This window comes from Pseudescherichia sp. AS216 (assembly GCF_037152055.1).
GTDB lineage: Bacteria > Pseudomonadota > Gammaproteobacteria > Enterobacterales > Enterobacteriaceae > Pseudescherichia.
In genome coordinates this window covers 1-57,125 of record NZ_JBBCMV010000007.1, presented here as the reverse complement: position 1 = coordinate 57,125, position 57,125 = coordinate 1, and the positions used below count along the sequence as shown (strand labels likewise).

Annotated in this window: 52 protein-coding genes and 3 pseudogenes (1 of these 55 running past the window's edge); 24 read left to right on the top strand and 31 right to left on the bottom strand. The window is 57.3% G+C overall.

The annotated features are described in order from the left end of the window. The 3 genes from kbl to WFN61_RS18150 form a co-directional block, all read left to right on the top strand. On the top strand, positions 1 to 454 hold the 3' portion of the coding sequence (kbl, locus tag WFN61_RS18160; RefSeq protein ID WP_337039031.1) for a glycine C-acetyltransferase. The gene continues 743 nt to the left of window position 1, outside the view; the window shows 454 of its 1,197 coding nt (coding positions 744-1,197); its start codon lies off the left edge, out of view; the stop codon is at positions 452 to 454. Between the two features lie 9 nt (positions 455 to 463). Beyond that, positions 464 to 1,489 carry an L-threonine 3-dehydrogenase gene (tdh, locus tag WFN61_RS18155; protein WP_257758795.1) on the top strand — a complete coding sequence of 342 codons (1,026 nt, stop codon included), beginning with the start codon at positions 464 to 466 and terminating at the stop codon, positions 1,487 to 1,489. A gap of 127 nt (positions 1,490 to 1,616) precedes the next feature. Further along, entirely contained in the window at positions 1,617 to 2,651 is a 1,035-nt protein-coding gene (locus WFN61_RS18150; protein ID WP_144818445.1) for a glycosyltransferase, read from the top strand. On the opposite strand, the gene WFN61_RS18145 is transcribed toward WFN61_RS18150, so the two are convergent. Genes WFN61_RS18145 through gpmM form a run of 3 tightly spaced genes read right to left on the bottom strand, consistent with a single transcriptional unit; the run spans position 2,648 to position 6,418 of the window. Next, positions 2,648 to 3,556 carry a divergent polysaccharide deacetylase family protein gene (locus tag WFN61_RS18145; RefSeq protein ID WP_144818531.1) on the bottom strand — a complete coding sequence of 303 codons (909 nt, stop codon included), beginning with the start codon at positions 3,554 to 3,556 and terminating at the stop codon, positions 2,648 to 2,650. The genes WFN61_RS18150 and WFN61_RS18145 overlap by 4 nt on opposite strands. 36 nt (positions 3,557 to 3,592) lie before the next feature. Further along, complete coding sequence (gene envC / locus WFN61_RS18140) at positions 3,593 to 4,861, bottom strand: murein hydrolase activator EnvC (protein WP_337039030.1); 1,269 nt, start codon at positions 4,859 to 4,861, stop codon at positions 3,593 to 3,595. Positions 4,862 to 4,870: 9 nt separating this feature from the next. Continuing rightward, on the bottom strand, positions 4,871 to 6,418 hold the full coding sequence (gpmM, locus tag WFN61_RS18135; protein WP_337039029.1) for a 2,3-bisphosphoglycerate-independent phosphoglycerate mutase: 1,548 nt from the start codon (positions 6,416 to 6,418) through the stop codon (positions 4,871 to 4,873). A gap of 249 nt (positions 6,419 to 6,667) precedes the next feature. Between gpmM and WFN61_RS18130 the strand changes: the two genes are divergently transcribed. The 5 genes from WFN61_RS18130 to cysE all read left to right on the top strand — a co-directional run bounded on the left by WFN61_RS18130 (position 6,668) and on the right by cysE (position 9,773). Next, positions 6,668 to 7,099, top strand: coding sequence for a rhodanese-like domain-containing protein (locus WFN61_RS18130; protein WP_042393305.1), 432 nt, complete (start codon positions 6,668 to 6,670; stop codon positions 7,097 to 7,099). A gap of 14 nt (positions 7,100 to 7,113) precedes the next feature. Next, positions 7,114 to 7,365, top strand: coding sequence for a glutaredoxin 3 (grxC, locus tag WFN61_RS18125; RefSeq protein WP_144818451.1), 252 nt, complete (start codon positions 7,114 to 7,116; stop codon positions 7,363 to 7,365). Between the two features lie 32 nt (positions 7,366 to 7,397). Next, a complete protein-coding gene (gene secB, locus WFN61_RS18120; RefSeq protein WP_042393300.1) occupies positions 7,398 to 7,865 on the top strand; it encodes a protein-export chaperone SecB in 468 nt (155 codons plus the stop codon). After that, complete coding sequence (gpsA, locus tag WFN61_RS18115; protein WP_337039028.1) at positions 7,865 to 8,884, top strand: NAD(P)H-dependent glycerol-3-phosphate dehydrogenase; 1,020 nt, start codon at positions 7,865 to 7,867, stop codon at positions 8,882 to 8,884. The genes secB and gpsA overlap by 1 nt, the downstream gene beginning before the upstream one ends. Before the next feature lie 70 nt (positions 8,885 to 8,954). After that, complete coding sequence (cysE, locus tag WFN61_RS18110) at positions 8,955 to 9,773, top strand: serine O-acetyltransferase (RefSeq protein ID WP_042393296.1); 819 nt, start codon at positions 8,955 to 8,957, stop codon at positions 9,771 to 9,773. A 50-nt stretch (positions 9,774 to 9,823) separates the two neighbouring features. On the opposite strand, the gene trmL is transcribed toward cysE, so the two are convergent. The 8 genes from trmL to WFN61_RS18070 all read right to left on the bottom strand — a co-directional run bounded on the left by trmL (position 9,824) and on the right by WFN61_RS18070 (position 18,399). Continuing rightward, entirely contained in the window at positions 9,824 to 10,297 is a 474-nt protein-coding gene (gene trmL / locus WFN61_RS18105; RefSeq protein WP_312275009.1) for a tRNA (uridine(34)/cytosine(34)/5-carboxymethylaminomethyluridine(34)-2'-O)-methyltransferase TrmL, read from the bottom strand. A gap of 47 nt (positions 10,298 to 10,344) precedes the next feature. Continuing rightward, positions 10,345 to 11,529, bottom strand: a complete 1,185-nt coding sequence (gene lldD / locus WFN61_RS18100; RefSeq protein WP_238082402.1) for an FMN-dependent L-lactate dehydrogenase LldD — start codon at positions 11,527 to 11,529, stop codon at positions 10,345 to 10,347. Further along, positions 11,526 to 12,299 (bottom strand): transcriptional regulator LldR, encoded by a 774-nt coding sequence (gene lldR / locus WFN61_RS18095; protein ID WP_312177334.1) that lies wholly within the window; start codon positions 12,297 to 12,299, stop codon positions 11,526 to 11,528. The genes lldD and lldR overlap by 4 nt, the downstream gene beginning before the upstream one ends. Next, positions 12,296 to 13,951 (bottom strand): L-lactate permease, encoded by a 1,656-nt coding sequence (gene lldP, locus WFN61_RS18090; protein ID WP_144818457.1) that lies wholly within the window; start codon positions 13,949 to 13,951, stop codon positions 12,296 to 12,298. The genes lldR and lldP overlap by 4 nt, the downstream gene beginning before the upstream one ends. A 267-nt stretch (positions 13,952 to 14,218) precedes the next feature. Then, positions 14,219 to 14,581: a YibL family ribosome-associated protein gene (locus WFN61_RS18085; protein ID WP_144818459.1), complete on the bottom strand. Its 363-nt coding sequence runs from the start codon at positions 14,579 to 14,581 to the stop codon at positions 14,219 to 14,221. Between the two features lie 58 nt (positions 14,582 to 14,639). After that, complete coding sequence (mtlR, locus tag WFN61_RS18080; RefSeq protein WP_144818533.1) at positions 14,640 to 15,230, bottom strand: mannitol operon repressor MtlR; 591 nt, start codon at positions 15,228 to 15,230, stop codon at positions 14,640 to 14,642. Then, positions 15,230 to 16,378, bottom strand: coding sequence for a mannitol-1-phosphate 5-dehydrogenase (mtlD, locus tag WFN61_RS18075; RefSeq protein WP_337039025.1), 1,149 nt, complete (start codon positions 16,376 to 16,378; stop codon positions 15,230 to 15,232). Before mtlD ends, mtlR begins: the two co-directional genes overlap by 1 nt. A 95-nt stretch (positions 16,379 to 16,473) precedes the next feature. Then, positions 16,474 to 18,399 carry a PTS mannitol transporter subunit IICBA gene (locus tag WFN61_RS18070; RefSeq protein WP_257758789.1) on the bottom strand — a complete coding sequence of 642 codons (1,926 nt, stop codon included), beginning with the start codon at positions 18,397 to 18,399 and terminating at the stop codon, positions 16,474 to 16,476. 433 nt (positions 18,400 to 18,832) lie between these two features. On the opposite strand from WFN61_RS18070, the gene WFN61_RS18065 reads away from it, so the two are divergent. The 5 genes from WFN61_RS18065 to selB all read left to right on the top strand — a co-directional run bounded on the left by WFN61_RS18065 (position 18,833) and on the right by selB (position 24,335). Next, entirely contained in the window at positions 18,833 to 19,162 is a 330-nt protein-coding gene (locus WFN61_RS18065; RefSeq protein WP_144818465.1) for a DUF3302 domain-containing protein, read from the top strand. A gap of 3 nt (positions 19,163 to 19,165) precedes the next feature. Next, the gene (locus tag WFN61_RS18060; protein ID WP_144818467.1) at positions 19,166 to 20,302 is read left to right on the top strand and encodes an HlyD family secretion protein; all 1,137 of its coding nucleotides are present in this window, start codon (positions 19,166 to 19,168) and stop codon (positions 20,300 to 20,302) included. A 90-nt stretch (positions 20,303 to 20,392) separates the two neighbouring features. Further along, the gene (locus WFN61_RS18055) at positions 20,393 to 21,001 is read left to right on the top strand and encodes a glutathione S-transferase (protein WP_144818476.1); all 609 of its coding nucleotides are present in this window, start codon (positions 20,393 to 20,395) and stop codon (positions 20,999 to 21,001) included. 95 nt (positions 21,002 to 21,096) lie between these two features. Then, entirely contained in the window at positions 21,097 to 22,485 is a 1,389-nt protein-coding gene (gene selA, locus WFN61_RS18050; RefSeq protein WP_312177326.1) for an L-seryl-tRNA(Sec) selenium transferase, read from the top strand. Next, positions 22,482 to 24,335 (top strand): selenocysteine-specific translation elongation factor, encoded by a 1,854-nt coding sequence (gene selB, locus WFN61_RS18045; RefSeq protein WP_337039023.1) that lies wholly within the window; start codon positions 22,482 to 22,484, stop codon positions 24,333 to 24,335. The genes selA and selB overlap by 4 nt, the downstream gene beginning before the upstream one ends. 12 nt (positions 24,336 to 24,347) lie before the next feature. Here selB and WFN61_RS18040 read toward each other — a convergent pair whose 3' ends face one another. Beyond that, the gene (locus WFN61_RS18040; protein ID WP_337039021.1) at positions 24,348 to 25,235 is read right to left on the bottom strand and encodes an ROK family protein; all 888 of its coding nucleotides are present in this window, start codon (positions 25,233 to 25,235) and stop codon (positions 24,348 to 24,350) included. Between the two features lie 164 nt (positions 25,236 to 25,399). Here WFN61_RS18040 and aldB point away from each other — a divergent pair, with 164 nt between their 5' ends. Further along, positions 25,400 to 26,938 carry an aldehyde dehydrogenase AldB gene (gene aldB, locus WFN61_RS18035; RefSeq protein WP_238082423.1) on the top strand — a complete coding sequence of 513 codons (1,539 nt, stop codon included), beginning with the start codon at positions 25,400 to 25,402 and terminating at the stop codon, positions 26,936 to 26,938. 48 nt (positions 26,939 to 26,986) lie between these two features. Here the strand turns inward: aldB and WFN61_RS18030 are convergent, their stop codons facing one another. Together WFN61_RS18030 and WFN61_RS18025 are read right to left on the bottom strand one after the other, a co-directional pair. Further along, positions 26,987 to 28,942, bottom strand: a complete 1,956-nt coding sequence (locus WFN61_RS18030) for a glycoside hydrolase family 127 protein (protein ID WP_312275012.1) — start codon at positions 28,940 to 28,942, stop codon at positions 26,987 to 26,989. Positions 28,943 to 28,952: 10 nt separating this feature from the next. After that, the gene (locus WFN61_RS18025) at positions 28,953 to 30,353 is read right to left on the bottom strand and encodes an MFS transporter (protein WP_337039020.1); all 1,401 of its coding nucleotides are present in this window, start codon (positions 30,351 to 30,353) and stop codon (positions 28,953 to 28,955) included. A 252-nt stretch (positions 30,354 to 30,605) separates the two neighbouring features. On the opposite strand from WFN61_RS18025, the gene WFN61_RS18020 reads away from it, so the two are divergent. Continuing rightward, positions 30,606 to 31,421 carry an AraC family transcriptional regulator gene (locus tag WFN61_RS18020; RefSeq protein WP_257758783.1) on the top strand — a complete coding sequence of 272 codons (816 nt, stop codon included), beginning with the start codon at positions 30,606 to 30,608 and terminating at the stop codon, positions 31,419 to 31,421. A gap of 304 nt (positions 31,422 to 31,725) precedes the next feature. Then, positions 31,726 to 32,136, top strand: a complete 411-nt coding sequence (locus tag WFN61_RS18015; RefSeq protein ID WP_144818486.1) for a type II toxin-antitoxin system HicB family antitoxin — start codon at positions 31,726 to 31,728, stop codon at positions 32,134 to 32,136. Between the two features lie 39 nt (positions 32,137 to 32,175). Here the strand turns inward: WFN61_RS18015 and avtA are convergent, their stop codons facing one another. Next, entirely contained in the window at positions 32,176 to 33,432 is a 1,257-nt protein-coding gene (avtA, locus tag WFN61_RS18010; protein WP_144818488.1) for a valine--pyruvate transaminase, read from the bottom strand. 124 nt (positions 33,433 to 33,556) lie between these two features. Beyond that, the gene (locus WFN61_RS18005) at positions 33,557 to 35,593 is read right to left on the bottom strand and encodes an alpha-amylase (RefSeq protein ID WP_312235099.1); all 2,037 of its coding nucleotides are present in this window, start codon (positions 35,591 to 35,593) and stop codon (positions 33,557 to 33,559) included. 314 nt (positions 35,594 to 35,907) lie between these two features. Here WFN61_RS18005 and WFN61_RS18000 point away from each other — a divergent pair, with 314 nt between their 5' ends. After that, positions 35,908 to 36,813, top strand: coding sequence for a protein bax (locus WFN61_RS18000; protein WP_312632928.1), 906 nt, complete (start codon positions 35,908 to 35,910; stop codon positions 36,811 to 36,813). A gap of 40 nt (positions 36,814 to 36,853) precedes the next feature. Here the strand turns inward: WFN61_RS18000 and xylR are convergent, their stop codons facing one another. The 4 genes from xylR to xylF all read right to left on the bottom strand — a co-directional run bounded on the left by xylR (position 36,854) and on the right by xylF (position 41,901). Then, entirely contained in the window at positions 36,854 to 38,032 is a 1,179-nt protein-coding gene (gene xylR, locus WFN61_RS17995; protein ID WP_257758779.1) for a D-xylose utilization transcriptional activator XylR, read from the bottom strand. A 100-nt stretch (positions 38,033 to 38,132) separates the two neighbouring features. After that, positions 38,133 to 39,314 (bottom strand): xylose ABC transporter permease XylH, encoded by a 1,182-nt coding sequence (xylH, locus tag WFN61_RS17990; RefSeq protein WP_144818496.1) that lies wholly within the window; start codon positions 39,312 to 39,314, stop codon positions 38,133 to 38,135. Next, positions 39,292 to 40,833, bottom strand: a complete 1,542-nt coding sequence (locus WFN61_RS17985; protein ID WP_337039019.1) for a xylose ABC transporter ATP-binding protein — start codon at positions 40,831 to 40,833, stop codon at positions 39,292 to 39,294. The genes xylH and WFN61_RS17985 overlap by 23 nt, the downstream gene beginning before the upstream one ends. 75 nt (positions 40,834 to 40,908) lie before the next feature. Next, on the bottom strand, positions 40,909 to 41,901 hold the full coding sequence (gene xylF, locus WFN61_RS17980) for a D-xylose ABC transporter substrate-binding protein (RefSeq protein ID WP_144818499.1): 993 nt from the start codon (positions 41,899 to 41,901) through the stop codon (positions 40,909 to 40,911). A 317-nt stretch (positions 41,902 to 42,218) separates the two neighbouring features. On the opposite strand from xylF, the gene xylA reads away from it, so the two are divergent. Both xylA and xylB read left to right on the top strand, forming a co-directional pair. Further along, a complete protein-coding gene (xylA, locus tag WFN61_RS17975) occupies positions 42,219 to 43,541 on the top strand; it encodes a xylose isomerase (protein ID WP_222889265.1) in 1,323 nt (440 codons plus the stop codon). Positions 43,542 to 43,637: 96 nt separating this feature from the next. Next, a complete protein-coding gene (gene xylB / locus WFN61_RS17970) occupies positions 43,638 to 45,092 on the top strand; it encodes a xylulokinase (RefSeq protein WP_337039018.1) in 1,455 nt (484 codons plus the stop codon). Positions 45,093 to 45,130: 38 nt separating this feature from the next. Here xylB and WFN61_RS17965 read toward each other — a convergent pair whose 3' ends face one another. Next, positions 45,131 to 46,123: an acyltransferase gene (locus WFN61_RS17965; protein WP_144818505.1), complete on the bottom strand. Its 993-nt coding sequence runs from the start codon at positions 46,121 to 46,123 to the stop codon at positions 45,131 to 45,133. Between the two features lie 93 nt (positions 46,124 to 46,216). Between WFN61_RS17965 and WFN61_RS17960 the strand changes: the two genes are divergently transcribed. From WFN61_RS17960 to glyS, 3 genes are all read left to right on the top strand, one after another. Further along, positions 46,217 to 46,519 carry a YsaB family lipoprotein gene (locus WFN61_RS17960; RefSeq protein WP_144818507.1) on the top strand — a complete coding sequence of 101 codons (303 nt, stop codon included), beginning with the start codon at positions 46,217 to 46,219 and terminating at the stop codon, positions 46,517 to 46,519. Between the two features lie 104 nt (positions 46,520 to 46,623). Further along, on the top strand, positions 46,624 to 47,535 hold the full coding sequence (glyQ, locus tag WFN61_RS17955; RefSeq protein ID WP_042393986.1) for a glycine--tRNA ligase subunit alpha: 912 nt from the start codon (positions 46,624 to 46,626) through the stop codon (positions 47,533 to 47,535). 9 nt (positions 47,536 to 47,544) lie between these two features. Continuing rightward, positions 47,545 to 49,614 (top strand): glycine--tRNA ligase subunit beta, encoded by a 2,070-nt coding sequence (gene glyS, locus WFN61_RS17950; RefSeq protein WP_257758776.1) that lies wholly within the window; start codon positions 47,545 to 47,547, stop codon positions 49,612 to 49,614. 79 nt (positions 49,615 to 49,693) lie between these two features. Here glyS and WFN61_RS17945 read toward each other — a convergent pair whose 3' ends face one another. Beyond that, complete coding sequence (locus WFN61_RS17945) at positions 49,694 to 49,984, bottom strand: HTH-type transcriptional regulator (protein WP_042393993.1); 291 nt, start codon at positions 49,982 to 49,984, stop codon at positions 49,694 to 49,696. A 381-nt stretch (positions 49,985 to 50,365) separates the two neighbouring features. Here WFN61_RS17945 and WFN61_RS17940 point away from each other — a divergent pair, with 381 nt between their 5' ends. Together WFN61_RS17940 and cspE are read left to right on the top strand one after the other, a co-directional pair. After that, on the top strand, positions 50,366 to 51,076 hold the full coding sequence (locus tag WFN61_RS17940) for a DUF3053 domain-containing protein (RefSeq protein WP_103820452.1): 711 nt from the start codon (positions 50,366 to 50,368) through the stop codon (positions 51,074 to 51,076). A 265-nt stretch (positions 51,077 to 51,341) separates the two neighbouring features. Further along, the gene (cspE, locus tag WFN61_RS17935) at positions 51,342 to 51,554 is read left to right on the top strand and encodes a transcription antiterminator/RNA stability regulator CspE (protein ID WP_042393997.1); all 213 of its coding nucleotides are present in this window, start codon (positions 51,342 to 51,344) and stop codon (positions 51,552 to 51,554) included. 73 nt (positions 51,555 to 51,627) lie between these two features. On the opposite strand, the gene WFN61_RS17930 is transcribed toward cspE, so the two are convergent. From WFN61_RS17930 to WFN61_RS17890, 9 genes and pseudogenes are all read right to left on the bottom strand, one after another. Then, positions 51,628 to 51,978: a hypothetical protein gene (locus tag WFN61_RS17930; protein WP_312273718.1), complete on the bottom strand. Its 351-nt coding sequence runs from the start codon at positions 51,976 to 51,978 to the stop codon at positions 51,628 to 51,630. A gap of 52 nt (positions 51,979 to 52,030) precedes the next feature. Continuing rightward, positions 52,031 to 52,204: pseudogene (locus WFN61_RS17925) on the bottom strand (bifunctional glyoxylate/hydroxypyruvate reductase B); the annotation flags it as partial. A 28-nt stretch (positions 52,205 to 52,232) separates the two neighbouring features. Then, entirely contained in the window at positions 52,233 to 52,418 is a 186-nt protein-coding gene (locus WFN61_RS17920; protein ID WP_337039016.1) for a MafI family immunity protein, read from the bottom strand. Then, entirely contained in the window at positions 52,378 to 52,506 is a 129-nt protein-coding gene (locus WFN61_RS17915; protein ID WP_337039090.1) for a hypothetical protein, read from the bottom strand. Before WFN61_RS17915 ends, WFN61_RS17920 begins: the two co-directional genes overlap by 41 nt. Positions 52,507 to 52,565: 59 nt before the next feature. Beyond that, positions 52,566 to 52,759, bottom strand: a pseudogene (locus tag WFN61_RS17910) (RHS repeat-associated core domain-containing protein); the annotation flags it as partial. Between the two features lie 56 nt (positions 52,760 to 52,815). Next, positions 52,816 to 53,322, bottom strand: a complete 507-nt coding sequence (locus tag WFN61_RS17905; protein WP_312273715.1) for a hypothetical protein — start codon at positions 53,320 to 53,322, stop codon at positions 52,816 to 52,818. Then, a pseudogene (locus tag WFN61_RS17900) lies at positions 53,315 to 54,592 on the bottom strand (RHS repeat domain-containing protein); the annotation flags it as partial. The gene WFN61_RS17905 and the pseudogene WFN61_RS17900, both read right to left, overlap by 8 nt. A 52-nt stretch (positions 54,593 to 54,644) precedes the next feature. Further along, complete coding sequence (locus WFN61_RS17895) at positions 54,645 to 55,082, bottom strand: hypothetical protein (protein WP_337039014.1); 438 nt, start codon at positions 55,080 to 55,082, stop codon at positions 54,645 to 54,647. A gap of 4 nt (positions 55,083 to 55,086) precedes the next feature. Continuing rightward, the coding region (locus WFN61_RS17890) for an RHS repeat-associated core domain-containing protein (protein WP_337039013.1) at positions 55,087 to 57,125 on the bottom strand (2,039 nt) is incomplete at its 5' end.

The following is a 57,125-nucleotide window of genomic DNA, read 5'->3' as shown; positions in this document are numbered from 1 at the left end:
TGCATCCGGCGGCTATACCGCAGCCCGTAAAGAGGTCGTGGAGTGGCTGCGTCAGCGCTCGCGTCCGTACCTGTTCTCTAACTCGCTGGCACCGGCGATTGTTGCCGCCTCCATCAAAGTCCTGGAGATGGTGGAGTCCGGCGCGGCGCTGCGTGACCGCCTGTGGTCAAATGCCAGCCTGTTCCGCGAGAAGATGACCGCGGCGGGCTTTACCCTGGCCGGGGCCGATCACGCCATTATTCCAGTAATGCTGGGCGATGCGGTCGTGGCGCAGAACTTTGCCCGCGAGCTGCAGAAAGAGGGGATCTACGTGACCGGCTTCTTCTTCCCGGTGGTGCCGAAAGGCCAGGCGCGCATTCGCACCCAGATGTCGGCGGCCCACTCCCCTGAACAGATTGAACGTGCGGTGGAGGCCTTCACCCGCATTGGTAAACAACTTGGCGTGATTGCCTGAGGACGAAAGATGAAAGCGTTATCCAAGCTGAAACCGCAGGAAGGGATCTGGATGACCGACGTGCCAGAGCCAGAGGTGGGCCATAACGATCTGCTGATCAAGATCCGCAAAAGTGCGATCTGCGGCACGGACGTGCACATCTATAACTGGGACGAGTGGTCACAAAAAACCATTCCGGTACCGATGGTCGTCGGCCATGAGTACGTTGGGGAAGTGGTCGGGATTGGCCAGGAGGTCAAAGGCTTTAAGATCGGCGACCGCGTTTCTGGCGAAGGCCACATTACCTGCGGGCACTGCCGTAACTGCCGCGGCGGCCGGACCCATCTCTGCCGTAACACCGTTGGCGTCGGCGTGAACCGCCCCGGCTCTTTTGCCGAGTATCTGGTTATTCCGGCCTTCAACGCCTTTAAAATTCCAGACAACATCTCTGACGAGCTGGCTGCGATTTTCGACCCGTTCGGCAACGCCGTGCATACCGCGCTCTCCTTCGATCTGGTGGGTGAGGACGTGCTGGTCTCCGGTGCGGGTCCTATCGGTATCATGGCGGCGGCGGTGGCGAAGCACGTTGGCGCACGCCACGTGGTGATCACCGATGTCAACGAGTACCGTTTGGATCTGGCGCGCAAAATGGGCGTTACCCGAGCGGTTAATGTGGCAACCGAGAGCCTGGATGATGTCATGGCCGAGCTGGGCATGACCGAAGGGTTTGACGTAGGGCTTGAGATGTCCGGCGCACCGCCGGCGTTCCGCACCATGCTCGATACCATGAACCACGGCGGCCGCATTGCGCTGCTGGGCATTCCGCCGTCAGAGATGTCTATCGACTGGAACAAGGTTATCTTTAAAGGCCTGTTTATCAAGGGTATCTATGGCCGCGAGATGTTTGAAACCTGGTACAAGATGGCAGCGCTGATCCAGTCTGGCCTGGACCTCACGCCGATCATTACCCACCGTTTCGGCATCAATGAGTTCCAGCAGGGCTTTGACGCCATGCGCTCCGGCCAGTCCGGAAAGGTGATCCTGAGCTGGAATTAATCTTCCGCCAGCGTTAACTCAGACCAGGCCCCAAAAGCCTGGTCTTTTTATTTGTACAGCTTTTAACCTTATCTTAATATTCGGCTGGTAAAAGGGAGGGATATTCTAAAGATGGAATGATTATCCCATGACAACCCCTACAAAAAAGCTGAGCGTCATTATCCCGCTGTACAATGCCGGGAACGATTTTAAAGCCTGCATGGAGTCGCTGATCGCCCAGACATGGACCGATCTGGAGATCATCATTGTTAACGATGGCTCGACGGATAACTCCGTGGAGATCGCTAAGTTTTACGCCGAAGCGTACCCTCACATTCGCCTGCTGCATCAGGCAAATTCCGGCGTCTCCGTCGCCCGCAACCGCGCGCTGGACGTGGCAACCGGGGATTATATTGCCTTTGTCGACGCCGATGACGAAGTCTATCCCACCATGTATGAAAAGCTGATGGCAATGGCGATGGCGGACGACCTGGATGTCGCCCAGTGCAACGCCGACTGGAGCTCGCGGGCTACCGGCAAGGTATGGCAATCCATTCCCACCAGCCGCCTGCGTTCCACGGGCGTACTCACCGGGCCGGACTGGCTGCGGATGGGGCTGAGGTCACGCCGCTGGACGCACGTGCTGTGGATGGGGGTCTATCGCCATGATCTGATCAAACAGCACCGGATCCGCTTTGTACCGGGCCTGCATCATCAGGATATTATCTGGAGCACCGAGTTTATGTTTAATACCCGGCGCGTCAGGTACACCGAAGAGTCGCTGTACAGGTATTATCAGCACGATAACTCCGTTAGCCATATGAAGCGGCAGGGGGATAAGAACCTCGCCTATCAGCGGCACTACATCAAGATCACGCGCCTGCTGGAGAAACTCAACAGCGACTATGCGGGACGTATCCCTATCTATCCGGAGTTCCGCCAGCAGATTACCTATGAGGCGCTGCGCGTGTTTCACGCCCTGCGTAAAGAGCCAGATACCCTGACCCAGCAACGCATGATTGCCGAGGTATTCACGTCAGGGATGTACCGCCGAATGCTGACCAACGTGCGCAGCGTCAAGATGGCCTACCAGGCGCTGCTCTGGTCGCTGCGGCTCTACAGGTGGCGCGATAAATCGCTGTCGCACCACCGTATTGCCCGCAGGGTGCTGAACCTGGGTTAGCTTTTTCCCCAGCCCTGCCACTGCTGCTGGAACCATGCCGTGACCGAACTCTGGCTAATGCTTTCGCCCAGCACGGTAAAGAAGCGGCTGGCGTGAACCGGCTGCAGAGGCTGCTTCGGTTTACACAGCTTCACGCCGTGGAACGGATTGCGCGGCGCATTGGGTTGAGTGCTGCCAGCAGGCGGCGTCAGGTTCGGTCTTGAGGTATCCGTCTGCGGTTCGTTAAGCAGGCTGCTCGGACGCACCAGGGTGATATCCCCCGGCAGGCTGTAGATCATCTGCTGCAACACACGCACGGTCGAAGGGTGAGGGTGGCCAATGGCGATCGCCGAGCCGTTGCGGCGGGCCAGGTCTACCGCCCGGTTAAACTGGCGGCGGATATCGCCTTCATTCTGCGTATCATCAAGAAATACCCGACGCTTGATTACCTTTACGCCCGTCCCGGCGGCGGCGCGCATCGCCTGGCTGTTGCCGATGGTCATGCTGTCGAGGAAGTAGAGGTTATAGCGCTCCAGGGCCTGCATCACCTTCTGCATGCCAAACAGGCTTGAGGTCATGGCGCTGCCCATGTGGTTATTCAGGCCGACGGCGTAGGGCACTTTGCCATAGGCGTCGCGAATGATGCGCTCGATCTCGTCGCTGCTCATCTCCGGGCGCAGGGTATCTTTTTCCAGCGGCTGCTTGCTCAGCGGGGCCATCGGCAGGTGGATCAGCACCTCATGGCCGCTATTGTGCGCTTTAGTGGCCATCTCATGGGCATGAGGCGCGTTGGGCAGCACGGCCACGGAAACTTCAGCGGGCATCGCCAGCACCTGGTTTTCCGTATGCGGGCGATAGCCGAAATCATCAATAACAATGGAGAGCTTGCCGGCGTGCGCCGGAACAATGAACGGCAGAAGCGTCATAATCGAGAAAAACAGACGACGAAGCTGAAGCAAAACTTATCTTCCCAACCACGGTTGTGGATTAACCGCCTGACCCTGACGACGAATTTCAAAATAGAGTGACGGACGGCCCTGACCGCCACTGCTGCCCACGAGGGCAATGGGTTGACCGGCGCGAACCTGGGTTCCAACGCTGACCAGAGCGCTCTGATTATAGCCGTAAAGGCTCATATCGCCTTTCCCGTGCTCAACCACCACCACCAGGCCGTAGCCCTGTAGCCAGTCGGCGAGGATCACCCGTCCATCAGCGATAGCTTTCACTTCGCTCCCTTCGGACGCACCGATCACAATCCCTTTCCACCGTAGCTCACCCTGCAGCTGTTCGCCATAGCGATGGAGCAGCGAGCCGCGAACCGGCCAGTAGGCCTGACCACGCGGCGAGCCTAAGCCGCCGGTACGCGACATTAGTGAGCGTTCGCTCTCGGTGGGTTTATAGGTGGTGCCTTTGCGTGACGCTTCCTGCTGGCGATCGCGTACTGCGTCGGCCTCGCGCGCCTCGCGCTCTGCCCGCGCTTTTGCTGCGGCTTCGGCCCGGGCAAGGCTGTTACGCAGACGGGATTCGTTAGCTCGCAGCTCGCTCAGCTGCTGCTGGCCCGCCTGAATGGAGCTTTCCAGACTGGTAAGGGTCTTTTTACGCTCGTTGCGCGCCTGCTCCAGCTTCGCCTGCTGGGCCTGCTGTTCATAGAGCAGCGTCTGCTGCTGGCTCTGCTTCTCTTCCAGCTCGGCACGCTGGGCAGCCACCTCTTCGCGGGTCTGCTTGAGCTGGGCGATAGTCTCCTGGCGAGCCTGGTTCAGGTAGCCATAGTAGGCCTGCATGCGCTCGCCGCGGGCGGTCTCTTCGCTGTTAAAGATATACTGCACGCCGGAATGCTCGCCCTGGCGAAAGGCGGCGTCGAGCTGGGCCGCCAGGTTACGCTCCTGGCTGGCTTTCTGCTGCTCAAGCTTTGCAATTGACGCATTCATGGCGTCGATCTGCTTGTTGAGTTCGTTGAGGGTGCTTTGGGTTTCACGCAGCTTGCGGGCGGCGGCGGAGATCGCCTCCTCCTGGACTTTAAGCTGCGCCAGAAGCGTAGCGCGCTGCTGCTGCTGCTGCCGTACCGCTCGCTCTTTGCTGGCGATATCGGCCTGAATCGATTTTAGCTGGTCGCGATCGTCCGCGTGGGCAGGAAAAACGCACAGCAAAACGCCAGCGCTGAGCGCGCTGGCACAGAACAATGGCCGGACAGTGTCGGCCCATGTAATTGAAAAAATCGCCTTTCCCCTCATGGGGAGCGATTATTCCACGATAAACAGCGGCCTGCCAGTCATCTCTTGCGGGATTTCCATGCCCATCAGGCTCAGCATGGTCGGCGCGATGTCGGAAAGTTTACCGCCGCTGACTGCTTTAACCGATTTACCCCCGACGTAGATCAGCGGAACCGGCAGGTTAGTGTGGGCGGTATGGGCCTGACCGGTGGCCGGGTCGCGCATCTGCTCGGCATTGCCGTGATCCGCGGTAATCAACAGCTGGCCGCCTGCGGACTCTACCGCGTCGGCGACCTCGGCGATGCAGTTGTCCAGCGTTTCGACGGCGGCAACGGCAGCCTCAAACACGCCGGTATGGCCGACCATATCGCCGTTCGGATAGTTGCAGATGATGGTGTCGTACTTGCCGCTCTTGATAGCAGCGACCAATTTTTCAGTTAATTCTGCAGAGCTCATCTCTGGCTGCAGATCGTAGGTCGCCACTTTCGGAGAGTTGATCAGGATGCGATCTTCACCGCTGAACGGCTCTTCCACGCCGCCGTTGAAGAAGAAGGTGACGTGCGCGTACTTTTCCGTTTCGGAAATGCGCAGCTGAGTTTTGTCGTTCTTCGCCATCCATTCGCCAAAGGTATTGGCCAGCGAGGCTGGCGGGTAGGCACAGGACGCGGTGATGTCAGCAGCGTATTGCGTCAGCATCACGAACTCACCCAGCTTGATGGTTTTTTTCCGCGCGAAGCCGTCAAAATCGGCGCTGACGAAGGCGCGGGTGATCTCACGGGCGCGGTCGGCACGGAAGTTCATGAAAATCAGCGCGTCGCCATCCTGCATGGCCGAGTCGGCCTGGCCTGCGGCACGGATCACCGTCGCCTTCACGAATTCGTCGTTCTCGTCGCGCGCGTAGGCGGCCTGAAGACCCGCCACGGCGGTGTCGGCCTGGTATTCACCCTTCGCCTGGGTCATCAGGTCATAGGCCTGCTCAACGCGATCCCAGCGGTTGTCGCGGTCCATGGCATAGTAGCGGCCAATAATCGTCGCGACGCGGCCTTTGCCCAGCTCGGCAAACTTCTCTTCAAAACGTTTCAGCGAGGATTCTGCGCTACGCGGCGGGGTATCGCGTCCGTCGAGAAACGCATGCAGGTAGAGCTTCTCCGCACCGCGTGCCGCAGCCAGCTCTACCATCGCCAGAATGTGATCTTCATGACTGTGCACGCCACCTGCCGAGAGCAGGCCCATAATGTGCACGGCTTTACCTTGTGCGACGGCGTTATCTACCGCGCCCGCCAGCGCCGGGTTGCTGAAGAAGGTACGCTCTTTGATCTCTACGTCCAGACGGGTGAGATCCTGATAAACAATGCGGCCTGCGCCCAGGTTGACGTGACCCACTTCAGAGTTACCCATCTGGCGGTCCGGCAGGCCCACTTCGAGGCCGGAAGCGTCAACCAGCGTGTGCGGACGTTTCGCCCACAGTGCATCCATGACCGGCGTTTTGGCATTAAAAATAGCGTTATCCTGCTGATCTTCGCGGTAGCCGTAGCCATCCAGAATCACCAGTACCATAGGTTTTTTAGTAACCGACATTGCGACAACCCTCAAGCTCATAAGACAAAAAATTTGCCTGATTTTACTACGACTGAATCGATTAAATAGCCGCAGAAGATCAAAGAAAAGGGTGGTGAAAGGCGTGGTTTGGGCCGCTTTTCGCGCTTTTTTCCGTGACGGTACGCAGAAAATGCATTCCTTATTGCTCGCTGGCTGTATTTGCCACACTGCACAGGTATACTCCTTTCCTGGTTTTTTTATTCACTGAGTCGGGAGCTGTTACCCCCCATGCAAGAAATTATGCAATTTGTTAGCCGTCACCCCATCCTCTGTATCGCGTGGGTTGTATTACTGGGGGCGGTGCTGTTCACCACCTTCAAGGGCCTTACCTCCAAAGTAAAAGTGATCACCCGTGGTGAAGCGACGCGTCTGATTAACAAAGAAGAGGCCGTAGTTGTCGATCTGCGTCAGCGTGATGATTTCCGCAAAGGGCATATCGCCGGCGCGGTGAATTTGCTGCCAGCCGAAATTAAAGCCAATAATGTAGGTGAGCTTGATAAACACAAAAGCAAACCCATTATTGTTGTAGATGGTTCTGGCATGCAGGCGCAGGAGCCTGCCAGCGCGCTGGTCAACGCGGGCTTCACACAGGTCTATGTGCTGAAGGATGGCGTGGCAGGCTGGAGCGGCGAAAACCTACCGCTGGTTCGCGGTAAATAATCTGGAGAAGCGTTATGGCCAACATTGAAATCTATACCAAAGCAACCTGCCCGTTCTGCCACCGTGCAAAGGCGTTGCTGGACAGCAAAGGCGTGACCTACGCGGAGCTGCCGATTGACGGCAATGCCGTGAAGCGCGAAGAGATGATTCAACGTAGTGGCCGTACGACCGTGCCGCAGATTTTTATTGATGCACAGCACATTGGCGGCTGTGACGACTTGTATGCGCTGGATGCGCGTGGTGGACTCGATCCCCTGTTGCGCTAAGGCGTTTGAGTATATTACTAAGGGTTTTTCTCATGTCAGAACAAAATAACACCGAAATGTCTTTCCAGATCCAGCGTATCTACACCAAGGATGTCTCTTTTGAAGCGCCGAATGCGCCTCATGTATTCCAGAAAGACTGGCAGCCAGAAGTTAAACTGGATCTGGATACCGCATCCAGCCAGCTGGCTGATGACGTATACGAAGTGGTCTTGCGTGTGACCGTTACCGCAAGCCTGGGCGAAGAGACCGCGTTCCTGTGCGAAGTGCAGCAGGCCGGTATCTTCTCCGTTGGTGGTATCGAAGGCAACCAGATGGCGCACTGCCTGGGCGCGTACTGCCCGAACATTCTGTTCCCGTACGCCCGCGAATGCATCACTAGCCTGGTTTCTCGCGGTACCTTCCCGCAGCTGAACCTTGCGCCGGTCAACTTTGATGCGCTGTTCATGAACTATTTGCAGCAGCAGGCTGGTGAAGGTACTGAAGAACATCAGGATGCCTGATGAGTACACCTAATGCTCATATGACTGTGATCGGTGCCGGCTCTTACGGCACCGCTCTTGCCATTACGCTGGCAAGAAATGGCCACCAGGTTATTCTCTGGGGGCACGATCCAAAACATATCGCGACCCTGCAGCACGATCGCTGCAATGCCGCATTCCTTCCCGATGTGCCTTTTCCCGACACGCTGCACCTTGAGAGCGATCTAGCGACCGCAGTACAGGCCAGCCGCAATATTCTGGTGGTAGTACCAAGCCACGTGTTTGGCGACGTGCTGCGGCAGATCAAGCCGCTGATGCGTGACGATGCGCGTATCGTCTGGGCGACCAAAGGTCTGGAAGCCGAGACCGGACGCCTGCTGCAGGACGTGGCGCGTGAGGCGGTGGGCGACACCATTCCGCTGGCGGTGATCTCCGGGCCAACCTTCGCCAAAGAGCTGGCAGCGGGTCTGCCGACGGCCATTGCGCTGGCCTCGACGGATAGCGCCTTTGCTGAAGATCTCCAGCAGCTGCTGCACTGCGGCAAAAGCTTCCGCGTCTACAGCAACCCGGACTTTATCGGCGTCCAGCTGGGCGGGGCGGTGAAAAACGTCATCGCCATTGGGGCAGGGATGTCGGACGGCATCGGCTTTGGGGCCAACGCCCGTACCGCGCTCATTACCCGTGGGCTGGCAGAGATGTCACGCCTCGGCGCTGCGCTGGGTGCTTCTCCCGAAACCTTTATGGGGATGGCAGGGTTAGGCGATCTGGTGCTGACCTGTACCGATAACCAATCCCGCAACCGTCGTTTCGGCATGATGCTCGGCCAGGGTATGGACGTGCAGCAGGCCCAGACGCAGATCGGTCAGGTGGTAGAAGGCTACCGCAATACGAAAGAGGTCCGCGAGTTGGCACACCGCTTTGGTGTCGAAATGCCGATTACCGAGGAGATATTTCAAGTATTGTATTGCGGTAAAAATGCGCGCGAGGCAGCATTGACCCTGTTAGGGCGCACGCGCAAGGACGAGCGTAGCAGTCAGTAAAGTCAAATCATCTAAATGGACACGGCCAACGTAGATTGGCCGGTCTCTTTTATTACGTCTGGAGTATGCAATGCCGTGTGAAGAGCTGGATCTGGTCTGGAATAATATTAAAGCCGAAGCCCGGGCGCTGGCGGACTGTGAGCCCATGCTGGCCAGTTTCTATCACGCGACGTTACTCAAGCATGAAAATCTCGGCAGCGCGCTGAGCTATATGCTGGCCAACAAGCTGGCATCGCCCATCATGCCCGCCATCGCTATCCGCGAAGTGGTCGAAGAGGCCTACGCCGCCGATCCAGAGATGATCGCCTCTGCCGCCTGCGATATTCAGGCGGTGCGCACCCGTGACCCGGCGGTAGATAAATACTCTACGCCGCTGCTCTACCTGAAAGGTTTCCATGCGTTGCAGGCCTACCGCATCGGGCACTGGCTATGGGCAGAGGGCCGCCGCGCGCTGGCTATCTTCCTGCAAAACCAGGTCTCGGTGTCGTTCCAGGTCGATATTCACCCGGCGGCGCGGATTGGCCGCGGCATCATGCTCGACCATGCCACCGGCATTGTGGTGGGTGAAACGGCGGTGATTGAAAACGATGTCTCGATTCTGCAATCCGTCACCCTCGGCGGGACCGGCAAAACCAGCGGCGATCGCCATCCGAAAATCCGTGAAGGGGTGATGATTGGCGCAGGGGCAAAAATTCTCGGCAATATCGAAGTCGGACGCGGCGCGAAGATTGGCGCAGGTTCAGTGGTATTGCAGCCTGTACCGCCTCATACCACTGCCGCAGGGGTTCCGGCACGCATTGTCGGTAAGCCTGAGTCGGACAAGCCCGCAATGGATATGGATCAGCACTTCGCTGCCCATCATGGGTTCGAGTACGGCGACGGAATATAATCCGCACGCATGATGTAGGCCGGGTAAGCGTAGCGCCACCCGGCGAAACCTCAACTCCGTAGCACCGCTCCTGCGTATCCCAGCTGACGCCACGCCTCATACACCACCACCGACACTGCGTTAGACAGGTTCATGCTGCGGCTGTCCGGCATCATCGGGATGCGGATCTTCTGCTCTGGCGGCAGCACATCGAGGATCGTCGCGGGCAGGCCGCGCGTCTCGGGACCAAACATCAGATAGTCGCCCTCCTGATAGCTCACCGCGCTGTGCGCAGGCGTGCCCTTGGTGGTGAGCGCAAACAGACGCTGCGGATTTTCCGCTGCCATAAACGCCGCGTAGTCAGCGTGACGCTGCACGGCGGTGAACTCATGGTAATCCAGCCCCGCCCGGCGCAGGCGCTTATCGTCCCAGGTAAAGCCCATCGGTTCGATAATATGCAGACGGAAGCCGGTATTGGCGCAAAGACGAATGATATTCCCGGTATTCGGCGGGATCTCCGGTTCAAATAAGACGATGTTCAGCATGGTGCCCCCTCAATAACGCGGGGCAGCATAGCAGACTTACGCGCAAATTACGCCGCGTCGCCGGTCTTCACCGGTTCAAATACCGACTCGTGCTCAACGTTCTGCACCAGCAGGTCGCGGGTGATCTCCTTAATGGATTTCGCCCCGGTCAGGGTCATCGCCACGCGCATCTCTTTCTCGATCAGGTTCAGCAGGTTGGCGACGCCCGCCTGGCCGTGGGTTGCCAGCGCATAGAGGTAGGCCCGGCCCAGCAGCACGCTGTCCGCCCCGAGGGCAATCATCCGCACCACGTCGAGGCCGTTACGGATCCCACTGTCGGCCAAAATAGCGATGTCGCCCTTCACCGCATCGGCAATCGCCGGCAGCGCCCGGGCGGAGGAGAGCACCCCATCCAGCTGGCGGCCGCCGTGGTTCGACACCACAATGCCGTCCGCACCAAAGCGCACCGCGTCACGGGCATCTTCGGCATCAAGGATCCCCTTGATCACCATCGGGCCGTCCCAGAATTCGCGGATCCACTCCAGGTCTTTCCACGAGATAGAGGGATCGAAGTTGTTTGCCAGCCAGCCAATGTAATCTTCAAGCCCGGTCGGCTTGCCGAGATAGGTAGAGATGTTGCCGAGATCGTGCGGACGACCGTGCAGGCCCACATCCCAGGCCCAGCGGGGATGGGTCACTGACTGCCAGTAGCGGCGCATAGCGGCGTTGGCCCCGCTCATGCCAGAGTGGGCATCCCGGTAGCGTGCGCCTGGCGTCGGCATATCTACGGTAAACACCAGCGTCGAGCAGCCCGCCGCTTTTGCCCGCTCCAGCGCATTGCGCATAAAGCCGCGATCGCGCAGAACGTAAAGCTGGAACCACATCGGGCGCTTCAGGGTAGGGGCTACCTCTTCGATCGGGCAGACCGAGACGGTGGAGAGGGTAAATGGAATACCCTTCGCATCGGCAGCGGCGGCGGCCTGCACCTCACCCCGGCGGGCATACATGCCGCACAGTCCTACCGGCGCGAGCGCCACCGGCATAGAGAGCTTTTCATTAAACAGCGTGGTCTCCAGGCTCAGATCGGCCATGTTTTTCAATACGCGCTGGCGCAGGGCAACCTGGGCAAGATCCTCAACGTTGCGGCGTAGGGTATATTCCGCGTACGCACCGCCGTCGATGTAGTGGAACAGGAAAGGGGGCAGGATGCGCTGAGCCGCTGCGCGGTAATCACTGGCTGCAGAAATAATCATGCGGTGTTCTCCCTGGTAGGGTCGGGATCGCCCGGCAGGCGGGTGATGCGTGCCTGACGAGCCTGATCTTCATCGAATTGTTTAATGGTGGTGTGGACAAAGCCCAGATGCGCCATCATCGCTTTTCGTGCGGCTTCGGCGTCGCCGGCCAGGATAGCGTCGAGCACCGCCTGGTGCTGTTCAGTAAGCTGGGCGAACACCGGCGGAACCTGATACATGCGCTGGCGGCTCTGCTTAACCGACGACTGCAGCAGATCGAAGAAGCCGCGCATAGTCTGTAGCAGCACCACGTTATGTGATGCTTCGGCGATGGCCAGATGAAAACGCACGTCGGCCTGCGAGGCGATGTCCGGATCTTTGCTCTGGGTCGCTTCGTAGCAAACACGGAGTTTCTCTTTATCGGCATCGGTGGCGCGCATCGCCGCGTGCCAGGCAGTGCTGGCCTCGATGGCGTGGCGGGCCTCAAGGATATCGAAGCTGTAGTCGGGGTCGTGCTCCAGCAGGGTTTTCAGCGGCTGGACAATATTTTGCTCAGACCAGTCGTCATGCTGCCAGCGAACAAAGGTGCCGCCACCGCGACGGCTCAGCAGCACCCCTTCGTTGACCAGCGTAGCCAGCGCTTCGCGCAGCGAGTTGCGTGACACGCCGAGCTGCGCGGCTAGCTGACGCTCGGCGGGCAGCTTCATGCCCGCCTCCAGCTGCTGGTCTTTTATTAGCGCCCGCACGCGAGAGGCGATCTCAGCGGAGAGGCGTTTAGGCATCACGATCACGGGATCATCCAGGTTAAGACGTAGGCCTGAAGGGTGGTAATAATCCCCACCATGCAGGTGAAAATCAGGCTGTGTTTCACGGTAAAGCGGAACAGATCCGACTCTTTACCCACCAGCCCCACCGCCGCACAGGCAATGGCAATGGACTGCGGGGAGATCATTTTCCCGGTCACGCCGCCGGTGGTGTTGGCCGCAACCAGCAGCACGTCCGAGACGCCAATCTGCTGCGCGGCCGTTGCCTGCAGGGCGGCAAACAGGGCGTTTGACGAGGTATCGGAGCCGGTAAGAAATACCCCCAGCCAGCCAAGGAACGGCGAGAAGAAGGTAAAGGCGTGTCCGGTATGGGCCAGCGCCAGCGCCAGCGTCGAGGAGAGACCGGAGTAGTTAGAGATAAAGGCGAATGCCAGCACCATACCGATAGAGTAGATAGGCAGGGCCAGCTCCTTCAGCGTGAGGGCGAAGGTCTGCACCGCCGCCGCTGGCTTCATCCGCAGCCAGACAATCGAGAGCAGGGCGGCAAACAGGATCGCCGTACCGGTGGCCGAGAACCAGTCAAACTTATAGACCGCCGCATAGGGCGTTGCCGCGTTAACCACCGGCGGCATGCGGGCGACCAGCTTATCCAGGTACGGGACCGAAATGTTGATCACCATGTCGTACAGCGCCCCGCCCGGTGCAAACAGTGCTTTGAACGGCGGCACGCTCCACAGCGTTACCGTGGCGGTAAGGAACAGGAACGGCGACCACGCCTTGATAATCTGGCCTGCGCTGTAGCGGGTGCGGGCCAGGGTCTCATCAACCTGAGAGGCACCCATATCGCCGAAGCGGAAGATGCGCACCGGCTGCCAGCGTTTCAGGAACAGCGTCAGACAGACCAGCGACACCAGCGAGGAGATGATGTCCGGCAGCTCGGGACCAATAAAGTTAGAGCTCAGGTACTGGGCGATGGCGAATGAGCCGCCCGCCACCATCACTGCCGGCCAGGTCTCTTTAATGCCGCGCCAGCCGTCCATAATCGCCATGATCCAGAACAGCACGATAATGGTTAAAAACGGCAGCTGACGCCCCACCATCTGGCCGATCTCAAAGCTGTCCAGGCCGGTTACCTGCCCGGCCACCAGAATGGGAATGCCCATCGCGCCGAAGGCCACCGGCGCGGTATTGACGATCAGGCACAGCCCGGCGGCATACAGCGGATTAAAACCCAGCCCCACCAGCAGCGCGGCGGTGATTGCCACCGGCGCGCCAAACCCTGCCGCCCCTTCAAGAAACGCGCCGAAGGAGAAGCCAACGATCAGCATCTGCAGGCGCTGGTCTGGGGTAATAGAGAGAATGGATGAGCGAATAATATCGAACTGCCCGGTCTTGACCGAGATTTTGTAGACAAACACCGCGGCAATAATGATCCACGCAATTGGCCACAGGCCGTAGAAGAAGCCGTACACCACCGACGCCATGGCGCGGTCCACCGGCATCTTGTAGAAAAAGAGCGCTACCAGCAGGGCGATGGCGACGGTGTATGTCGCGGCAAGGTAGCCCTTCAGCTTGAGCTTAATCAGCGCGAAGAAGAAGAACAGGATCGGCAGGGAGGCGATTAGGCTCGACAGCCAGATATTGCCAGCCGGATCGTAGTTTTGTTGCCACAGGCTCATTGCAGGTCTCCTGGGGACCTTGCTGGCCGATCGGCGGTGAGTCTGCGCTCATCTCTGCGTCACAGTCAGTGTAAAAGTGGTCCAGCCAATTGGGTTGTGTAGGGTTTATGACAACAAATGGTTAACCAGATGTTATGTTTCGGCAATGAGTTTGTAAGTGCAAATCGTGGAAGTGTGAAGCGCAGGGCGGTTGGTCAAAGGATTGGTAGGGCCAATTTAGGGAGGAGGGAATGAAGCCGAGCAAGCATAGCGCCGCCCGGCAAAAAATCAGAATGCGGTCTTCGCGAAGCCGGTCATCTCTTTCAGACCCATCTCGCGGCCCAGGGCGGTCATCGGGTGCACGACTACCAGCCCGCGCGTGCTTTTCTTCAGCTTGCCCATATCGGCCTGCTCTTTTTTGGTAATCGCCCGGCGGAAAGGCAGATCCATTAGCTTCTGCGCCTCTTTACTCAGCTTCTGGCCGTGTACTTCGCGCAGGCGAGTAATCTCCGCTTCCAGCGTCTCTTTCTCTTTTTCCAGCTCGGCGTACTTCTCGGCAGATTCAACCAGCGACAGGGCAGCCTGCTGGTGGCGGATAGCATCAAGGCGATCGCTCAGGCGTTTAATTTCGTTCTTTTCGATTTCTTTCATAACGGATGACTCTAAAAACAGGGGAATTACTGCAAAGGATACACTAATGTGCGCAACGTTACTTCTGAAAGGCTTTTTTCAGGCTGATGCGTGAGATCAGCCCGGTCAGAGAGAGCACCATGGTTGAGCGCACCACCTGCTGGTAACGCTGTCTCTGCATGGCGTAGAGATCGGCGTCGCTGGTATCAAACTGGGGCACGGGGGGCAGGGCAGAGACGCAGTGCAGCTCGCCAAAGGGGCCGAGGATCTCGTCATCGGTAAACCCGTACTCGTTGCCGTCGTGGTTCAGCTCTTCACGCAGGGCCATCAGCAGCTCTGCGTCCTCATATTCGTGACGACTAATCACGCCGAGGCCGTAGATCAGCTTTAAGCGCACGGAGAGATCGCCCAGCGGGCCATCGCCCTCCAGCAGCGGCTCCACGGCGTATTTCACCGCATAATCGTCTTTGCGGAACACCTGAAGTACCAGAATATTCACCGCTTCCGTGAGTAGCTCAACGGCGGCGATGAGGAAACTTCGGACGGTTTTGCCAGCATTCAGACGCTCAAGCACACGGTTTTCAAAGGCCTGGGTTTCTTCCATTATTGCCTGCATATCCGACAATCTTATATTCGGGCGCGGAGTCTCACTCCGCGCCGGGTAGGGCATCATGCCTGAGCGTTATAAACGTTAACCGCTTCGGCGACAACGTCGCTTGCGCTCTCCAGACCGGAGATCTGCGCCAGCGCAGCCTGCGGGCCTTTCTCGTCAATCAGCGCCGCCAGCTCAAGGGCCTGCGGATCCTGCTCGCTGCGGTAGTGCATGGCAGCGGCGATCCCTTTGACCAGGTTCTCGTGCGGCAGACGATACTCAAGGGTGCCGAGCAGCGGCTTAATCAGACGGTCGCCAATGCTCAGCTTACGCAGCGGCTGACGGCCTACGCGCTCAACGTCATCCTTCAGGTACGGGTTCTCAAAGCGGCCGAGGATCTTCTCGATATAGGCAGCGTGCTTCGCTTCATCAAAGCCGTAACGCTTGATCAGCACTGCACCGCTCTCCTCCATCGCCCCTTTCACCACCGCGCGGATCGTCTCATCAAGAATGGCGTCGCGAATGGTCTGGTGGCCCGCCTGGCGGCCAAGGTACGCGGTTATAGCATGGCCGGTGTTCAGGGTGAAGAGCTTACGCTCGACAAACGCCATTAAATTATCTGTTGGTTCCATGCCCGGAATGTTCGGCAGCGCGCCTTTGAACTGGGTCTTGTCAACGATCCACTCGCTAAAGGTCTCCACGGTCACCTCCAGCGGATCGTGGGTAGCAGAGGCCGACGGCGGAACAATGCGGTCTACGGCTGAGTCGACGAAGCCAACGTGCGCTTCAACCCAGGCTTTGTCCTCATCTGCCAGCGCAATGAGAACGTGACCTTTCAACTGTGTCGTACCGCGCACCATGTTCTCACAGGCGATAATGTTCAGCGGGGTCTCTACGCCCTGCGCTTTACGCTTCGTCAGCCCTTTGGCAATCGCGGGTGCAATGCGCTCCAGCACAACCGGGCCAACCGCCGTGGTCACCAGGTCCACTTCGGCAATCAGATCGACCACCTCATCGCCAATGCTGCTCACCGCGTTGACGCCGGAGACGGTATCAACCTGCTCGTTTTCACCCACCACATGAACCTGATAGCTATGACGGGCATTCAGGGCGTCGAGCACCGTCTGATTCACATCGGCGAACGTCAGCGTAATTCCAGCGTCCGCCAGCAGTTTGCCGATGAAGCCACGTCCGATATTACCTGCGCCAAAATGTAATGCTTTCATAGTATTAACCTTCATTAATGTTTTTACCCGAGAGGGCTGGGGTGAGGCTCTGACCTCACCCAAACCCTCTCCGCAAAGGGAGAGGGGAGGAGGGCTTACTTGTTCAGCAGCGCCAGCACTTCTTCAACGCTATCGGTATGCGCCAGGCGCTCGATAATAGACTCATCGTCCAGAGCATTGGTCAGGCTGGTAATCACCTGAATGTGCTCATTATTACGTGCGGCGATACCGATGACCAGACGAGCAATGTCCTCTTCTTCTTCGCCGAAGCGCACGCCCTGCGGATACTGGCAGAACACGACGCCGGTTTTCAGCACGCGATCTTTCGCTTCAACCGTACCGTGCGGAACCGCGATGGACTCACCCAGGTAGGTCGGGGTCAGCTTTTCGCGCTCCAGCATGGCGTCGACATACTCCGGCTGCACATAGCCGCCTTTCACCAGCTGCTCACCGGCAAAGCGAATCGCCTCTTCTTTATGGCTCGCGGTGCGGCCAAGGAAGATGTTCTCCGCGCCCAGCTTGAACAGGTGGCTGTTGCTCTCGTCAATGCTGTCCTGCAGGCTGGTGCGCACTTTCGTCTCGTTGTCCGTATGACGCTGGGCCGCCACCAGACGCTCGGTCAGGTTGCTATAGAGGCCGCTGTCGAGGAAGTTAGTCAGCGAAATGTGCTGCGCCTGCGGAACCTGGCGCATCGCACGCTCGGTCAGGTCGCGGTGGGTAATAACCACGTCCACGTCTGCCGGCAGGCTGTTGATCGCGCTGTTGGTCACGGAGATGTTGGTCAGGCCAGCATCCTGCACTTTCTTACGCAGTACGCCTGCACCCATGGCGCTTGAACCCATCCCGGCGTCGCAGGCTACGATGATTTTACGTACGTGGCTGAGGTCGTTAGAGACCGCGCCCGCCGCCAGCGGCGTTCCAGCAGCGGCAGCGGTTGCGCCTTTGGATTCTGCTTTCATGTCGTGCATACGGCGGGTTGCCGCTTCGATATCGTCCTCTTCTTTCACCTTGCTGGTTTTCAGCAGGATGGCGGAGATAACGAAAGAAACAGCCATCGCAGCGACGATAGCGGCGATGTTAGCGAAGTAAGCACCTTTCGGCGTCATCGCCAGTACAGCCAGGATAGAGCCAGGAGAAGCCGGAGAGACCAGGCCGCCGTTCAGCACGCTCAGGGTAAACACGCCGGTCATACCGCCGAGGATAACGGCGATCAGCAGGCGCGGGTTCATCAGCACATACGGGAAGTAAATTTCGTGGATACCGCCCAGGAAGTGGATGATAGCCGCACCGCCTGCAGACTGTTTCGCGCTGCCGCGACCGAAGAACATGTATGCCAGCAGGACGCCCATGCCCGGACCCGGGTTTGCTTCAATCAGGAAGAAGATGGACTTGCCGATATCATGAGACTGCTGAATACCCAGCGGTGAGAAGATACCGTGGTTGATGGCGTTATTGAGGAACAGGATTTTCGCCGGTTCAACAAACACAGAGGCCAGCGGCAGCATGTCATGGACAACCATGAAGTTAACGCCAGCGGCCAGGGCTTTAGAGAGCACCTCTACCGCCGGGCCAATGCCGAGGAACGCCAGAATCGCGAGGATCATACCGATGATGCCCGCAGAGAAGTTGTTCACCAGCATTTCAAAGCCGGATTTGATCTTGCCATCAACCCAGACGTCAAAGCGTTTGATCGCCCAGCCACCCAGCGGACCGGCAATCATTGCGCCGAGGAACATCGGCATATCGGCACCGACGATCACGCCCATGGTGGTGATAGCACCGACCACGCCGCCGCGATCGCCGCCCACCAGGCGACCACCGGTATAACCGATCAGCAGCGGCAGCAAATAGGTAATCATTGGGCCGACAAGTTTTGCCAGCGTTTCGTTAGGCAACCACCCTGTTGGAATAAACAACGCGGTGATAATACCCCAGGCGATAAATGCGCCAATGTTGGGCATTACCATGTTGCTGAGAAAACGACCAAAGCTTTGCACCTTGATCTTGATATCGGATGACATAAAACACCCCTTCTAATGTTTGCTGTCGCGCAGGGCGGAGGCCCAACTTTTTTTGTTAACGAGGCGGCAGAGGTAGCCGAACCCATGTTCTGTGTGGCGAATCTGGCACCGAATCGAGAAACTGTCCAGATAGCGCGATTTAGTGTGATTCAGATCACACTAATACAGGGATAACGCCCTGTTTATGTGTGACTTCGATCACAAATCGTAGGTGTAAAAAAAGAACGGTGGGTAAAAAAAAGACGGTACAGGGCTGTTAATGTGATGTTAATCACATTTGTATGTCGTTACTTTGTTTGTTGTTTGTGATTTAGATCACAAGAAATTTTCACCTGGACTTTTCTTAACGTGAGCGGCAGCAACTTCTTATTGCCAGACTCGGCAATACTGTAAGTCAGCAACATCTTCTCAGCGTAGATTCGAGGTCAACATTATGTTCCTGAATTACTTTGCGCTCGGCATCCTCATCTTTGTCTTCCTGGTGCTCTTTTACGGCATCATTATTATTCATGACATTCCTTATCGAATTGCCAAAGCCCGTAATCATCCCCACGCCGATGCGATCCATATTGCAGGCTGGGTGAGCCTTTTTACCCTGCACGTGCTGTGGCCGTTTCTCTGGATCTGGGCCACGCTCTACCGCCCGGAACGCGGGTGGGGGATGCAGTCTCACCTTAACGGCGGCAGCGAGCTACCGCTGCAGCAGCGCGTGGAGGCCCTTGAAAGAGAGCTGAAGCGAATGCAAACCCGAGCGGGAGAGTAGCGTATGGATCTGCTGATCGTCCTAACCTACGTCGCCCTGGCCTGGGCCATCTTTAAAATATTCCGCATTCCGGTTAACCAGTGGACGCTCTCCACAGCGGCGCTGGGAGGCATATTCCTTGTCAGCGCCCTGATCCTGCTCATGAACTACAACCACCCCTATACCTTCACGGCGCAGAAAGCGGTGATCTCAATTCCGATTACGCCGCAGGTCACCGGCCTCGTCAGTGAGGTAACCGATAAATCAAACCAGCTGATTAAAAAGGGCGAAGTGCTTTTTAAGCTCGATCCAGTGCGCTATCAGGCCCGGGTCGACAGGCTTAATGCCGACCTGGTGACGGCCACCCACAATATCCACGTGCTCAAAGCGCAGCTGGTGGGTGCCCAGGCCAATACCCTGCGCGTCTCGGCCGAACGTGACCGCCTCTACAAAGATTATCAGCGCTACGTGCGCGGCAGCCGGGCAAGGGTGAATCCGTTTTCTGAAAGCGATATCGACAACGCCCGACAGAACTATCTCGCTCAGGATGCGATGGTAAAAACCTCCGTGGCCGATCAGGTGCAGATCCAGAGTCAGCTGGACAGCATGGTCAACGGCGAGCAGTCACAGATCGTTAGCCTGCGGGCGCAGCTGACGGAAGCGAAATATAACCTTGAACAGACGGTGATCCGCGCCCCCAGCGACGGCTACGTGACTCAGGTGCTGATCCGGCCGGGAACCTACGCCGCCGCGCTGCCTCTGCGTCCGGTAATGGTCTTTATCCCCCAGCAGAAGCGGCAGATTGTGGCCCAGTTCCGCCAGAACTCTCTGCTGCGCCTTGAGCCTGGCGACGAAGCAGAGGTGGTGTTCAATGCCCTGCCGGGACAGGTGTTTAAGGGCAAGCTGACCTCTATTCTGCCGGTAGTGCCGGGCGGCTCCTACCAGGCGCAGGGCGTGCTGCAATCGCTGACGGTAGTACCCGGCACCGACGGCGTGCTGGGCACTATTGAGCTGGAGCCGAATGCCGAAGTAGATGCCCTGCCGGACGGCATCTATGCCCAGGTCGCGGTCTACTCCGATCATTTCCACCACGTCTCGGTGATGCGCAAGGTGCTGCTGCGGATGACCAGCTGGATGCACTATCTCTACCTTGACCATTAATCTCAAAAGGCAGGAATGTGCCAGGCATCACCTGCCTTTTTTTCAGCGCTGATCCATAATTACTTTTTTCTGGGTAGACAGGATCAGTCAATGAAACTTATCGGCAGCTATACCAGTCCGTTTGTACGTAAAATCTCCGTTATCCTGCTGGAGAAGGGGATCACATTTGAATTTGTGAATGAGTTCCCCTACAACGGCGAAAACGGCGTTGCGCACTACAATCCGCTGGGTAAAGTCCCGGCGCTGGTCACCGACGAGGGCGACATCTGGTACGACTCGCCTATCATAGCTGCCTGGCTGGAGCTGCTGGACGTCGCGCCCGCGATGCTGCCGCCGGATCCAAAGGCGGCGTTGAAGCTGCGCCAGATAGAAGCCCTGGCCGATGGGGTGATGGACGCCGGGCTGGTCTCGGTGCGCGAGCAGGCCCGACCGGCAGCCCAGCAGTCAGAAACCGAGCTGCTGCGCCAGCGGGAGAAAATTAGCCGGGCGCTGGACATGCTGGAAAAGCACGTCAGCGAGGGCGATATTCAGCCGGACGATCTTAACGTTGCTACCATCGCCGTGGCCTGCGCCATCGGCTATATCAACTTCCGCCGCATCTCGCCCGGCTGGTGCGTGGACAGGCCGCAGCTGGTGAAGCTGGTAGAGAATCTGTTCCAGCGGGAAAGCTTTGCCCGCACCGAACCGCCAAAGTCTTAGCCCATCATACTGACAGCCTGCGCCGGTACGCTGTACAATCCCCCTTCACGTCGAATCCTCTCCGGCGGGAGGGGTAATCTACCGCAGGCTCTGTCATGACCCTTGAACAACGCTCACTTTTCAGCCAGATCCCGGCAACCGATCGTCTGCTGCACGCCGACGCGTTTGCTCTCTTAGTCGACACCTTCGGTCATCGCCGCGTCGTGGATACCCTGCGCCAGCTTCAGGACGAGGCCCGCCTTGCGGTGCGCGAAACCCAGGCCCTGCCTGCCTGGTGCGCGGACTGGGCGGCGGCAACGGAGAGCCGTTTGACGCAGCATGAAACCCGCGCCCTGCGGCCGGTATTTAACCTCACCGGCACGGTGCTGCATACCAATCTCGGACGCGCGCTACAGGCGGAAGCCGCCATTGACGCGGTTGCCGAAGCGATGCGCACTCCGGTGACGCTGGAGTATGCCCTTGATGAAGCCGGGCGCGGTCATCGCGATCGCGGCGTCGCGGATCTGCTCTGCCGCCTCACCGGCGCAGAGGATGCCTGCATTGTGAATAACAACGCGGCGGCGGTGCTGCTGATGCTGGCCGCGCTGGCGAACGGCAAAGAGGTGGTGGTGTCGCGCGGCGAGCTGGTAGAGATTGGCGGCGCGTTCCGCATTCCGGACGTGATGCGCCAGGCGGGCTGCGTGCTGCACGAGGTAGGGACGACCAACCGCACCCATGCCAAAGACTACCGTGAGGCGGTGAACGAGAATACGGCGCTGCTGATGAAGGTGCATACCAGCAACTATGCCGTCACTGGCTTCACTAAAGCGGTGGAGGAGGCGGAGCTGGTGCAGATCGGCCTGCCGCTGAACGTGCCGGTGGTGGCCGACTTAGGCAGCGGCTCGCTGATCGATCTCAGCCAGTACGGCCTGCCGAAAGAGCCGATGCCGCAGGAGATGATTGCCGCAGGCGTCAGCCTCGTGAGCTTCTCCGGCGATAAGCTACCCGGCGGCCCGCAGGCGGGGATCATCATCGGCAAGCGCGAGCTGATTGCGAAGCTCCAGCAGCACCCGCTGAAGCGCGCTCTGCGGGTGGATAAGATGACCCTCGCCGCGCTGGAGGCAACGCTCAGGCTCTATCTGCATCCGGAGAAGCTGGCCGAACGGCTGCCAACGCTGCGCCTGCTGACCCGCAGCGCGGACGAGATCCGCCAGCAGGCCGAGCGGCTGCAGCCCGCCCTGGAGAACCACTACGCTGAGTTTTTAGTTCAGGTTGAAGCCTGCCAGTCGCAAATCGGTAGCGGATCGCTGCCGGTAGACAGGTTACCCAGCGCAGCGCTGACCTTTACTCCCCGCGACGGACGCGGCAGCCGCCTTGAAGCACTGGCGGCACAGTGGCGTGCCCTGTCGCAGCCGGTGATTGGCCGCATCTCCGACGGTCGTCTGTGGCTCGATCTACGCTGCCTTGACGATGAATCCCGCTTTTTGAACAGGTTACTGAAATGATTATTGCAACCGCCGGGCACGTCGACCACGGCAAAACCACGCTGCTGGAGGCGCTCACCGGTATCAACGCCGACCGGCTGCCGGAAGAGAAGAAGCGTGGCATGACTATCGATCTCGGCTACGCCTACTGGCCCCAGCCGGACGGGCGCGTGCCGGGCTTTATCGATGTGCCGGGCCACGAGAAGTTTCTCGCCAATATGCTGGCGGGCGTCGGCGGTATCGACGGCGCGCTGCTGGTGGTTGCCTGCGACGACGGTGTGATGGCTCAAACCCGGGAGCACCTGGCGATTTTACAGCTCACCGGCAACCCGGCGCTGACCGTGGCGCTGACCAAGGCCGATCGCGTGGACGAGGCGCGGATAGCCGAGGTTGAGGCCGAGGTGCATAGCGTGCTGGCAGAGTACGGCTATCCGCAGGCAACGCTGTTTACTACCGCCGCGACGCAGGGAGTGGGCATTGAGGCCCTGCGCGCGCACTTGCTGGCGCTGCCCGAGCGCGAGCAGACCGACGAGCGCCGCTTCCGCCTTGCCATCGATCGCGCCTTTAGCGTCAAGGGCGCGGGGCTGGTAGTGACCGGCACAGCACTCTCCGGTAGCGTAAAAGTGGGCGATACCCTGTGGCTCACCGGGGTGAACAAGCCAATGCGCGTGCGCGGTCTCCATGCGCAAAACCAGCCGGTTGAGCAGGCCCACGCCGGGCAGCGCATCGCCCTGAACATCGCGGGCGATGCGGAGAAAGAGGCTATCAGCCGCGGCGACTGGCTGCTGACCGAGGCTCCGCCTGAGCCTGTGACACGACTGATCGTGGCGCTGCACACCCACGCGCCGCTGGGCCAATGGCAGCCGCTGCACATTCACCATGCCGCCAGCCACGTTACAGGCCGCGTCTCGCTGCTCGACGATAATCTTGCCGAGCTGGTGTTGGATACACCGCTGTGGCTGGCGGATAACGATCGGCTGGTGCTGCGCGATATCGCTGCTCGCGCTACGCTGGCCGGGGCGAGGGTGGTCACGCTCAATCCGCCGCGCCGGGGCAAACGCAAGGCGGAGTACCTGGCGTGGATCGCTGCGCTGGCGGAAGCGGGTGACGATGCCGGTGCGCTGGCGGTGCACCTGACACGCGGCGCGGTAGATCTGCCGTCATTCGCGTGGGAGAGACAGCTTAACGTTCAGGGGCTGGCGGCGTTGACCGAGACTCCACACATGATTCAGGCGGGAGACAACCTGATTAGCGCCGCGGTAGCCGCCCGCTGGCAGCGCAAGATCCTTGATACTCTGGCCACCTACCATGCCCAGCATCGGGACGAGCCGGGGCCAGGGCGCGAGCGTCTGCGCCGCATGGCCTTGCCGATGGAGAACGAGGCGCTGGTGCTGACGCTGATCGAGCGGATGCGGGAGAGCGGAGAGATCCACAGCCACCACGGCTGGCTGCACCTGCCGGATCATAAAGCGGGCTTCACCGCCGAGCAGGAGGCGATCTGGCAGAAAGTCGCCACGCTGTTTGCGGATGAGCCCTGGTGGGTGCGCGACCTTGCGCGGGAAGTAGGCGCAGATGAGCAGATCATGCGCAGCGTCCTGCACCAGGCGGCGCAGCAGGGGCTGATCACGGCGATCGTAAAGGATCGCTACTACCGCAACGATCGCATTGTGGCCTTTGCGAACCTGATCCGCACCCTGGACGGCGAACGTGGATCAACCTGTGCCGCCGATTTCCGCGATCGGCTCAACGTCGGACGCAAGCTGGCGATTCAGATCCTCGAATATTTCGACCGCATCGGCTTTACCCGCCGACGCGGCAACGATCACCTGCTGCGCGACGCGCTGCTGTTCCCGGCGGAACCGCAGGCGTAACCCTGTCGCGCCCTATTCACCACCGGGCGCGAATTTCTGCTTCGCCAGCCACACCGCCCCCAGTCTGCCCGCCTGGTTACCCAGCTTGCAGGGGTGGATCGGCACGCGCAGCGCCTCCCACATCTCAAAGGTCTCCAGGTGACGATCGAGCAGCTGGTAAACTTTCTCCTGTTCGCTTATCCCGCCGCCAATCAGCACCGCTTCGGGGTCGAACATGGAGATCACGCTATAGACTCCGCGTGCCAGGAACAGCGCCCACTCGTTAATGGCCTCGCGCAGGTGGACGTCGCTGTCCATACGCTCGAACAGCTCTTTACCGTGCGGCAGCTCGTCGGCAGAGACCGCCAGCGCCTGGCGACAGGCTTTCATCAGGCCGCTGCCGGAGGCGACCTCGTGCATGCACTCGCCGTTGTTGCCGACCGGGATCACGCCAAACTCGCCGGCGTGGAAGTGCACCCCCCGGAACAGTTCACCGTTGACGATGATCCCACCGCCAATGCCCGTCCCCACGGTGATGCAGACGAAGTTTTCGAACGCCTGTCCAGCCCCGCGCCAGCGCTCGCCGAGCGCCGCACAGTTGGCATCGTTTTCCACCACTACGGGCAGATCGGTAAGGGTCGAGAAGAGATCGTGCAGGTTTGCGCCATCCATAAAGTCCAGCGCGCCCGCTTTTGCCGCTTTGCCGGTATGCACGTTGATATGGCCAGGGAAGCTGACGCCGATGCCAGCGATCTCACGATCTTTTTGGTAAGTTTCAACGATTTCTTTCCACGCTTTTTTAAACGACGCTTCATCTTCGGGTGTATCAAACTCATCCGAAGAGAGCTCTTCGCCATGCTCGTCGATCAGGCCATGCTTGATGTGGGTTCCCCCGACATCAAAACCAATAAAGTAGTGCATAGGTATTTCCCTTTTCCGGTTCCTTACGCTTAATTATGGCTCAGGCCGGACGGGAAAACGTAAAGTAAGGTAATACGTGAACGGCGTCGAAAAGCGGCAATCTTTCCGCTGCTTTTTTAACCGCCGCGTCTACCCTTGAAGGACACCCCTGCAAGGAGACGGCCATGACAAACAATCCCCCCGGCAACCGCATCCAGCCTGGCGAATACGGTTATCCTCTTACCTTAAAAGCGCGTTATGAAAACTTTATCGGTGGCGACTGGGTTCCACCCGCTGAGGGCGAGTATTACCAGAACCTGACCCCGGTCACCGGGCAGCCGCTGTGTGAAATCGCCAGCTCAAGCAAGCGTGATATCGATCTGGCGCTGGACGCGGCCCACAAGGCAAAAGATAAGTGGGCGCATACCTCCGTGCAGGATCGGGCAGCCATTTTACTGAAGATAGCCGATCGCATGGAGCAGAACCTGGAGCTGCTGGCGACCGCCGAAACCTGGGATAACGGCAAGCCGATCCGTGAAACCAGCGGGGCCGACGTGCCGCTGGCGATTGACCATTTCCGCTATTTCGCCTCCTGTATTCGTGCTCAGGAGGGTGGCATCAGCGAGGTAGACAGCGAGACGGTGGCCTACCACTTCCGCGAGCCGCTGGGCGTGGTCGGGCAGATTATCCCATGGAACTTCCCGCTGCTGATGGCGAGCTGGAAGATGGCACCTGCGCTCGCCGCCGGGAACTGCATCGTTTTAAAACCCGCGCGCCTGACGCCGCTCTCTGTGCTGCTGCTGATGGAGATTGTTGGCGATCTGCTGCCGCCGGGGGTGATAAACGTGGTCAACGGCGCGGGGGGTGAGATTGGTGAGTACCTTGCCACCTCGAAGCGCATCGCCAAGGTGGCCTTTACCGGCTCTACCGAAGTGGGCCAGCAGATCATGCAGTACGCGACCCAGAACATTATTCCGGTCACCCTCGAGCTGGGCGGCAAGTCACCGAACATCTTCTTTGCCGACGTGATGGATGAAGAGGATGCCTTCTTTGACAAGGCGCTGGAGGGCTTTGCCCTGTTTGCCTTTAACCAGGGCGAAGTCTGTACCTGTCCGAGCCGGGCGCTGGTGCAGGAGTCGATCTACGAGCGCTTTATGGAGCGCGCCATCCGCCGGGTAGAGAGCATTCGCAGCGGTAACCCACTGGATACCGTCACCCAGATGGGCGCGCAGGTCTCCCAGGGGCAGATGGAGACCATCCTGAACTATATCGACATTGGTAAAAACGAGGGAGCGGACGTGCTCACCGGCGGGCGACGCAAGCTGCTGGAGGGCGAGCTGAAAGAGGGCTACTACCTTGAGCCGACCATTCTCTTCGGGCAGAACAACATGCGCGTCTTTCAGGAGGAGATCTTTGGCCCGGTGCTCGCCGTGACCACCTTTAAAACCGTGGAAGAGGCGCTGGAGCTGGCCAACGATACCCAGTACGGGCTAGGGGCGGGCGTCTGGAGCCGCAACGGCACTCTGGCCTATAAGATGGGGCGCGGTATCCAGGCCGGGCGCGTCTGGACCAACTGCTACCACGCCTATCCCGCCCATGCGGCGTTCGGCGGCTACAAGCAGTCCGGCATCGGGCGCGAAACCCACAAGATGATGCTGGATCACTACCAGCAGACCAAGTGCCTGCTGGTGAGCTACTCCGATAAACCGCTCGGGCTGTTCTGAGTCCTGTCGCCGGGCAGCGCACGCTTGCCCGGCCTACGGTGGCTTATATTAACCTTCATTCACCCAAATACGCATTTCACCTTCGCCGCGATTGGCCCAGCTAAACCATGGAATAAACGTCAGGGTCTGTGGCTCGCGCTTAGCAGGTGGCGTGTCGAAATACCACAGCGGTTGCTGCTCCGCCTGGGCGGCTATCTGCTTCGCGCCTTCTACCTGGATAAGCACCTTATGGGCAAATACCCCTTTACCCTCAACAAGTTTGAATTCGCTCTCCTTAGGTAGCCAGACGTTATGCAGCCCCTCGCCGTTATCGGCTTCTTCAAGACAGTAGACCAGCGGACCGCGCTGAATCGCCACCTTACCCGCAACGCTGCGCACCAGCGGATTGCCGTATACGCGACGAACCGGCATCGGCAGCGTAAGCGACAAGGTGTCACCTTCACGCCAGAGTCGATTAAGATGCAGGTAGCCTTTATGCAACTCGCCCTGTACCGCTTCGCCGTTGAGCAAAATTTGCGGATCGCTGCACCACGCCGGCAGGCGCAGGGCCAGCGTATGCTGCACTGGCAGAGGTGAATCAATGCGAACCTCAACGTTCTCCTGCCACGGATAGTTGCCGCTGATCCGCACCCGAAGCGTCTCATCACCCACGGGGATCTCTGCGCTATTGCCGATATAGAGATTGATAAATAGCGCATCAGAGCGGGGGGTATAGATATAGTGACCGATAGAGGCGAGCACGCGGGCAATGTTTGGCGGGCAGCAGGCACAGCCAAACCAGCGCTGGCGAACCGGCTGGATATGATCATAGATATGGTTGAACTTCAGCGACTTGGGCTGCACCTCCAGCGGGTTAACGTAGAAGAAGTGTTTACCGTCGAGCGCCATTCCACCCAGCACGGTATTGTAAAGCGCACGCTCCATCACGTCGGCATACTGGCCGTCGCCCTCCATCTCCAGCATTCGACGGGCAAACATCATCAGCCCGATGGAGGCACAGCTCTCGGCGTAGACGGTATCGTTTGGCAGATCGTAATCGCTGCTGAAGGCCTCTCCCCGGCTCTGTGAGCCTATACCACCGGTAATATAGAGCTGGCGCTGGGCCATATTTTGCCACAGCCGCAGACAGTCCTGGCGAAGACGCTCATTGCCCGAGAGCCGCGCCAGGTGTGCCACGCCGGTCATCAGATAGACAAAACGCACCGCATGACCGATAGCACTCTGCTGCTCTGACAGCGGCAGGTGCGCCTGGCTGTAAGCTTTATCGTTCACCATCCACGCCGTGCCGTGGTTAGGCCAGAACCAGGTGCCGCCGCGCTGAGCAAACTCCTTATCGTAAAAGTGCGGCTGCGTGCCGCGCTGCTCAACGAAGAAATTTACCAGATCGCGATAGCGTGTCTCCTGGGTCACCTCAAACAGGCGCATCAGGGCCAGCTCAATTTCGGGATGGCCATCGTAGCCCTGCAGCTGGTTAACGCCGGGACCAAATACGCTGTCAATATGATCCGCCAGGCGGCAGGCGACCTCCAGCAGGCTGCGCTTGCCGGTAGCCTGAAAATAGGCCACCGCTGCTTCGATCATATGTCCAGCGCTGTATAGCTCATGACATTCGGCAAGGTTGGTCCAGCGCTCGGCAGGCGCTTTTACCGTAAAATAGGTGTTCAGGTAGCCGTCATCACACTGCGCTGCCGCAACCAGGGCAATCACCTCGTCAGCCGTTTTCTCAAGCTCGGCATCGGGTTTCTGGCACAGCGACCAGGCCACGGCTTCCAGCCACTTCGCCACGTCGCTGTCCTGAAAAACCATGCCATAGAACTCGCCCTCGGCGAGGCCAGCGGCAATGCGAAAGTTTTCAATCGCATGACTAGGATCGGCTTCGGAAATACGGTCGTTCAGCGCCTCCCACTGGTAGGGGATCACCACGTCGCGCACCAGTCGCTGGTACTGGCCTAAAAACGGATCGGTAACGTTAAGCTTATGCAGGTCGGTTTCCATAATAGTCATCATACTCTCCTCAGGACTGGACATGACGCTGGCGCAGGTCAGTTGAAATACGCTCCATCATTGGGTTACTCAGCTTGCAGACGCGAACCGCCAGCGCCAGCAGCAGGTGGAACAGGGCAGGCAGCAAGGTTTCCATCGCAGTGATCCCCTGTAACGAGGCGGGGGTCTGATTGCCGGCTCCGGGCTGGTAGGCCACAACAATAAATACCAGGCTGATAATTCCTGCGCTCGAGGCCCAGGCGAGCTTGATAAAGAACAGGTTGAACGCGAAGTTCATGCCCGACGAGCGCACGCCGGTTTTCCATTCGCCGTAGTCATCGGAAAACGCCATCAGGGAGAAGTGCAGCGGTAGCGTAAAGCCAAGGATAATGCCGTTACCAAGAATAACCGTCAGCCACAGCGTCTGATGCTGCGGTCCGCCCGGCAAAAACCACATGCCGACGGCCAGCACGGCCAGCACCAGATTGGTGTAGTAGTAGAGCTTAACGGCATCAATACGACGGGTAAGCGGGTTGACGATAACCGAGCCGAGGATCGAGGCAAAGGTCACCATCGTAAAGAACAGCGAGGTATAGGCCGTACTCCCCTCCAGCACATAGGTGATGAAGTACATGTAGCCTCCGCCCCGCAGATTGAAAACATTGATCAGCAGGAAGGACATCACCAGCATCAATAACAGCTGGTCGTTTTTACGCAACCCAGCCAGATGCTCACGCAGCGTAAACTTGCCCATCAGCGCCAGCGGTACACGCTCGCGTACCCAGAAGAAACAGCACAGGAACATCACAACAGCAACAGCGCACAGCACGCCAACGCCCATCTGGTAACCTCTGGCGGCGCTGCCCTGGCCGAAGAGATCGACCATCCACGGCAGGCCTACCGAGACCAGAAAACCCGCGACGCCACACAGCACGAAGCGCCATGACTGGCAGGAGATGACCTCGCTATGGCGCGTGGTCATGGTATTAATCAGTGCGCAGTAGGGGACGTTAATTGCGGTGTAGCCGACGGAGAGCAACAGATAGGTGCCAAATGCCCAGGCGATTTTTACTCCCATGCTGGCATCCGGCACGGTAAAGGTCAGTACGCCAATGATGCCAATGGGGAGCGCCACCCATAGCTGCCAGGGGCGAAAGCGTCCCCAGCGACTTTGCGTGCGGTCAGCGATTACGCCCATGATCGGATCGGAAATAGCGTCAAAAACGCGCAGGGCGATAAACAGCGTGCCGACCAGCGCCGGGGTTAGACCAAAAACGTCGGTATAGAAAAAGGTGAGAAAATTCATGATCAGGCAGGTGAGCACCGTGCCGCCTGCGTCGCCCAGGCCGTAGCCCACTTTTTCGCGAATCGACAGTTTATCGTCAACCGCACCCTGAGCTATGTCTGTATGGGTAATCGGTGTAGAGGTCATAGATAACTCCTCGTAGGGTGGAGATCTCTTTCTTAGCTATCCGCCCCGCAGGGCAGGCCTGTTATTGGAAATGACCTGATTAATTCTGCCTGTTAAACAGTGGGCAACAAGGCAACGAAGAAGTATAAAAAGATAACGATTCCGACCTGGTGTAGAAAGTGTGAAGCCGATCGGGAAAAATGACACTAATCTATTAATAATCAACAGGAAAAGAGTTTTACGGCGACCTAAAAAGCGGGAATTACCATATCTATGCTTGAATTATCCATAATGCTTCCGGTTAAAGTGCAAAATGGGGGGCTGTTTATCTCCCGCGGCGTTGGCCGACACCCTTCCCGCAGGCTCGACTCCTGGGAGATCATTTTTGTCGAAAAGGGGACGCTGACGATCCGGGAAGAGGGGAGGCTGTTTCAGATTAACGCCGGAGAGAGCCTGCTGCTTTGGCCGCAGCGCAGGCACGTTGGCGTTGAGGATTTTCCGCCGGATCTGAAATTCTACTGGCTCCATTTTGAAGTAAAAGCTGAGGCGGGCAACTCATCGTGGATAACAACGCTATCCATTCCTCAGCATACGAAGATCCGCGAGCCGCAGTATATGATCTCCCTCTTCCGACAATTTTTAAGCGAGCAGGAGAAAATGGCGCGAACGGCAGCGCTTGAATTTATCCTGCTGATGATTCTGCAGCAGATGACCCCTGGGGAACAGCTTAAGGAGGAGAGTAACGACAGCGGCGTTGCCCTCGCCTGGCGAGCACAGCAGCTTATCCGCACCCGTTTTCATCTCCCCCTCTCCACTAGCGCCCTCGCCAGGGAACTACACTGCAACGCAGACTATTTAGGCCGCGTCTATCGTCGCGTTTTTCGCCTAACGCTCACTGAAGCTATTCACCGCCAGCGCGTGCGGGCAGCGGAAAAGCTTTTAATCAGCGATGCCCGCTCGCTTAAAGAGGTAGCGGATCTGTGTGGCTTCAGCGATGTAGGGTATTTCCGGCAGATCTTTCGCAAGCATACTGGCCTGACACCCGCCGTCTGGAAGCGGCGATACTGTAAGGAGCATATTAATTCCTGAACGCTAAGATGCCGGGTGGCGCTGCGCTTACCCGGCCTACGGCTCATGGCCTTTGCCTGGAAGCTCGCAATAAAATGCAACGTTTTGCCCACTAAATAAATCTCTTTTCGTACCGCTTTCCAATCTGGAAATCCTCTGGCAGCTTCCATTTTTGTCATGCGCTATTGTGATCCTGTAGCCAGTAACTGTGTGTATGATGTGTATAATCCGGTGAAGGATAGGGATGTGAAAAGACATTAAACCGGGTACGCTGGCACAGATTTGGCGTCAGGCTGGTTTAAAACTTTAATATGCAGGAGTCTCTATGTTTTATCCGGCTTATATTCATGCCGATGCTGATGGTAGCGCCAGTGGTTTCTTTCCGGATGTGCCGGGCTGTTTCTTTGCTGGCGATACGTTAGATGATGCCTTTCAGGATGCGAAAGCGGCCTTAACGGCACATTTTGAGTTAATTTGTGAAATCGGCGAGACGATTCCAGGGCCCGGATCGATAGAAGCACATCTGAAAAATAATCCTGCTGATTTTACAGACGGGCAATGGTTACTGGTTGATATTAATATCAACCAGTTTGATGGCCGTGCAGAACGAATCAATATTACGTTGCCAAAGCGATTGCTAACGAAAATTGACCATTTTGTTCGTGAGCATCCCGACTACAGCAACCGAAGCGCCTTTCTGGCTGAGGCTGCCAGACGCGTGCTGCCAGGCCGCTGAATCGCCGGGCAGCGCACGCTTGCCCGGCTTACAACGGTGTTAATTAGCTCGCTCTTGCCAGGCTATCTCCACCTCTTCGGCGAGAATTTTCACCCCGGCTTCGATTTTTTCCGGGTCCGGCACGTAGTTCATGCGCATGCACTGGTGGGTGTGCGGCCAGGGCTTGTCGAGACCTGGGAAGAAGTAGTCGCCGGGCACCATCAGCACGCCGCGTTTCTTCAGACGCTGATAGAGCAGTTCGGTAGTGATCGGCAGGTCTTTAAACCACAGCCAGAGGAAGATAGCCCCCTCGGGCTTGTGAATAAGACAGCGCTCCTCCGGCAGATAGCGACGCAGCGTGGCCATCGTCTCCTGCACCCGCTGGTAGTAGAACGGCTTGATTACCGTCTCCGACAGGCGCAGCAGGTCGTTGCGTTTGATCATCTCGCACATCATTGCCGGGCCAATCCCGCCGGGAGCCAGGCTGATGATGCCGTTCATGTTGCGGATCGCCGAGATGGTCTGCTCATTAGCAATAATAATGCCGCAGCGGCTGCCGGGCAGGCCCAGCTTGGAGAGGCTCATGCAGAGAATGGTGTTCGGGTTCCACAGCGGGCGCGCCTCGCTGAAGATAATCCCCGGGAAGGGCACGCCGTAGGCATTATCGATCACCAGCGGGATGCCGTGCTGGTTTGCCAGGGCGTCCAGCTTGATCAGCTCCTCGTCAGTAATAACGTTGCCGGTTGGGTTGGTCGGCCGGGAGACGCAGATCATGCCGGTCTCTTCGCCAATGTGCAGATGCTCAAAGTCGACGTGATACTTAAACTGACCGCCCGGCAGCAGCTCAATATTTGGGCGAGCAGAGACAAAAAGATCCTCCTCCAGCCCGGAATCCGCATAGCCGATATACTCCGGGGCCAGCGGGAACAGCACCTTCCTGGTGGTTCCATCGGCGCGGCGGCCAGCAAACAGATTGAACAAGTAGAAAAACGCGCTCTGGCTGCCGTTAGTCAGTGCAATATTCTGTGGTGCAATATCCCAACCTAGCGTAGTGCGCAGCATGTCCGCCAGCGCGACCAGCAGCTCGGACTTCCCCTGCGGACCGTCATAATTGCACAGCGCATCAGTGGCTTTGCCTGAGGCAAGCATCTCCGCCAGCAGCTTCTGGAAGTAGTCGGTCATCGCCGGGATCTGCGCCGGGTTGCCGCCGCCTAACATAATTGCGCCAGGCGTGCGCAGGCCGTCGTTGAGATCCTCCATCAGGCGCGTAATGCCTGAGTGGCGGGTAAATTTGTCGCCGAAAAGTGAAAATGTCATAGCAGGTGTTCTGTCGGTCTGATTTTAAAATTTGCACACCTTAACGCTAGCGCAGGCGCGGTGCAAATCGCTGGCCTGGCCGCGCTTTGTGTTTTTATGCTAAAGACAGTCTCACCGCCAGACGTTAATTCTGTTTCCCTGCCCACACCACCATAATTTTATCTGTGCCGTTTTCACGCATAAATCCGCTGCCCTGGGCCAGCTCCAGCGACGACTGTTTACCTGCCCCCACGGCAGGGTGACGCGCGCGGAACTGCCCGAGCTTCTGCCAGTGCGCCACGGTTGCCGCTGACTGACCGCTTACATCCTGCCAGTTCATATCCGAGCGGGTGCCCTGCAGCGGGTCGGAGCCGGTGGGGCCGAAAGGTCTTGCCGACTCATCGCCATAGAAGATCTGTACCGCACCGGGGGCCAGCAGCAGCAGCTCGGCGGCCCGCTGCCCACCTTCGCGGAACAGGCGGGTATCGTGAGAGGAGAGGTAGCTCAGCACGTTAAAATCCTGCAGTTTGTCGGCCATCTGCTGCCAAATCGGCACTATATTTGCCAGACAATCGCTGGCTTTGGCCGCCTGCTCCTGATAATCAAAGTTGATCATCGCATCGAAGCCATGGCGATAGTATTCGCTCTGCATCACGCCGTGGCCCCAGGCCTCGCCGGTCATCCAGAACGGCGCGTCGTCGCGTTTTTTATCCGGGTTCGCCTGCTTCCACTCTGCCAGGGCCGCCGTTGCCTCGGACTTAAGCTGCTGCCACGCGGCCATCTCAACATGCTTAGCGGTATCTACCCGGAAACCGTCGATGCCATACTCGCCTACCCACTGGCTTAGCCAGTGGGTTAGATAGTCGCGCGGCGTAAAGCCGGGGATCTCTTTGGCCCGCGTGTCGGGCTTATGTTGATAGAAAACCGGCAGGCCAGACGGGGTAGTGGATTCAGTTTTGATATCCGGTAGGAATGCGAGAGACATGGTGAGATCGTCAAAGCCAGGGCTGTCATAGTCGCCAATGTCGGTGCGGATCCAGTTCTTGCCCCACCACCTCTCCCACGCCGCTTTATCGCTAAAGTTAATGTAGTCATTAAAGCTGTGCCAGTTTTGTCCGGCGGCGGGTTTCCAGTCCGTCCACCTTTCACCGAGGAGTTTCTGTCGCTCCTCGCCCTGCAAATAGAGCGCGCCGAACTGGTAGGTCTGCATATCCGCCAGCGTGGCATAGCCGGTATGGTTCATTACCACGTCCAGTAGCACACGAATACCGCGCTGGTGCGCGCCGTCGACCAGCGCGCGCAGATCTGCCTCACTGCCCATGTTGGCATCCAACGTCGTCCAGTCCAGGGTGTAGTAGCCATGGTAGGCATAGTGCGGGAAGTCGCCTTTGGTGCCGCCGCCTACCCAGCCGTGGATCTGCTCAAAGGGTGCGCTGACCCACAGCGCGTTAACCCCCAGCCCGGCGAGGTAGTCCAGCTTGCTGGCTAGCCCCTTCAGATCGCCGCCGTGAAAAGTAGCGATCTCCTGCATACCGTCCTTATGGCGGCCATAGCTGTTGTCGTTGGCCGGATCGCCGTTGACGAAACGGTCGGTAAGAACGAAGTAGACGGTGGCGTTGTGCCAGTTAAACGGCGCATCCGCAGGCGCATCGGCCTGCTCAAGCAGCAGCAGACCACCGCTGTTAGCATCGGGTTGGAGCGTGATTTTCCCTTCGCTCACCGTGGCCACCTGCTGGCTATAGAAGTCACGCACCTGGCTGCCTTCGGCAAAGGTTTTGCTGACGTCCACCGTCAACGGCGTGCCGTTCCACACCGGACACTGGCGCACGGTGGCGGCGCTGGCCTCCGCCTCGGGCGGGGCGGCTACCGTCAGCATCAGCGTTGGCGTACCCGAGCGGGTATCTATCTGTAGCGCGTAGTCGCCGTCGCGAAAGATGCGCCACTGCGGCGCATCACCGGTGCAGGGCTGAAGCGATAGCATCTGGTTGAGCTTAGGGGCAGTGGCAGGCTGCCAGCACGCATTGTCACTTTTTAAGGTGAGCGGAGTGGTACCCTTTTTGAACGTGGCCTCACTGTGATAAACCCCACTGCCGGTAGCGCTGAACGCGGGAAAGCCGGGCGCGGTCCATTCGGACCAGGCGGTGATGGGCAGCAGTAAAAGCGCAAGGGCACAGCGTTGCATAGTGGCATCCTCTTCAGGGTTTCCCTCAGTGTGCCACCCGTTGTGCTGGGCAAACTCATCCCTGACGGGCGTTTGCCAGGGTGGAGGTCAAAGGCTGAGCGATCTGCGCCACATTTAGGGGGAAGTTTGTGATAAGCCACACAATTTTTGACTATTTTGTATGCTGTAGATCCATTCGGCTGATGACACCAATTAGGAAATGGACTATTTCTTAGAGTGCTCGCAAGGGGTATTTTTGATACAATTTGAGATTCCGCTCTCAAAATCTTGTAAAAATAAGGTGTTGGAATGCATCAATCCGACCAGGAGACCTAATGATATCGACTCCCATTCGACGATATGGGGCTGCGATACTCATGTTACTCACCGCGGCATTTTCAGGTGAGGTGATTGCGAAAACGCACGCACAGACAACGAGTTACAAAGCCCACACAAGCAGCCATAAGCACAGTAAAACGTTAAGCAGTAGTAAAAAGGTTAGCAGTAAAACGATTAGCAGTAAAAAAGTTAGCAGTAAAAAAGTTAGTAGTACGCTGGCAAGCAGTAAACAAGAGTATTCTCGCAATAGTGCAAAGAGCAGTTCACTTCCTGATTTGCGAAAATACCCTTCCGGAACACCAAGGAAAAAGGCGTTTCTCCGGACGGTTATGCCCTACATCACTAGCCAAAATGCTGCCATTACCGCTGAGCGCAACTGGCTGGTGTCTAAACAGTACGACAATCGCTGGTCGCCGACCGAGCGTGCGCGTCTGAAAGACATTGCTAAGCGTTACAAGGTGAGCTGGTCGGGTAACACCCGCCGCATCCCATGGAATACGCTGCTGGATCGCGTCGACATTATCCCTGACAGCATGGTTGCCACTATGGCGGCGGCCGAAAGCGGCTGGGGAACGTCGAAGCTCGCGCGCAGCAACAACAACCTGTTCGGCATGAAGTGTGCGAAAGGCCGCTGTAACAACGGCCCCGGCACGGTGAAAGGGTACTCTCAGTTTGACTCTGTGAAAGAGTCAGTGAGCGCCTACGCGACAAACCTCAACACCCACCCGGCGTACGCATCGTTCCGTAAATCCCGTGCGCAGCTGCGCAAAGCGGATCAGGAAGTGACGGCCAGCACCATGATCCACAAGCTCAGCGGCTATTCGACGCAGGGCCAGCGCTATAACAACTACCTGTTTGCCATGTATCAGGACAATCAGCGGTTGATCGCAGCGCATATGTAATTTAATGCCGGGTGGCGCGTCGCTTACCCGGCCTACATTTCTATATCACGATCTCGCTATAGCGATCCCGGTAATCCTTCGGCGTGCTGCCGTACTCCTTCTTAAACACCGAATAGAAGTATTGCAGCGACGGGTAGCCGCACATCTGCGAAATCTCGTTAATCGACAGCGAGGTTGAGATCAGCAGGCTGCGCGCCTTCTCCAGCTTCTCTGCGTGGATCATCGCGTGAATGGTCTCACCTACCTCCTCCTTAAAACGCTTCTCCAGGTTCGAGCGCGAGATCCCTACCGCATCCAGCACCTGATCGACCTTAATGCCTTTGCAGGCGTGATTGCGAATGTAGTGCATGGCCTGGATCACCGCCGGGTCGTTGAGCGACCGATAGTCCGTTGAACGCCGGGCCACTACCCGCACTGGCGGCACCAGCAGCCGCTGGAGGGGCATCGCTTCGTTATCCAGCAGGCGATGCAGCAGCTTTGCCGCCTGGTAGCCCATCTGCCGCGTGCCCTGCGCCACAGACGAGAGCGCTACCCGCGACAGATAGCGGGTCAGCTCCTCGTTATCAATGCCAATGACGCACAGCTTCTCCGGGACCGGGATATGCAGATGCTCGCATACCTGCAGCACGTGGCGGGCACGGGCGTCGGTCACGGCGATAATGCCGGTCTGCGGCGGCAGGGTTTGCAGCCAGTCGGCGAGACGGTTCTGGGCGTGCTGCCAGTTCTCCGGGGCCGTCTCCAGCCCCTGGTAGACCACGCCGCGATACTTCTCCTGCGCGACCAGCTGGCAAAAGGCGTACTCCCGCTCCGCCGCCCAGCCTTTGCCGCTGGAGGTGGGCAGGCCATAGAAGGCGAAGCGGTGCACCCCTTTCTCTTTCAGATGCAGAAAGGCGCTCTCGACCAGGGCGTAGTTATCCGTGGCGATATAGTGCACCGCCGGATAGTCCTCTGGGCGATGGTAGGAGCCGCCTATGCCGACGATGGGAACATCCACGTCGGCCAGTACGCGTTCGATCTCGCCGTCGTCGAAGTCGGCGATGACCCCATCCCCTAGCCACTCTTTGATATTGTCGAGGCGGATGCGGAAATCCTCCTCAATAAAGATATCCCACTCTGATTGGGAAGCCTGGAGATATTCTCCTACGCCTTCAACAACCTGGCGATCGTAGGCTTTATTGGCGTTAAACAGCAGCGTGATGCGATGGCGCTTGGCAAACATGTTGATCTCTTCCTGATAAATCACCGTTTTTGATTATCACATTCAGCACAAAGCCGGAGAGATTTTCCCCGGCAGTGTGATCATCCCTGTAATTTCTCCGCTATGTGCGGCGTTTTGTGGCAGAGTCCATCCACACCGCCAGCAGCAAAATAGCGCCCTTGACGATGTACTGCCAGAAGGTCGGGACGTCCATCATGCTCATGCCGTTATCCAGCGAGGCCATAATAAAGGCCCCCATCACCGCGCCCGCCACGCTACCGACCCCGCCCGCGAGGCTGGTACCGCCGATAACACAGGCGGCGATAGCGTCCAGCTCGGCAATATTCCCCGCCGACGGGGAGCCTGCGCCGAGGCGCGAACTGAGGATCAGCCCGGCGATGGCCACCATCAGCCCGTTGATAGCAAACACCGCCAGCTTGGTGCGCTCGACGTTGATCCCCGACAGGCGCGCCGCCTCAATGTTACCGCCGATGGCGTAGATCCGCCGCCCGAAGGCGGTGCGGGTGGCCATAAACATCCCCGCCAGCAGCAGGAACACCAGCAGCAGCACCGGCGTTGGCACGCCACGGTAGTCGTTGAGCAGCCAGATTGCCCCCAGCACCACCACCGCTATCAGCGCCTGCCTGCCGACCACCATCGTGGAGGCCGACGTTGCCAGTCCCAGCGACTGACGGCGTAACCGCCCGCGCCACTGCCAGAGCACAAACAGTACTAGTCCCAGGGCACCGACGCCAAAGCCAAACCCGTCCGGCAGGTAGCTCTGGCCAATCTGCGACATCGCCGCGCTGGTGGGCGAGACGGTGGTGCCGTTGGTGATGCCAATCAGCACGCCGCGAAACGCCAGCATCCCCGCCAGAGTGACAATAAACGACGGCACCTTGCGGTACGCCACCCACCAGCCGTTCCAGGTGCCCAGCAGCAGCCCCAGGACCAGCGTTACCGCGACGGTAAGCGGCAGCGGCCAGCCCAGCCAGACGTCAAAAATCGCCGCCGCGCCGCCCAGCAGGCCCATCATTGAACCCACGGAGAGGTCGATCTCGGCAGAGATAATCACAAACACCATCCCCACGGCGAGGATGCCGGTGATGGCGGTCTGGCGCAGCAGGTTAGAGATGTTGCGCGCGCTCAGATACGAGCCGTCGGTCATCCAGGTAAAGAAGAGCATGATTGCCACGATGGCGGCAATCATGACAAAGACCTGGAGATTGAGAGATTTTAGCCCGCTAAAGGCCCCGGGAGCCGGGGAGGCGAGCTTAAGTTCAGACGGATTGCTTTTCGACATGATGTTCGCTCCTCAGCGCCGCTTCCATAACCTGTTCCTGGGTCAGATGGTGATTTATGAGATTGGCCTTGAGCTGGCCTTCATGCATCACCAGCACCCGATCGCTCAGCCCCAGCACCTCTGGTAGCTCGGATGAGATCACGATGACGGCAATGCCCTGCTGTACCAGCTGGTTAATCAGCTTGTAGATTTCATACTTTGCGCCGATATCGATCCCGCGTGTGGGTTCGTCAAGGATCAGAATGCGCGGATTGAGCAGCAGGCAGCGGGCCAGAATCGCCTTCTGCTGGTTGCCGCCGCTGAGGCGGCCAATCGCCAGCTCCGGCGAAGAGGTTTTAACTTTCAACCGTTGAAGTGACTGCAAAATACATTGCTGCTCTGCGGCATCGTCAAGGGTGCTGAGCGTGCCGGAAAACTGATCCAGCGCCGCCAGGGTAATATTCTTGCCAACGGCCATCACCGGCACAATGCCATCTCTTTTCCGATCCTCTGGCACCATGGCGATCCCGTGGGCAATGGCCTGCTGGCAGTTGCTTATCTTCACCGGCTGCCCGTCGATAAACACGCTGCCTTCGTAGCGGCCTGGCCAGATGCCAAACAGACACTGTACGGCCTCGGTGCGCCCGGCCCCCACCAGCCCGGCAATGCCTAAGATCTCCCCGCGTCGCAGGGAGAAGGAGACGTCGTTGACCCGCTTAATGTGCCGGTTAACCGGATGCCAGGCGGTGAGGTGCTCCACGCGCAGGATCTCATCCCCCGCCGTATGCGGCTCGCTCGGGTAGAGCGCGGTCAGTTCGCGGCCCACCATCATGGTGATAATGGCGTCTTCGCTCATGCCCGCCGCGTCGCGCATTCCCACCGGCTTGCCGTCGCGGATCACGCAGATAACGTCGGCAATCTCCTTTACCTCGTTCAGCTTGTGTGAAATGTAGATGCAGGCGATATCGTGATTTTGCAGGTCGCGGATGATATCCAGCAGCACCGCCGTCTCCTGCTCGGTCAGGGAGGCGGTAGGCTCGTCGAGGATCAGCAGCCGCACCTGCTTGTTGAGCGCCTTAGCAATCTCAACCAGCTGCTGCTGCCCTAAACCCAGATCACCCACTCGGGTATCCGGTGAGATGGCGAGGCTGACCTGCTTAAGCAGCTTGTCGCAGCGCAGCGTCATGGCGTCATAGTCCATCACCCCGTGGTGGGTCAGCTCCGCGCCAAGAAAAATGTTCTCCAGCACCGTCAGGTGCTTAACCAGCGCCAGCTCCTGGTGAATGATGGCAATACCCCGGCGTTCGGTATCGCGGATATGGCTGGCGATGAGCGGCTCACCGGCAAAGAGGATCTCGCCATCGTAGCTGCCGTGTGGATAGATGCCGCACAGCACCTTCATTAAGGTAGATTTGCCCGAGCCGTTTTCACCGCACAGGGCCAGCACCTCGCCGGCGTTGAGCGCCAGGCTTACGTTATCGACGGCTTTTACCGCGCCGAACGCTTTGGTGATGTTTTTCATTTCCAGTAAATAAGGCATACCTGCTCCGCGTGAATCGTTGGAATAACAGTGCCTGAGGGCGCTCCCCCGTTGTGCCGGGGGAGGATGTGATGCTTACAGCTCGCTTTTCTTGTGGAATCCGTCTTTCACCACGGTGGCGTCGATATTGTCTTTATTCACTTCGATAGGCGTTAACAGGCGGGCAGGAACATCTTTCAGGCCGTTATTTAACGAGGTATCTGCTTTCGGCTGCTGACCATTTCCCAGCTCGACGGCGATTTCAGCGGCGGTATTGGCCAGCTCGGTGATAGGCTTATAGACGGTCATGGTCTGGCTGCCGTTCATAATACGCTTAATCCCGGCAAGGTCGGCATCCTGACCGGAGATAGCGACTTTGCCCGCCAGCCCCTGGGCGCTAAGGGCCTGGATTGCACCGCCTGCGGTGGCGTCGTTCGAGGCGACTACCGCATCAATTTTGTTATTGTTGGCGGTTAGGGCGTTTTCCATAATTTTCAACGCGTTTTCCGGCAGCCAGCCGTCGGCCCACTGATCGCCTACGACTTTAATTTTGCCGCTATCGATATAGGGTTTTAATACTTTCATTTGGCCCGCCCGGAACAGCTTGGCGTTATTATCCACCGGCGAGCCGCCCATCAGGAAGTAGTTGCCTTCAGGCACCTTTTTGACCAGGCTCTGCGCCTGCATCTCTCCTACTTTTTCATTATCAAAGGAGATATAAAAATCGATATCAGCATTATTAATCATGCGGTCGTAGGCTAATACTTTAATACCCTCCTGCTTAGCCTCTTTTACCACATTACTTAAAACCTGGCCGTTGTAGGGAATAATCACCAGTACGTCAACGCCACGGTTGATCATATTTTCAATTTGCGACATCTGTGTCTCTTCGTTACCGTTGGCCGACTGGACAAACACTTCTGCCCCCAGCGATTCGGCTTTTTTAACAAAGATATCGCGATCTTTTTGCCAGCGTTCGAGGCGCAGATCGTCAATGGCCATCCCAATCTTGACCTCTTTAGCATGGCTCGCGGCGCTAGCGAGCAGCAGCGAGGCGCAAAGCGTAAGGCAAAGGTTCTTTATCTTCATAATATTAATACCTTTTGTAGGGTTATCGGGCTTGAGATAAAAGAAACATGCACAGCGACAGACGTAGCAAGTTTTTAACATCTTATTGCGGGCTGGCAATTACTGATTTTTATCTTCTGATTACGTTTTTTGGTTTATTTTCTAATTTATGACCGCGATCTTATTTTAAGCCGCTAAATGAATATTTGAGAGCTAGCGCACGTTTGTGCATTCTCTCAATGGCAGTGTGAAATAACGTAATTGAGCAACGCCCGTTGAATATCCACTATTAATGCCACTGATACCCTCTGCCGCAGACATTGATTATGGAGCTGAATATGCAAGCCTATTTCGACCAACTTGACCGCGTTCGCTATGAAGGCCCGAAAACTGCCAACCCGTTGGCCTTTCGCCACTACAATCCGGACGAACTCGTGCTGGGCAAGCGCATGGAAGACCATCTGCGTTTTGCCGCCTGCTACTGGCACACCTTCTGCTGGACCGGGGCGGATATGTTTGGCGTCGGCGCGTTCGAGCGCCCGTGGCAGCAGGCTGGCGATGCGCTGGCGTTGGCAAAACGCAAAGCCGACGTGGCCTTTGAATTTTTCCACAAGCTCAACGTTCCCTACTACTGCTTCCATGATGTGGATGTCTCCCCGGAAGGCGCATCGCTGAAGGAGTACCTCAATAACTTTGCCACCATGACCGACATTCTGGCCGAGAAGCAGCAGCAGAGCGGCGTTAAGCTGCTGTGGGGCACGGCGAACTGCTTCACCCACCCACGCTACGGCGCGGGCGCGGCGACCAACCCGGACCCAGAGGTCTTTAGCTGGGCGGCAACCCAGGTGGTGACCGCCATGAACGCCACCCATAAGCTGGGCGGCGAAAACTACGTGCTGTGGGGCGGCCGGGAAGGGTACGAAACGCTGCTCAATACCGACCTGCGTCAGGAGCGTGAACAGATCGGCCGCTTTATGCAGATGGTGGTTGAACACAAACACAAAATCGGTTTCCAGGGCACGCTGCTGATCGAGCCGAAGCCGCAGGAGCCCACCAAGCATCAGTACGACTATGACGTGGCCACGGTCTACGGCTTCCTCAAGCAGTTCGGTCTTGAGAAAGAGATTAAGGTCAATATCGAGGCCAACCACGCCACGCTGGCTGGGCACTCCTTCCATCACGAAATCGCCTCCGCCATTGCGCTGGGCATTTTCGGCTCCGTGGATGCTAACCGCGGCGACATGCAGCTGGGCTGGGATACGGACCAGTTCCCGAACAGCGTCGAAGAGAACGCCCTGGTGATGTATGAGATTGTGAAGGCAGGGGGCTTTACCACCGGTGGCCTCAACTTTGATGCCAAAGTGCGCCGCCAGAGCACCGACAAATACGATCTGTTCTATGGCCATATTGGCGCGATGGACACCATGGCGCTGGCGCTGAAGGTGGCGGCGCGCATGATCGAAGACGGCGAGCTGGATAAGCGCGTGGCGAAGCGCTACGCGGGCTGGAATGGTGAGCTGGGCCAGCAGATCCTGAAAGGGCAGCTTACGCTGACCGAGCTGGCGAAGTACGCTGAGCAGCAGAACCTGGCCCCGCAGCACCAGAGCGGTCATCAGGAGCTGCTGGAGAACCTGGTCAACCACTATATTTTTGATAAGTAGTCAGTATCGCCGGGCGGCGCTGCGCTGGCCCGGCCTACAGATCCGTAGGCCCGGTAAGCATAGCGCCACCGGGCGTGTTCATTAAGGAATCCCGCTATGTATATCGGCATCGATCTGGGCACGTCGGGTGTAAAAGCCATTCTGCTGAACGAGCAGGGCGAGATGCTGGCTTCGCACACCGAGAAGCTTTCCGTCTCACGCCCGCATCCGCTCTGGTCAGAACAGGATCCCGAGCAGTGGTGGCTGGCAACAAATAGCGCATTGAAAGCGCTGGGACAGCAGCAGTCGCTTTCCGGCGTTAAGGCCATCGGCATTGCCGGGCAGATGCACGGCGCAACGCTGCTGGACCGCGACGACCGTATTTTGCGTCCGGCCATTCTGTGGAACGACGGTCGCTGTGCAGAGGAGTGCGCTCTGCTGGAAGCGGCGGTACCTGACTCGCGGCAGCTCACCGGCAACCTGATGATGCCCGGCTTTACTGCACCCAAGCTGCTGTGGGTTAAACGCCATGAGCCAGAGGTATTTGCCCAGGTGGCGAAGGTGCTGCTGCCGAAAGACTATTTACGTCTGCGCATGACCGGGGAGTACGCCAGCGATATGTCCGACGCGGCGGGAACGATGTGGCTGGACGTTGCCCAACGCGACTGGAGCGATGAGATGCTGGCCGCCTGCGGTCTCTCTCGGGATAACATGCCCGCCCTGTTTGAGGGCAGTGAGATCGCCAGCACCCTGCTGCCGGAAGTTGCTGCCGGATGGGGCATGCCTGCCGTGCCGGTTGTGGCTGGGGGTGGAGATAACGCTGCGGGCGCGGTAGGCGTCGGTATGGCGGACGCCGGGCAGGCGATGCTCTCTCTGGGCACCTCTGGCGTCTACTTCGCGGTCAGCAACGGCTTTCTTAGCCGGCCCGAAAGCGCCGTACACAGCTTCTGCCATGCGCTGCCCAATCGCTGGCATCTGATGTCGGTAATGCTCAGCGCAGCGTCCTGTCTCGACTGGGCGGCGGCGCTCACCGGGCTGGGTTCGGTCTCTGCGCTGATTGCGGCGGCGGAGCAGGCGGACGAGCAGGCGGGCGATCTCTGGTTTTTACCCTATCTTTCCGGGGAGCGGACTCCGCATAACAACCCGCAGGCGAAGGGCGTGTTCTTTGGCCTGACGCATCAGCACGGACAGCGCGAGCTGGCTCGGGCGGTGCTGGAGGGGGTTGGTTATGCGCTGGCTGACGGGATGGATGCGGTACATGCCTGCGGCGTAACGCCGAAGAGCATCACCCTGATCGGCGGCGGGGCGCGCAGCGCTTACTGGCGGCAGATGCTGGCAGATATCAGCGGTCAGCAGCTTGACTACCGCACCGGCGGCGACGTTGGTCCGGCGCTAGGCGCGGCGCGGCTGGCGCAGATTGCCGTTAATCCCGAAACGCCGCTGGCGGATCTCCTCCCGCAGCTACCGCTGGAGCAGGCCCATCGTCCGGATGCAGACCGCCATCGGGCTTATGCTCTCCGGCGCGAGACCTTCCGCAAAATTTATCAGCAGTTACTACCGTTAATGTCCTGATCCCCAGGCCCGGCAAGCGTTAGCGCCGCCGGGCGTTATCAACTCACAAACCTGCGCGTATCAATTCGCTGTAACAGCATCGACAGCAACAGGCTAATGACCACCGTCACGCTGAAAATCCACACGATATCCGCTACTGGCCAGGGCAGCTCGACGCCGCGGGTGCGCAGGGCGTGGATCACCAGTGCGTGAAAGCCGTAGATCCCCAGCGAATGCCGGGAAATCAGCCCCAGCCCCGGCAGCGGGCGCGTGTTAAGCCTGTTTTTCACCAGCGTCAGCAGCGAGACCGCGCAGATAAACACCATCGGGCCGCAGTAGACATACCAGGTATCGGCGAAGTCGCCGCGCCACTGTAGCTCATAGAGGGTGCCGCGCGAGATGATCGCCACCGCCACGACAAACAGCGCCCCACAGATCCAGCTGAGGTACTTTTTATCGGTGTCCATCGTGCCGAGAGCGCGGCCGAGCAGGCCGTAGAGCACGTAGTAAAAGGTATCCCCGGCGATATAGAGATTAACCGGCAGCCACTCCACGCCGCCCGCTTTCAGCGGCACGGTATTGGGGTTCGCCACAATCCCCAGCACCACCATCAGCGCCAGCAGCATCTTGCCGCTGACGCTTTTCACCTGAATCAGCGGCGAAACCAGGTAGATCACCACGATGGCGAAGAAAAACCACAGGTGGTAGAAGACCGGCTTTTGCAGCAGGTTGCGCAGACTGAGCTCGCTGTTTATTGAGGTAAACAGCGTGATGTAGAGCAGGGCGACGGCGCTGTAGAAGAGCAGGCAGAGCGCGATACGCAAAAAGTGGCGCGGCTGGGCGCTGCGTTCGCCAAAGAAGAGGTAGCCGGAGATCATAAAGAAGAGCGGGACGCTGACCCGCGAGGCCGAGTTGAGCACGTTGGCGATATCCCAGTTGAGCAGGCTGATGCTCTGCGCATCGGTAATGTATCCGCTGGTGGTGTGGATCATCACCACCATTAAGCAGGCGATCCCGCGTAGGTTATCAATCCAGCTGATTTTTGACGCCATCCGACTCTCTTTCTCCTGCTGACAATGACAGAGCGATAACCATGTGTTATCTAATAGATAACATAACAGCCAGCTCATCCTGCGGGGATTAAAATGATGACAAAGTGTTGCATAACGGCGCTGATTTTTCTGCTTGTTGGCTGCGGTTCAACGCAGCAGGCCGCCGTGCAACCCGTTCCTCAGCCGAAGGTGAGCCCGGCCACCACCCTGAGCATGGAGCAGCTTTGCCGGGAGACCGCGGCGCAGCGTTACAATACCCGCGAGCAGAGCATTGCGGTCACCGGAATGGTGCAGTTTCAGGCCAGCTACGAAATGCGCGGCCTGACGCCGCGAGAAGAGCGTTTCGTCTGCGCATTCGATCCTGATGGACAATTTTTACACCTTTCCATGCGTTAGCAGGCCAATTTTCCCAAACAACCCCGTTTCGTACTGTATATCTTGCGGTCAATGGGTATACTGGCTGCTTCCTTTAAATCCACACGTATCCAGCACGAAATACTATGCAAAAGTTTGATACCCGGACCTTCCAGGGCCTGATCCTGACCTTACAGGATTACTGGGCTCGCCAGGGCTGCACCATTGTTCAACCGTTGGACATGGAAGTTGGCGCAGGCACCTCCCATCCTATGACCTGCCTGCGTGCGCTCGGCCCGGAGCCAATGGCCGCTGCCTACGTGCAGCCGTCACGCCGTCCGACCGATGGCCGCTATGGTGAAAACCCGAACCGCTTACAGCACTACTATCAGTTCCAGGTGGTTATCAAACCGTCGCCGGACAACATTCAGGAGCTGTACCTCGGATCGCTGAAAGAGCTGGGTATGGATCCGACCATTCATGACATTCGCTTCGTCGAAGATAACTGGGAAAACCCGACGCTGGGTGCCTGGGGTCTCGGCTGGGAAGTGTGGCTGAACGGCATGGAAGTGACGCAGTTCACCTACTTCCAGCAGGTTGGCGGCCTGGAGTGTAAGCCGGTAACCGGTGAGATCACCTACGGCCTTGAGCGCCTGGCAATGTACATTCAGGGCGTGGACAGCGTTTACGACCTGGTGTGGAGCGACGGCCCGCTGGGGAAAACCACCTACGGCGACGTGTTCCACCAGAACGAAGTGGAGCAGTCCACCTATAACTTCGAACACGCCGACGTCGACTTCCTCTTCACCTGCTTCGAGCAGTATGAGAAAGAGGCTCAGCAGCTGCTGGCGCTGGAAAACCCGCTCCCGCTGCCTGCTTACGAACGTATTCTGAAGGCCGCCCACAGCTTCAACCTGCTGGACGCGCGTAAGGCCATCTCCGTGACGGAGCGTCAGCGCTACATTCTGCGCATTCGCACGCTGACCAAGGCCGTTGCCGAGGCTTACTATGCGTCCCGTGAAGCCCTTGGCTTCCCGATGTGCAACCGAAACAAATAAGAGGCGGCCATGTCTGAGAAAACTTTTCTGGTGGAGATTGGCACTGAAGAGCTGCCACCAAAAGCCCTGCGCAGCCTGGCAGAGTCCTTTGCTGCAAACGTTACTGCCGAGCTGGATGCAGCCGGCCTCACCCACGGCAGCGTAGAGTGGTTTGCCGCTCCGCGTCGCCTGGCGCTGAAAGTGGCTAACCTTGCGGCGGCTCAGCCGGATCGCGAAGTTGAAAAACGCGGCCCGGCGATCTCCCAGGCGTTTGACGCCGAGGGTAAACCGAGCAAAGCGGCAGAGGGCTGGGCGCGTGGCTGCGGTATCACAGTAGATCAGGCCGAGCGTCTGACCACGGATAAAGGCGAGTGGCTGCTCTATCGCGCCCATGTGAAAGGCGAGAGCGCGCAGGCGCTGCTGCCCAACATGATCGCCACCGCGCTGACCAAGCTGCCGATCCCAAAACTGATGCGCTGGGGTGCAAGCGACGTGCAGTTTGTCCGTCCGGTGCACACCGTGACCCTGCTGCTGGGCAGCGACGTCATTCCCGCAACCATCCTGGGCATCGACTCCGATCGCGTGATCCGCGGTCATCGCTTTATGGGCGAGCCAGAGTTCACCATCGACAATGCCGACCAGTATCCGCAGATCCTGCTGGAGCGCGGCAAGGTGATGGCCGACTACGAACAGCGCAAAGCCAAAATCAAAGCGGACGCCGAAGCGGCGGCGCGCCAGATTGGCGGCAACGCTGACCTGAGCGAAAGCCTGCTGGAAGAGGTTGCCTCGCTGGTAGAGTGGCCGGTGGTGCTGACCGCGACCTTCGAAGAGAAGTTCCTCGCCGTGCCGGCTGAGGCGCTGGTCTACACCATGAAGGGCGACCAGAAGTACTTCCCGGTCTACGCCAACGACGGCAAGCTGCTGCCGAACTTTATCTTCGTCTCCAACATTGAGTCGAAAGATCCGCAGCAGATCATCTCCGGTAACGAGAAGGTGGTGCGCCCGCGTCTGGCCGACGCCGAGTTCTTCTTCAATACCGACCGCAAGAAACGTCTTGAAGACCATCTGCCGCGCCTGCAAACCGTGCTGTTCCAGCAGCAGCTGGGTACCCTGCGCGACAAGACCGATCGCATCATGGCGCTCTCCGGCTGGATTGCCGCCCAGATTGGTGCTGATGTGGCTAACGCCGAGCGTGCGGGCCTGCTCTCTAAGTGCGACCTGATGACCAACATGGTGTTTGAGTTTACCGACACCCAGGGCGTAATGGGGATGCACTACGCGCGTCACGACGGCGAAGCCGAAGAGGTGGCCGTTGCCCTGAACGAGCAGTACCAGCCGCGCTTTGCTGGCGACGACCTGCCGTCTAACCTGGTGGCCTGTGCGGTCGCCATTGCCGATAAGATGGATACCCTGGCGGGCATCTTTGGCATCGGCCAGCATCCGAAAGGCGACAAAGATCCGTTTGCGCTGCGTCGTGCCGCGCTGGGCGTGCTGCGAATCATCGTTGAGAAGAACCTCAACCTCGATCTGCAAACCCTCACCGAGGAAGCGGTGCGCCTGTATGGCGACAAGCTGACCAACGCGAAGGTCGTGGATGACGTCATCGACTTTATGCTGGGCCGCTTCCGCGCCTGGTATCAGGACGAAGGCTACACCGTGGATACCATCCAGGCGGTGCTGGCGCGCCGTCCGACCCGTCCGGCAGACTTTGACGCCCGTATGAAGGCGGTCTCGCACTTCCGTACGCTGGACGCTGCTTCGGCGCTGGCAGCGGCGAACAAGCGTGTCTCCAATATCCTGGCGAAGTCAGATGAAACCCTGAACGAGCGCGTCAATGCGGCCACGCTGAAAGAGGCGGAAGAGATCGCCCTGGCGATGCAGGTCGTGGTACTGCGTGACAAGCTGGAGCCATACTTTGCAGAAGGCCGCTATCAGGAAGCGCTGGTTGAGCTGGCGGCGCTGCGCGAGCCGGTCGACGCCTTCTTTGAGAAGGTGATGGTGAACGTTGAGGATAAAGAGCTGCGTGTCAATCGCCTGACGATGCTGGAGAAACTGCGCGAGCTGTTCCTGCGCGTGGCGGATATCTCGCTGCTGCAGTAATCGTTCCCGGCTCGCAGAAACCAAAAACCCGCCTCTGGCGGGTTTATTTTTTTTATCAAACGGGTACAGCGGGCAAAAATCACTCCATCAGCTGACGGCTGAGACGTGGGTTTGCCTGAATCAATCGCATCAGTTTTAATTCGGTGGAGGAAGGTTTTACTCGTTTAGATTCCCACTCATGCACCATCGCTACGCTAACGCCCATCACTCGGGCAAAATCATCAATCTTCAGGCCGGTGCCCTTACGCAATTTCTCGAATTCGCTAAACGGATTCGGTTTTTGGATCTGACTTACTTTTCGAGATTCATCTTTAAAAACAATTTGTTCCAGGCTGCTAAGCAGCTCAATCATTGGATCTTTGTATTCCATCGAATACTCCTCATAAAACACACATCGAGGCCGTGAACAGCACAGAGAGATTTAAGAATAGCCGCTAAAAAATAACCCGGTGGTTGGATGAGAGAATTATTTGCCATACAAATCAATTTTACGCACCTTGCCTGCATAGTTATGTGACTTTTTACGACCTAACAGATTGATTTCTCTGCCTGCCTCTGCAGACGAAAATTTTTGTCAATGCTTTGCAAAAAAATCGCTAACTACCCCCGCCGCGTCTTTTCTCCCGACGCTGATTTTCCCCACAAGATTGCAACGAAAGGGGTATCTTGCGCGGCCCACCTGGACTATCCTTGTCAGCGTCAGGCACACGTGTGCCGGTGTGCGCTTTTTTTGGGTGAAAGGAGTAATAAAATGGCGACAGGAAAGTCCTGCTCTCGCTGGTTCGCGCCTCTTGCGGCGTTATTAATGGTAGTTAGCCTGAGTGGGTGTTTTGATAAAGAGGGCGATCAGCGCAAGGCGTTTATCGATTTTCTGCAAAATACAGCGATGCGTAGCGGTGAGCGACTCCCGACGCTGACTGCCGATCAGAAAAAGCAGTTCGGCCCCTTCGTGTCGGACTATGCCATTCTGTATGGCTACTCCCAGCAGGTGAACCAGGCGATGGATGCCGGTCTGCGTCCCGTAGTAGATAGCGTGAACGCCATCCGCGTCCCACAGGATTATATGACCCAGCGCGAGCCGCTGCGTCAGGCTAACGGCTCCCTGGGCGTGTTGAGCCAGCAGCTACAGAATGCCAAAGTGCAGGCCGATGCCTCTCGCTCTGCATTAAAACTGAACGATGACCTGAAACCGGTCTATGATCAGGTGTATGAGAAAGTCGTGACCCAGCCGGCTAACGCGTTACAGCCGCTGATCCCGGCGGCGCAGGTCTTTACCCAGCAGCTGGTACAGGTGGGTGATTTCATCGCCCAGCAGGAGGCGCAGGTGAGCTTTGTTGCCAACGGTATTCAGTTCCCGACCTCTCAGCAGGCCAGCCAGTATAATTCGCTGATTGGGCCGCTGGCTTCCCAGCATCAGGCGTTTACGCAGGCCTGGAGCGCGGCAGTGAACGCGACGCAGTAACACGCGTACGTTTTTGATGCCCCCGTCTGCGGGCGGGGGCATTGTAATGAATCGTAAGTAAAACAATTAGTGCTTGCCATGACGTCTGTAAAATGAGTTAATGCGTCATCGGTTTGATATACAGACCTTAAAGCAGTTTAGTAAAGCAGTCCCCTTCAAGAGTTATCATAGATACTCCTCGTAGTGAGCTCTCCTTTATCGCTTAAAAAATCTGTAAAGCACGCCATAGCGCCGGAAGGCACACTTAATTAAAAAGGTAATATCTATGTCTAACAAAATGACTGGTTTAGTAAAATGGTTTAACGCTGACAAAGGTTTCGGCTTCATCACTCCTGACGATGGCTCTAAAGACGTGTTCGTACACTTCTCTGCTATCCAGAACGATGGCTACAAATCTCTTGATGAAGGCCAGAAAGTATCCTTCACCATCGAAAGCGGCGCTAAAGGCCCGTCTGCTGGTAACGTTGTAAGCCTGTAAGCTTAACGTTTAAAGCACGATGTTAAAAAAACCCGCCTCGGCGGGTTTTTTGTTGTCTGCTCTATTCTAGTTTTCACAGGTTGGCGTACTCTAAAATTTCCTCTCCCATCAGGATACAGTCGGAAGAGAAGATCAGCCGCATTCTGTATCGCCCCTTATAGATGTATCCCCACGTTTCCAGCACATTAAGAAGCTGCTTTTCGTTAGCAGGATTTTTTATCTTCGCTAGCGGCGTAACCTTGTCATCAATGACGATACGATCGTCATTGTCGCGATAGAAAGCGAGCAACTTTTGCGATGCATTCAATGCGTCTTGTTTACAGGCTAATGATGAGCTCTGCGCAGCTGCACAGGCACCGCCTGTGACTAATGTAGAAATCAGAATTAGAAGCTTTAAATAGCGCACTGTTGATAGCCTTGGCATAAAAAAGCCCCATCATAGTGATGATGGAGCCAGCTTTCTTACGCTTTGATGCTTACTTCGCTATCTGTGGATTCATGCAGTTTTTCTCTACCTTGCCGTTAAGGGCGTCGATCAGGTTATCGACGGCGCAGGCGGCCATGTTGTAGCGCGTCTCGTGCGTTGCCGAGCCGATATGGGGCAGGGCGACGACGTTGGGCAGGCTCAGCAGCGGCGAGCCTGGTGGCAGCATCATGCCGCAACCAAAGTGCAGTTTTTTATGAATATTTAATTAGATTCTTTAGGGGAAAAATAAATTCTCGCTCTGAAGGAGAATTAAATAATAAATTAAATATGCAAATTTGATCATATTCATTCTTCGTTATAAAGATGTGACCCTCACATATATAATCACATAAACTTTCAAATGCTAATGGTTCTTCCCCAAAGTCTATGTAAATCAACGCCTAATTCAATTGATTTTTTGTAATTTTTATCATTAAATTGCTCGCCGAAGCTCTTCAACTTTGTACCAGTAACTTTAGTCATCATTTTACTCCTGATAAATATGGAACGGGGCCGTCGCTGTGAAGAATATGCTTTCGTGCTTTTGGATTACAACCAAATAAGTCAGGAGGGTTGAATGGATTAGGTGAATAAACACAGAGGCGATATCTCCATTTAGCTTCGCTGGGTCCTGCACGGTGAACCGTCCCACCTGGGGGTCGTAATACCTGAACAGGTTGTAATGCAGCCCCGTTTCGCTGTCGGCGTACTGTCCGGCGTAGCGCAGGAGCTCAGAGTAGAAAATATTACTTTGTAACATCTACTCCTTTCTAATGACAAGTTCTAGGTTTTTATTTAATAAAGTCTTGAGTCTGAGCGTGGTTCAATTTCTCTTATACCAAGCTGGCTTGTTTTTTCTAAAATTAAATCATAGCAATAGACAATACCATCATCTTTTTCTAAATGAACTCCTTCAAGGCTGACTTTATATATTCCCTTAGGGATGTTGGTATTATTCCATCCGGTATATTTCTCCCATTCCCAAAACGCTGACATATCAGAAATGAATAAATCACCTGTTATATTCAGGTAAAAATATTTATCACTGAATATTACGCGCCTGTCTTCATCGCTAGGATGTTCATTTAGAAAAAAACGAACAAAATATCCCCCATCATCAATGCCCATGATAGGTAGTGCAATACCTTCATCAAGGACAATATCCCCTTTGTTTGTGGTGGTAAATTCCTGAAGAATATTTTCTCCATCTTCGATTTTTCCGCAAAATGGGTTCAGTATCCCCGGATAGTCGAATATAATTATCCCATTAAAATCAACATCTATGCTTATTATCTTAACCACATTTAACTCCCGAGATTTTACCCATTTGTTTTTCGTTGAACCATTGCAACAATTTTGAATGCGCCTCTATAGGTGTTATGTTTCTGGCTAATACCTCTCCCGTTGCAGGGATTTTTAAATCACCTCTAATATGAGAGGCTGAGTCTAAATTACGACTAGTGGCAATGAATAAATCATCCGCTGTGCCTGTCCACGGGCCTTGAATTTTACCTATGTCACCTTTAATAACTCGATGCAGTTCTTCATGCATTCCTGGACTATAAGGATCAGGAAAAAATGTTGGCGTATTGTTCATAGTACTAAGGTCGGTCAGACCGATGCTATTAGCCTTGTTTCTTGGGATTAAATGGTGTCCCATTCCATTAGGATCCCATGCCCAAGGCATTAACCCTAAGGGATCTATCCAAGTTAACGGATTAGGAACGTATAAGTACAGATTCAGCCCACCCAGTAGCCCAATCGGGTCCTGCACCGTGAACCGTCCCACCTGCGGGTCGTAATACCTGAACAGGTTGTAATGCAGCCCCGTTTCGCTGTCGGCGTACTGTCCGGCGTAGCGCAGCGGCTGAGGGTCCGGGGTGGTAGCCTGCAACAGCCGTGAGAAGCCGTCGCTCTGATACCGCACCTCGCCGAAGCTGCCGTACTGGCCGCTCCAGCAGATGCTGCCCTGTTCATCCGTGACGTCCAGCGGGGCACCGTTCAGGTCGGTGCTGAACCAGCAGATGTCGCCCTGGCTGTCATTCCTGAGATGGTCGATACGCGCCAGCGGGCTGTAGGCTTCGTTCGGATCATAAACATAGGTCCGGCAGCGATCTTTCTGCTGCTCCTGCAGCAGGCGATAACCCTGCCACAGGAAGCGGGTCTCTGACGTGCCGCGCTGCGTGGTGACGGTTTTTCGGGTCCGACGGCCCAGCGCATCATAATGATACTGTGCCGTAAACCTGCCTTCCGGTCCCGTGCCTTCTGCCTTTATCAGCCGGTTTTCCGCATCATAGACATAATGCTGATCGCCCGTGCCGCTGCGGCGGCTGACAAGATTACCCCAGGTATCATATTCCATTACCCGGTGCTGCCAGTGCAGCAGGCGGTTACCGGTGACCGGCAGGGCAGGCAGGTTATCATCCGGCAGCAGGTTACCGGCGGCGTCATAGCGAAAATGTAAGGTGCTGTGCCCCTGACGAGCTTCATAATGTTTCAGCAGGCGGCCTTCGGCGTCGTAACCGTACTGTATTTCACCCCGCAGGGTGTCGCTGACGCCTGCCAGCTCGCCCAACTCATCCCACTCAAGGTGCAGAGTCGACCATCTCTATTGACCATATAACTTATGGTATCAGTTCTAAACTTGCCGGGTCACAAGTATTAAATTTTATTTTTATGTTAGTAGTTGACTCTACAAGAACAGTATTCCGGTCACACTCGATAATATTAAAAAATGGATTTGATGTTTCTGAGTAAATGACCCAAATTAACTCTTTGCTCTCATCAAGATATGCGATAAATCCTTCTGAACCATAACTACCCTCGCCAACACAACAATAACAGCCATTGGATAATTTGATGCTCATTATTATATCAATGGATGTAACCTCCTCTTTATTATTTTTATAAAAATCAGTAAAATCAAAGACATTTCCTTTTTCTACATTTGGAGCGGGGTAAGATGTAATCTTATAAGAGATAGCGCTTCCATCACAGAAATAAATGGCATCCTTTATTGGAAGGATCTCCCGACCCCATAATTCCGATATAATATTTTTCATTTATTTATCCACATGTTGTTGGGCGCGTACTTAAACCTTCATCTGGGACAACTCCACCAGCTTTGATGTTTCGGCGATCGCTAAATCTTTGCTGGAATTTTTCCCACCATGTTTTTCCTGTAGAAGAATTTGGATGAGGTGAGTAGGGATCAACTATAGTAACTTTGACCTTATCTAAATCTGCTTCTAAGGCTGCATCTAATCGCCTGTTGTCGTAAGTAACTAGTTGACCGTTAACATCAACAACATTTAACGGCGATCTATTCCAGTCCCACTGACCATTTCTCATCATTTCAGCATAATCGTTAGCTGAAATGGTCCTCTGTGAAAAATTGATATAATTTGGGTTGACCCACTCACCTGTCAATCCCCACGGATCAATCCACCCCAGCGGATTCGGCGCATACTGATAAAGATTCAGCCCACCCGCAAGCCCTATCGGGTCCTGTACCGTGAAGCGTCCCACCTGCGGGTCGTAATACCTGAACAGATTATAGTGCAGCCCCGTTTCGCTGTCGGCGTACTGTCCGGCGTAGCGCAGCGGCTGAGGGTCCGGGGTGGTAGCCTGCAACAGCCGTGAGAAGCCGTCGCTCTGATACCGCACCTCGCCGAAGCTGCCGTACTGGCCGCTCCAGCAGATGCTGCCCTGTTCATCCGTGACGTCCAGCGGGGCACCGTTCAGATCGGTGCTGAACCAGCAGATGTCGCCCTGGCTGTCATCCCTGAGATGGTCGATACGCGCCAGCGGGCTGTAGGCTTCGTTCGGGTCATAAACATAGGTCCGGCAGCGATCTTTCTGCTGCTCCTGCAGCAGGCGATAACCCTGCCACAGGAAGCGGGTCTCTGACGTGCCGCGCTGCGTGGTGACGGTTTTTCGGGTCCGACGGCCCAGGGCGTCATAGTGATACTGCGCTGTAAACCTGCCTTCCGGGCCGGTGCCTTCTGCCTTTATCAGCCGGTTTTCCGCATCATAGACATAATGCTGATCGCCCGTGCCGCTGCGGCGGCTGACAAGATTACCCCAGGTATCATATTCCATTACCCGGTGCTGCCAGTGCAGCAGGCGGTTACCGGTGACCGGCAGGGCAGGCAGGTTATCATCCGGCAGCAGGTTACCGGCGGCGTCATAGCGAAAATGTGCGGTGCTGTGCCCCTGACGGGCTTCATAATGTTTCAGCAGGCGGCCTTCGGCGTCGTAACCGTACTGTATTTCACCCCGCAGGGTGTCACTGACGCCTGCCAGCTCGCCGCGTCCGGTATAGCGATAAATACGCTCCAGCATCGCCTGTTCCGGCAGCGTGACGTCGGGAAGCCGTGCGCTGCGCTGCAGGCTGCGTCTGCCGAGTCTGTCATACTCACGGTGCTGGGTGCGTACACCCTGGCTGCGTTCGGTTTCCCGGTGCAGGCGGTCGCGGGTGAAGTCGCTGATGGTCTGCTGGTTAAAGCGGACGGCGCTGACGTGGCCGGAGCCGTAATGCAGCCATGACAGCCGCTGCCCGCCGGGCAGGGTGAGGGCGGTCAGGTTACCCAGCGCGTCACAGACATAGTGCAGCTCACCGTTGACACCCTGTTCACCGAGCAGGTTTCCCGCAGCGTCATAGGTAAACTGAATCTCATCCTCACCGACACCCCGGGCCATGCCGTCGGCTGTTGGCGTGCGCAGCAGGCCGGTAAGCTGCCCGTTCTGGTTACGCCGGTAGCGGTATCCGGCATCACGGGTGGTCCGTGCAGTAAGCAGGCCGCTGCTGTCATAGCCGAACTGCTGCCACCGAAGGCCAGCCCCGCCGTCGGCGGCAGGGCTGCCGCGCTCTTCAAGGGCCGTGAGAAAACCCCGCGCGTCCCACTGCATCTGCCGTGACGTCTCATCGGGCCGGATCTCGCTCAGCGGGTGGCCCGTGGCGTCATAAGTAAAGCGGTATTCAGCGCCGTTGCCGTTCTCCAGCCGTAACAGATTGCCACGCGGATCGTAGTGCCAGCGGCGGGTATGCCCGGTACGGTCGGTGAAGCTGACGGGCAGGCCCAGGACGTTATACGCCTGGCGCA

Coding starts and splice junctions, on each gene's coding strand:
- WFN61_RS18130 (WP_042393305.1), top strand. CDS start 6,668: ATGCAAGAAATTATGCAATTTGTTAGCCGTCACCCCATCCTCTGTATC.
- xylB (WP_337039018.1), top strand. CDS start 43,638: ATGTATATCGGCATCGATCTGGGCACGTCGGGTGTAAAAGCCATTCTG.
- envC (WP_337039030.1), bottom strand. CDS start 4,861: ATGAGGGGAAAGGCGATTTTTTCAATTACATGGGCCGACACTGTCCGG.
- WFN61_RS17985 (WP_337039019.1), bottom strand. CDS start 40,833: ATGCCTTATTTACTGGAAATGAAAAACATCACCAAAGCGTTCGGCGCG.
- xylA (WP_222889265.1), top strand. CDS start 42,219: ATGCAAGCCTATTTCGACCAACTTGACCGCGTTCGCTATGAAGGCCCG.
- WFN61_RS18015 (WP_144818486.1), top strand. CDS start 31,726: ATGTTTTATCCGGCTTATATTCATGCCGATGCTGATGGTAGCGCCAGT.
- WFN61_RS18085 (WP_144818459.1), bottom strand. CDS start 14,581: ATGAAAGAAATCGAAAAGAACGAAATTAAACGCCTGAGCGATCGCCTT.
- WFN61_RS18070 (WP_257758789.1), bottom strand. CDS start 18,399: ATGTCATCCGATATCAAGATCAAGGTGCAAAGCTTTGGTCGTTTTCTC.
- cspE (WP_042393997.1), top strand. CDS start 51,342: ATGTCTAACAAAATGACTGGTTTAGTAAAATGGTTTAACGCTGACAAA.
- WFN61_RS18000 (WP_312632928.1), top strand. CDS start 35,908: ATGATATCGACTCCCATTCGACGATATGGGGCTGCGATACTCATGTTA.
- cysE (WP_042393296.1), top strand. CDS start 8,955: ATGCCGTGTGAAGAGCTGGATCTGGTCTGGAATAATATTAAAGCCGAA.
- trmL (WP_312275009.1), bottom strand. CDS start 10,297: ATGCTGAACATCGTCTTATTTGAACCGGAGATCCCGCCGAATACCGGG.
- WFN61_RS18025 (WP_337039020.1), bottom strand. CDS start 30,353: ATGACCTCTACACCGATTACCCATACAGACATAGCTCAGGGTGCGGTT.
- WFN61_RS17960 (WP_144818507.1), top strand. CDS start 46,217: ATGATGACAAAGTGTTGCATAACGGCGCTGATTTTTCTGCTTGTTGGC.
- xylF (WP_144818499.1), bottom strand. CDS start 41,901: ATGAAGATAAAGAACCTTTGCCTTACGCTTTGCGCCTCGCTGCTGCTC.
- WFN61_RS18040 (WP_337039021.1), bottom strand. CDS start 25,235: ATGCACTACTTTATTGGTTTTGATGTCGGGGGAACCCACATCAAGCAT.
- selA (WP_312177326.1), top strand. CDS start 21,097: ATGACCCTTGAACAACGCTCACTTTTCAGCCAGATCCCGGCAACCGAT.
- glyS (WP_257758776.1), top strand. CDS start 47,545: ATGTCTGAGAAAACTTTTCTGGTGGAGATTGGCACTGAAGAGCTGCCA.
- WFN61_RS17895 (WP_337039014.1), bottom strand. CDS start 55,082: ATGAAAAATATTATATCGGAATTATGGGGTCGGGAGATCCTTCCAATA.
- gpmM (WP_337039029.1), bottom strand. CDS start 6,418: ATGTCGGTTACTAAAAAACCTATGGTACTGGTGATTCTGGATGGCTAC.
- WFN61_RS17930 (WP_312273718.1), bottom strand. CDS start 51,978: ATGCCAAGGCTATCAACAGTGCGCTATTTAAAGCTTCTAATTCTGATT.
- WFN61_RS18060 (WP_144818467.1), top strand. CDS start 19,166: ATGGATCTGCTGATCGTCCTAACCTACGTCGCCCTGGCCTGGGCCATC.
- xylH (WP_144818496.1), bottom strand. CDS start 39,314: ATGTCGAAAAGCAATCCGTCTGAACTTAAGCTCGCCTCCCCGGCTCCC.
- avtA (WP_144818488.1), bottom strand. CDS start 33,432: ATGACATTTTCACTTTTCGGCGACAAATTTACCCGCCACTCAGGCATT.
- tdh (WP_257758795.1), top strand. CDS start 464: ATGAAAGCGTTATCCAAGCTGAAACCGCAGGAAGGGATCTGGATGACC.
- aldB (WP_238082423.1), top strand. CDS start 25,400: ATGACAAACAATCCCCCCGGCAACCGCATCCAGCCTGGCGAATACGGT.
- WFN61_RS18005 (WP_312235099.1), bottom strand. CDS start 35,593: ATGCAACGCTGTGCCCTTGCGCTTTTACTGCTGCCCATCACCGCCTGG.
- WFN61_RS18150 (WP_144818445.1), top strand. CDS start 1,617: ATGACAACCCCTACAAAAAAGCTGAGCGTCATTATCCCGCTGTACAAT.
- WFN61_RS18145 (WP_144818531.1), bottom strand. CDS start 3,556: ATGACGCTTCTGCCGTTCATTGTTCCGGCGCACGCCGGCAAGCTCTCC.
- gpsA (WP_337039028.1), top strand. CDS start 7,865: ATGAGTACACCTAATGCTCATATGACTGTGATCGGTGCCGGCTCTTAC.
- grxC (WP_144818451.1), top strand. CDS start 7,114: ATGGCCAACATTGAAATCTATACCAAAGCAACCTGCCCGTTCTGCCAC.
- selB (WP_337039023.1), top strand. CDS start 22,482: ATGATTATTGCAACCGCCGGGCACGTCGACCACGGCAAAACCACGCTG.
- lldD (WP_238082402.1), bottom strand. CDS start 11,529: ATGATTATTTCTGCAGCCAGTGATTACCGCGCAGCGGCTCAGCGCATC.
- WFN61_RS18030 (WP_312275012.1), bottom strand. CDS start 28,942: ATGACTATTATGGAAACCGACCTGCATAAGCTTAACGTTACCGATCCG.
- mtlD (WP_337039025.1), bottom strand. CDS start 16,378: ATGAAAGCATTACATTTTGGCGCAGGTAATATCGGACGTGGCTTCATC.
- WFN61_RS17915 (WP_337039090.1), bottom strand. CDS start 52,506: ATGATGACTAAAGTTACTGGTACAAAGTTGAAGAGCTTCGGCGAGCAA.
- WFN61_RS17940 (WP_103820452.1), top strand. CDS start 50,366: ATGGCGACAGGAAAGTCCTGCTCTCGCTGGTTCGCGCCTCTTGCGGCG.
- lldP (WP_144818457.1), bottom strand. CDS start 13,951: ATGAGCCTGTGGCAACAAAACTACGATCCGGCTGGCAATATCTGGCTG.
- WFN61_RS18020 (WP_257758783.1), top strand. CDS start 30,606: ATGCTTGAATTATCCATAATGCTTCCGGTTAAAGTGCAAAATGGGGGG.
- WFN61_RS18065 (WP_144818465.1), top strand. CDS start 18,833: ATGTTCCTGAATTACTTTGCGCTCGGCATCCTCATCTTTGTCTTCCTG.
- glyQ (WP_042393986.1), top strand. CDS start 46,624: ATGCAAAAGTTTGATACCCGGACCTTCCAGGGCCTGATCCTGACCTTA.
- xylR (WP_257758779.1), bottom strand. CDS start 38,032: ATGTTTGCCAAGCGCCATCGCATCACGCTGCTGTTTAACGCCAATAAA.
- WFN61_RS18055 (WP_144818476.1), top strand. CDS start 20,393: ATGAAACTTATCGGCAGCTATACCAGTCCGTTTGTACGTAAAATCTCC.
- WFN61_RS17965 (WP_144818505.1), bottom strand. CDS start 46,123: ATGGCGTCAAAAATCAGCTGGATTGATAACCTACGCGGGATCGCCTGC.
- WFN61_RS17945 (WP_042393993.1), bottom strand. CDS start 49,984: ATGGAATACAAAGATCCAATGATTGAGCTGCTTAGCAGCCTGGAACAA.
- mtlR (WP_144818533.1), bottom strand. CDS start 15,230: ATGCCCTACCCGGCGCGGAGTGAGACTCCGCGCCCGAATATAAGATTG.
- secB (WP_042393300.1), top strand. CDS start 7,398: ATGTCAGAACAAAATAACACCGAAATGTCTTTCCAGATCCAGCGTATC.